The sequence below is a fragment of the Veillonellales bacterium genome, from assembly GCA_039680175.1.
Classification (GTDB): Bacteria; Bacillota; Negativicutes; order JAAYSF01; family JAAYSF01; genus JBDKTO01.
In genome coordinates this window covers 1-41348 of sequence record JBDKTO010000066.1, presented here as the reverse complement: position 1 = coordinate 41348, position 41348 = coordinate 1, and the positions used below count along the sequence as shown (strand labels likewise).

General features: G+C 46.2%; 33 protein-coding genes. 26 read left to right on the top strand and 7 right to left on the bottom strand.

Translation table 11 applies throughout. The features are described 5' to 3' along the window. Nucleotides 1-229: 229 nt before the first annotated feature. The 19 genes from ABFC84_10255 to ABFC84_10165 all read left to right on the top strand — a co-directional run bounded on the left by ABFC84_10255 (nt 230) and on the right by ABFC84_10165 (nt 26723). Nucleotides 230-1198, top strand: coding sequence for a helix-turn-helix transcriptional regulator (locus tag ABFC84_10255; GenBank protein MEN6413120.1), 969 nt, complete (start codon nt 230-232; stop codon nt 1196-1198). Between the two features lie 435 nt (nt 1199-1633). Further along, nucleotides 1634-2557, top strand: a complete 924-nt coding sequence (locus ABFC84_10250; protein MEN6413119.1) for a DUF535 family protein — start codon at nt 1634-1636, stop codon at nt 2555-2557. A gap of 66 nt (nt 2558-2623) precedes the next feature. Further along, nucleotides 2624-3460 (top strand): arginase family protein, encoded by an 837-nt coding sequence (locus tag ABFC84_10245; protein ID MEN6413118.1) that lies wholly within the window; start codon nt 2624-2626, stop codon nt 3458-3460. 29 nt (nt 3461-3489) lie between these two features. Beyond that, nucleotides 3490-4596: a GNAT family N-acetyltransferase gene (locus ABFC84_10240; GenBank protein ID MEN6413117.1), complete on the top strand. Its 1107-nt coding sequence runs from the start codon at nt 3490-3492 to the stop codon at nt 4594-4596. Between the two features lie 6 nt (nt 4597-4602). Further along, a complete protein-coding gene (locus ABFC84_10235) occupies nt 4603-4965 on the top strand; it encodes an EamA family transporter (GenBank protein ID MEN6413116.1) in 363 nt (120 codons plus the stop codon). A gap of 114 nt (nt 4966-5079) precedes the next feature. Beyond that, nucleotides 5080-5733, top strand: coding sequence for an MtnX-like HAD-IB family phosphatase (locus ABFC84_10230; protein MEN6413115.1), 654 nt, complete (start codon nt 5080-5082; stop codon nt 5731-5733). A 33-nt stretch (nt 5734-5766) separates the two neighbouring features. Further along, complete coding sequence (locus ABFC84_10225; protein ID MEN6413114.1) at nt 5767-7149, top strand: aminotransferase class III-fold pyridoxal phosphate-dependent enzyme; 1383 nt, start codon at nt 5767-5769, stop codon at nt 7147-7149. Nucleotides 7150-7236: 87 nt separating this feature from the next. After that, entirely contained in the window at nt 7237-8022 is a 786-nt protein-coding gene (locus ABFC84_10220) for an alpha/beta fold hydrolase (protein ID MEN6413113.1), read from the top strand. A gap of 151 nt (nt 8023-8173) precedes the next feature. After that, nucleotides 8174-9220, top strand: a complete 1047-nt coding sequence (locus tag ABFC84_10215; protein MEN6413112.1) for a 3-oxoacyl-[acyl-carrier-protein] synthase III C-terminal domain-containing protein — start codon at nt 8174-8176, stop codon at nt 9218-9220. Next, complete coding sequence (locus tag ABFC84_10210; GenBank protein ID MEN6413111.1) at nt 9214-9729, top strand: isoprenylcysteine carboxylmethyltransferase family protein; 516 nt, start codon at nt 9214-9216, stop codon at nt 9727-9729. Before ABFC84_10215 ends, ABFC84_10210 begins: the two co-directional genes overlap by 7 nt. 178 nt (nt 9730-9907) lie before the next feature. Continuing rightward, entirely contained in the window at nt 9908-10495 is a 588-nt protein-coding gene (locus tag ABFC84_10205; protein ID MEN6413110.1) for a ferritin-like domain-containing protein, read from the top strand. Nucleotides 10496-10855: 360 nt separating this feature from the next. Continuing rightward, nucleotides 10856-12625, top strand: a complete 1770-nt coding sequence (locus ABFC84_10200) for a histidine kinase N-terminal 7TM domain-containing protein (GenBank protein ID MEN6413109.1) — start codon at nt 10856-10858, stop codon at nt 12623-12625. Continuing rightward, nucleotides 12606-13259, top strand: coding sequence for a response regulator transcription factor (locus ABFC84_10195; protein ID MEN6413108.1), 654 nt, complete (start codon nt 12606-12608; stop codon nt 13257-13259). The genes ABFC84_10200 and ABFC84_10195 overlap by 20 nt, the downstream gene beginning before the upstream one ends. Before the next feature lie 149 nt (nt 13260-13408). Then, complete coding sequence (locus ABFC84_10190) at nt 13409-13744, top strand: hypothetical protein (GenBank protein ID MEN6413107.1); 336 nt, start codon at nt 13409-13411, stop codon at nt 13742-13744. A 111-nt stretch (nt 13745-13855) separates the two neighbouring features. Continuing rightward, entirely contained in the window at nt 13856-15544 is a 1689-nt protein-coding gene (locus ABFC84_10185; protein ID MEN6413106.1) for a ShlB/FhaC/HecB family hemolysin secretion/activation protein, read from the top strand. A gap of 162 nt (nt 15545-15706) precedes the next feature. Further along, entirely contained in the window at nt 15707-23587 is a 7881-nt protein-coding gene (locus ABFC84_10180; GenBank protein ID MEN6413105.1) for a YDG domain-containing protein, read from the top strand. A gap of 360 nt (nt 23588-23947) precedes the next feature. Next, nucleotides 23948-24151: a DNA-directed RNA polymerase subunit omega gene (gene rpoZ, locus ABFC84_10175; protein MEN6413104.1), complete on the top strand. Its 204-nt coding sequence runs from the start codon at nt 23948-23950 to the stop codon at nt 24149-24151. A 331-nt stretch (nt 24152-24482) separates the two neighbouring features. Beyond that, the gene (locus tag ABFC84_10170; GenBank protein MEN6413103.1) at nt 24483-24794 is read left to right on the top strand and encodes a metalloregulator ArsR/SmtB family transcription factor; all 312 of its coding nucleotides are present in this window, start codon (nt 24483-24485) and stop codon (nt 24792-24794) included. Between the two features lie 30 nt (nt 24795-24824). Then, a complete protein-coding gene (locus tag ABFC84_10165; GenBank protein MEN6413102.1) occupies nt 24825-26723 on the top strand; it encodes a heavy metal translocating P-type ATPase in 1899 nt (632 codons plus the stop codon). Nucleotides 26724-26761: 38 nt separating this feature from the next. Here the strand turns inward: ABFC84_10165 and ABFC84_10160 are convergent, their stop codons facing one another. Then, nucleotides 26762-27028: a LysM domain-containing protein gene (locus tag ABFC84_10160; GenBank protein MEN6413101.1), complete on the bottom strand. Its 267-nt coding sequence runs from the start codon at nt 27026-27028 to the stop codon at nt 26762-26764. 257 nt (nt 27029-27285) lie between these two features. On the opposite strand from ABFC84_10160, the gene ABFC84_10155 reads away from it, so the two are divergent. Then, nucleotides 27286-28521 carry a metallophosphoesterase family protein gene (locus ABFC84_10155; GenBank protein MEN6413100.1) on the top strand — a complete coding sequence of 412 codons (1236 nt, stop codon included), beginning with the start codon at nt 27286-27288 and terminating at the stop codon, nt 28519-28521. Nucleotides 28522-28552: 31 nt separating this feature from the next. Here ABFC84_10155 and ABFC84_10150 read toward each other — a convergent pair whose 3' ends face one another. Further along, nucleotides 28553-30607 (bottom strand): sulfatase-like hydrolase/transferase, encoded by a 2055-nt coding sequence (locus tag ABFC84_10150; GenBank protein ID MEN6413099.1) that lies wholly within the window; start codon nt 30605-30607, stop codon nt 28553-28555. 406 nt (nt 30608-31013) lie between these two features. Between ABFC84_10150 and ABFC84_10145 the strand changes: the two genes are divergently transcribed. The 3 genes from ABFC84_10145 to ABFC84_10135 all read left to right on the top strand — a co-directional run bounded on the left by ABFC84_10145 (nt 31014) and on the right by ABFC84_10135 (nt 34383). Further along, nucleotides 31014-32099, top strand: a complete 1086-nt coding sequence (locus tag ABFC84_10145) for an iron-containing alcohol dehydrogenase family protein (GenBank protein ID MEN6413098.1) — start codon at nt 31014-31016, stop codon at nt 32097-32099. Between the two features lie 57 nt (nt 32100-32156). After that, the gene (locus ABFC84_10140) at nt 32157-33311 is read left to right on the top strand and encodes an iron-containing alcohol dehydrogenase (protein MEN6413097.1); all 1155 of its coding nucleotides are present in this window, start codon (nt 32157-32159) and stop codon (nt 33309-33311) included. Between the two features lie 109 nt (nt 33312-33420). Continuing rightward, a complete protein-coding gene (locus ABFC84_10135) occupies nt 33421-34383 on the top strand; it encodes an L-lactate dehydrogenase (protein MEN6413096.1) in 963 nt (320 codons plus the stop codon). Between the two features lie 101 nt (nt 34384-34484). Here the strand turns inward: ABFC84_10135 and ABFC84_10130 are convergent, their stop codons facing one another. Then, nucleotides 34485-35549 (bottom strand): mechanosensitive ion channel family protein, encoded by a 1065-nt coding sequence (locus ABFC84_10130; GenBank protein ID MEN6413095.1) that lies wholly within the window; start codon nt 35547-35549, stop codon nt 34485-34487. A 163-nt stretch (nt 35550-35712) separates the two neighbouring features. Here ABFC84_10130 and ABFC84_10125 point away from each other — a divergent pair, with 163 nt between their 5' ends. Both ABFC84_10125 and ABFC84_10120 read left to right on the top strand, forming a co-directional pair. Further along, nucleotides 35713-36033, top strand: coding sequence for a hypothetical protein (locus tag ABFC84_10125; protein ID MEN6413094.1), 321 nt, complete (start codon nt 35713-35715; stop codon nt 36031-36033). After that, nucleotides 36026-36592, top strand: coding sequence for an N-acetylmuramoyl-L-alanine amidase (locus ABFC84_10120; protein ID MEN6413093.1), 567 nt, complete (start codon nt 36026-36028; stop codon nt 36590-36592). The genes ABFC84_10125 and ABFC84_10120 overlap by 8 nt, the downstream gene beginning before the upstream one ends. 51 nt (nt 36593-36643) lie before the next feature. Here ABFC84_10120 and ABFC84_10115 read toward each other — a convergent pair whose 3' ends face one another. After that, nucleotides 36644-37270, bottom strand: coding sequence for a M23 family metallopeptidase (locus ABFC84_10115; GenBank protein ID MEN6413092.1), 627 nt, complete (start codon nt 37268-37270; stop codon nt 36644-36646). Nucleotides 37271-37492: 222 nt separating this feature from the next. Here ABFC84_10115 and ABFC84_10110 point away from each other — a divergent pair, with 222 nt between their 5' ends. Then, nucleotides 37493-38614, top strand: a complete 1122-nt coding sequence (locus ABFC84_10110) for an efflux RND transporter periplasmic adaptor subunit (GenBank protein MEN6413091.1) — start codon at nt 37493-37495, stop codon at nt 38612-38614. 74 nt (nt 38615-38688) lie between these two features. Here ABFC84_10110 and ABFC84_10105 read toward each other — a convergent pair whose 3' ends face one another. From ABFC84_10105 to ABFC84_10095, 3 genes are read right to left on the bottom strand one after another with little or no spacing between them, the layout of a single operon-like run. After that, complete coding sequence (locus ABFC84_10105) at nt 38689-39285, bottom strand: thiamine phosphate synthase (GenBank protein MEN6413090.1); 597 nt, start codon at nt 39283-39285, stop codon at nt 38689-38691. Then, nucleotides 39278-40429: a 2-iminoacetate synthase ThiH gene (thiH, locus tag ABFC84_10100; protein MEN6413089.1), complete on the bottom strand. Its 1152-nt coding sequence runs from the start codon at nt 40427-40429 to the stop codon at nt 39278-39280. The genes ABFC84_10105 and thiH overlap by 8 nt, the downstream gene beginning before the upstream one ends. A 14-nt stretch (nt 40430-40443) precedes the next feature. After that, nucleotides 40444-41217 carry a thiazole synthase gene (locus tag ABFC84_10095; GenBank protein MEN6413088.1) on the bottom strand — a complete coding sequence of 258 codons (774 nt, stop codon included), beginning with the start codon at nt 41215-41217 and terminating at the stop codon, nt 40444-40446. Between the last annotated feature and the right edge of the window lie 131 nt (nt 41218-41348).

Below are 41348 nucleotides of genomic sequence, written 5' to 3'. Positions count from 1 at the left end.
CCTATTTACTATATCCCTTTTATTGGCAGATGACAATCTGTCTGTTTGTGGTGCTCAAAAATAGACAGAAAAGACAGGGAGACCATTATTTCTCAATCTCTCTGTCTTTTCCGTTGTTTCTTTGTCGTTTTGTTTTCTTAACTTAATGACATTGGGATGTTAAGGCAATTTTTTTGGCCTGTATGGTATAATGATGATGGTTTATTATTGAAAGAGGTGGATAGGCGTATTGAAACATGTAATTATCTTTTTTTATATTATTTCATTTTTAATGGGAGTTTCTGGTATAACCCTTGCGGTCCTGCTGGCGAAAAGGTTTGAAGATGAGCTATACAAATGGCTAAGGGCTTTTGTTGTAACCTTCTTTTTATATGAAGTGACCAATTTCATAGCCATCTATAGTTCATTCTTTGATTTACATTGGGAAACGAATATAATTTTGGCGTTTTTTACCGATATCTGTTCAGTGGCACTTTTATACGCCTGGGTAGGATTGATTGGTAAGGTAGCGCGCGTGGAAGTGAAAAATAGGCTTTTTGACAAAAGTCTGAAGCTTTTCAGTGTAATGTATGTGTTGATCGGACTATTCACTTTTCTCTACGGTATGGATCAGAATTATAATCTAACTATATGGGGAAAAGTCTTGGACATTAGCATAGACAGCATTTTATTGTCTTTTGCAATATGGGGGAGTGTATTTTATCTGGTAAAAGGTCTGAAAGTGGCGGACCAAGTGACGAAAAAGGTTTTGCTGGTACTGAGCGTAGCGTTGTATCTGTTTATACTTCTGTTTTCTTATGAAGAGCTCGACCTGTACTTTGATTTTTGGGACTCTTATATTGATGCCTATTTTTTTGATCCGATAGTTGTTATTTATTTGTTACTGAACGTTTTGTTCATTATCTACGTTTTCAAGGAAGACTTGCTTATTAAGGCTAGGAAAACGGATGAAGCTTTTGGGCCGGAGTGGACCGATAAAGGGCGACCATCTATTGAGGATATCGGTGCGCAATATTCTCTCACCGACCGGGAAAAGGAAGTATTACTTATGGTGTATGAGGGACACAGCAATTTGAAAATAGCTGACATGTTGTGTATCTCTCCGTTCACGGTGAAAAGGCATTTGAACAATATTTTTCGCAAGACAGCCGTGAAGAATAGGGTGGAGTTGATGCATCTTGTGATAACAGCAAAATAGGCAATGCCCCTTTAATAGCACTAAGGTGCCATATTATAATATGGCACCTTAGTGCTATTGTTCTATCTGGCGGGTTTTGACATAATTTACTTGCGGAGAGGGACAGTGTGGCAATTACCTTAAAACTGTTCAAGACAGGCTAAGTTGAACAGAAGACAATGGACAGCTGGAGTAAAGTGTGTCTCAGTTCTGAACTTGGCCTGCTCATTTCACATCACATCCTGGGTTGATAGATAGAGCACCTTTAGCAGAATGTCGTCTGAAGGGATGACATTCTTTTCCTTTGTGATCACCCGCAAATTCGATGATAGCTTTCGATCATATTGGGGTATAGATAATATTTCGTATCTCTGGCGGGGTATTGAAAAAGTAGAAGTAATTAATCGCAATGACCGATAAAATGATGAAGATGAAGGAGTATGAAATTTGATAAAAATGATAAGTTTGTTTAAATTAGGGACACGCCTTTACCATTGTGAAAGGTGGATCAATTATCGGTGTGTGCTGGTATTTGTAATTAGATCGTTACTTCATCATAAAGAAGTGCAACTGTTAAATAACTTTTTCCAGCTTAATCCTTTGCGTCGCGAAATCAGCGCGGTGCATCCCTTGGTTTTTGCTCAACTCACACGTCAATTTTTTTATAAAAACTCCACTACTTCGGAGAGGTTGACCGTTATCACACACAGCCTGTTATTTTGGGAGAACCAATTTACAGAACATGCCTTACGGCAAATTTATTTTGGATCTGGACTTCAGCTTTGGAGCGAAAATTATAAAGGGCAAAACTTGGCTATTGATTTAGCGTTTCGCGACGGTGAAATTAGAGAAGGCACAATGAGTTTAGGCCTGAAACTGGATAATAAATATATATATCATACAAATTTCTGGATTGTTTCTGACATGAACAGCACTCTTTCTCTATACATTGGGGCTTTACAAGGCTCACGGGACGGTTTGGCCATTAATAAAGAAATAACTAAGTATTTTTTTGGTTATCGCCCCAAAAATCTAATTTTGTATGCTCTGCGTATCCTAGCGCAAGTTTTATCCATAAGTGAAATATACGCTGTATCTAACTATGGCTTTTATACCAATAATCATTTGCGCCGGAACCGAAAACTAAAAACATCTTTAGATAAATTTTGGAATGAAACTGGAGGAAACGTTAACAATGATCCTCGCTTTTTTGAAATTCTAATAACCGATCCGCGAAAAAACATAGAAGACGTGGTATCTCATAAACGTAATCTTTATCGAAAGCGATATAGTTTACTTGATAAAATTGGTGAAATAATTGTACAGTCCTTAACGCAGATTACACACACTGTAAAATTCAATAAAGTTATTGAGCAGTAATAATCTAATAAAAGAATTGAATGTATTATTTCTAGTTGTATGCTCAGTTGGCAGGAGGCTTATTTGTTGAAAAAAGTTATAGTTCATACGGATGACAGTTTGCAGCGGTTAACAGCCTTGCTGACAGCCGCTCAAATTGACCTACGTGATCTGCGGGATGAATTGCAATATTTCGCCCAAAAGAATGCTATCAGAAAATGCCGTAATCGCCTATTCTCGCCTTTTTCTGCTGCAGGGGTATGCCGCTTTTTAGGGTCAGGCGACTTTCATCATCTTACTTTGGTTATATTGGAGGAGCTTCGCACTCCCTTTTCTCTCGTTGTATTTGATAATCATCTCGATTGTTCTTACCGTTTTCCCCGTTATGCTTGTGGTAATTGGTTGTACCATGCAGCCAGTTTGCCAAATTGCAAAAAAATTCTTCATGTCGGCTCGACCGAGCAATATGGTTTTCTGCGAAAAGTTTTGAGCTTGAATCATTTGTTGCGCTCAGGAAAGTTACGAGTTATTCCGGCGGTGCCTGCTAAGAATTTAGCGGCTTATCAGGCAGCACTTAACTTGGCCGTGAATACATTAAAAATGGTCAATGTGCCTGTTTATATAAGTATCGATAAAGATGTATTAACGGCTGAAGAAGCGCCGGGTGACTGGGATAACGGTATCATGACACTGCCTGTTTTAGAGTCCAACCTTGCCGCTTTAGCTGATGCCCTTGACTTGATTGGAGTTGACATTACTGGTGAATATTCCAGACGAAGTAAACTTACCGGCCACTCGATCAAGCGATTGCTATCAGACTGGGATCATCCGGCTTTGAGGGAAAAAATGTCCGCGAGCGAAGCACTGGATTGTCAAAGCCGCGTTAATTTATTATTGCTGGAAGCTTTGAAAATAAACGGCTAAGGCCTAGCTGAAAATGGGAGAATTTCAGGATGAATAACGACTTTTTATTATTTCAATTAGAACCGACGATGTTAATTGATGCTTTTCTTTATAACCCTCCGACTGATTTTAAAAGTTGCTTTGTTGCACTCAATGGAAAACAAATACCGGCATTTGCTACTGATTTTGACTTGTTATTGACTGCCGACGAATCCATTCAAAATTTTGTTCATTTTGTAAGTCGATTTCTTCCTGACGAGTTTTGCAATTTTTTATTTCGCCGCCGAGCACTGTTTATTGGGACAACCGTGTCGGAATTTGCGTTGTTTCCGGCAGAAATCAACTTGCAAGAACTAAAACCTGTCTTGCTAAATAAAATGGCCGAAGAGCACGTGAAGTTCTTGATTGTAAAAGATATTGCGACAGAAGCCCCTTTTCTGTCGGCTGAAGAAATTATTCTAGCAGATAAAATTTGCAGTTCTTTGACCGCTGCCGGTTTTGTACTCATTGAAGGTCAAGCATTGGCTTATGTTCCAATTAATTTTACCTCGGAAACGGAGTTTCTATCGCGCTTTTCCAAAAGGCATCGTTCTAATTTCCGGCGTAAACTCAGAAAACGCAGCGATCTTGAGTTACAGATAATTTCTACGGGCGATTTGCAGTTCTGTAATTCCGATAAAATTAACTCGTATTATAGGCTTTATGAGAATGTTTATAAAAATAGTAGAATTCATTTTGATAAATTGTCTAGGACTTTTTTTGCAAAAGTGCTAAATGACGACACTTCAGGAGGCTTGGTTTTTGAGTATTCTTATCAAGGACATTGTATCGGGTATTTCTTATGTTTTCATCGCGGCGAGTACATAATTGATAAATACATGGGGGCAGAGTACCCTGCATTTCGCGAAAACAATCTTTATTTTGTTAGCTGGTTTGATATACTGCAGTATGCTCTGGATCATTCTTGTAAATATGCCATCTTTGGATGGACAAGCCCGGAAATTAAAGCTTATCTTGGCGCACATTTTGTCTTTACCAAACATGCGATTTATCCGGCCAACCCCTTATTGCGACGAGGGCTAGCTCATTTATCCGGTGTTTTTGAATCTGATCGTAAAGCGTTAGAAAAAATACAAGGCAAACATAAGACGAGGTGATAAACAATGAAGCACTTGCTGATCCTAATCGTGCTATGGTGTTGCATCAATTCGACTGGCGAGATTTTAATAAAATTGGGTACCCGCTCTCTAATAACGCCGCAAAATACCCAGGAAGTCTTGCTGTGGATAGGTGAAGTCATACAAAATCCCTTAATTTTGTTTGGCGTGGCAATTAGCGCCATTGATCTGTTATTGTGGATTTTTATTCTCAAAAGCGGTGATCTCAGTGTGGTTGTTCCGCTTACCTCGCTTAATTATATATTTGCAATTGCTGTTGGCTGTATTATCTTTCACGAAAACTTTACCCTTTCAAGAATGGTGGGCATTTTACTTATTTGTGGGGGTGCTTACTTTGTTAGCCGTTAATATTGCTTGAGGGAGAAAGGAGGGTGCAGGCGAATTTTCTGCCACGATTTAAATGAATAATTTACTATCTACATAATTAGGATCTTATGTTTTTAGTGGAAGGGAGTTCATAACATGGATTATTTTTTTGCCATTGATTTTGATGGCACAGTTGCCAAATCTGATGTGACTGATGCTGTGCTTGAGATGTTTGCTTTGCCAAAGTGGTTGGAAATTGAACAAATATGGCAGCAAGGAATGATAGGGTCACAAGAATGCTTGAGTAAACAATTCGCCTTAATTGATGCACCTTTAGCGGAAATTTTGACTTTTGTGAAAGATATTGAAATCGACACTACCTTTATTGAATTTGTTCGGCAATTGCAGCAAGAGGAAGTTCCTTTTGCTATCATTAGTGATGGCTTTCAAGTCTTTATTGAGTATATTTTAGCCCAAAATGGTCTATCGGGACTGCCGGTTATTGCAAATGAACTTCGCTCTGTTAATAAAAAACTGGTGACTACCTATCCCTATTCTTATGCGCGTTGTAAGGCAGGAACATGTAAATGCCATACCGCTAAGAAGGCAGCACAAGGCTTACCTGTCTATCTTATCGGCGATGGTCGAAGTGATTTTTGTTTGGCAAGCGTAGCTGATTTTGTTTATGCTAAAGCAAACTTAGTCGATTATTGTATACAAGAAAACATACCTCATTACGTGTACACTGATTTTCGAGATATTAAGGAGAATCTGCGTAGACAGCAGATTGAAAAGAATGTTATTGCATAACAGATTATATTAAAATGAAACGAGGTTACCAAAATGAATTGGAAAGAAATGAATGACAATCAACTGTTGGAAATTGAGGCAAAATATTGTTCGTATGGAGACACGGTACATTATATTGATCCAGCCAAAATTTTCGATCATTGTGAAGGTTCATGGCTTTTTGACAGAGCAGACAAGCCTTATTTGGATATGCAAATGTGGTATTCGGCAGTAAACTTTGGCTATAGGAATGCCGAAATCGAAGCAGGTTACAAAAAACAAATGGACAAGTTGCCGCAGCTTGCTTGCCAATATCTGCACAAGGAAAAAATTATGCTGTCATATGAAATTGCGACGGAAACGGAAAAACGTTTTGGTTCAAAAGGACGAATACATTTTAATGTCGGTGGCGCGCAGGCAGTAGAAGACAGCCTGAAATTAGTCCGTAATTATACTCATGGTAAATCATCCATGTTTGCTTTTATGGGAGGTTATCATGGTCGGACAATTGCTGTATCGGAAATTACCAGCAGCTATCGTTATCGTCGCCGGTATGGGCATTTTGGCAATCGTGCCAATTTTATTCCTTTTCCGTATTGCTATCGTTGCTTTTATGGCAAACAAACCAAAACGTGTGGTTATGAATGCATTAAGCAGTTTGAAAAATTGTTTGAAACGGAATATTATGGCATCCTTGATCCTAAAGTTAATGAAGCTGAGTTTGCAGCGTTTTATATTGAACCTATTCAAGCGACGGGGGGATATATTATTCCTCCCAAAGAATATTTTAGCAAGCTGCAAGCTATTTTAAAACGGCATAACATTTTACTTGTGGTTGATGAGATTCAGATGGGGTTCTATCGTACCGGGAAGTTGTGGTCAGCCGAGCATTTTGCTATTGATCCTGATGTCATTGTGTTTGGCAAGGCGCTGACGAACGGCTTGAATCCGATTTCTGGCATGTGGGCAAAGGAAGACATGATTAATCCGAAAAAATTCCCACCCGGATCTACTCATTCAACCTTTGCCAGCAATCCATTAGGTACGGCGGCTGGTTTGGCGACACTGGAATACTGCAAAAAACATAACATAGAGCATAGCATTGCTGAGAAGGGGGCCTATTTGTTGGAGCAGCTTAAAAAGTTAAAATCACGTCATAATGTTATTGGCGATGTTGACGGGTTAGGCTTGGCGCTGCGCATTGAAATGACCAAAACCGACGGATTTACTCCGGATAAACAGCTTGCTGACGCTATTGTCGATGAGGCAATGAAGGGCGATATTGAAGTAGATGGCAAAGATTATGGATTGGTGCTTGATATTGGCGGCTACTATAAAAATGTATTTACTTTGGCGCCATCCCTTACAATTACCTATGAAGAAATCGACTTATTCATCAAGTTGTTTGAAAAGCTTCTTAAACGGCTTGGACATTGATTGAGTATGGTGTGCTGGGGATGAATTTTCCTCAGCACGTTTATTAAAAAAATGAGATTTGATATTTAGATAAAGTATGGTGGCAAAATGAATAAATATGATATTGATTTGCCAGGCGGTGAACAAGCTGTGCTGCTTATTCATGGCTTGACAGGCAATCCCTACGAAATGAAGTTTTTAGCCGAAAAATTAAATAAAGCAGGTTTCACTGTTTCAGCTCCTTGCCTTCCTGGGCATAACCAAACGATCGAGGCACTGAAAAATACACGGTGGCAGAATTGGTATGATCGGGTCCGTGAGCGCTATCTTGGATTGAAACAAAGTCATCACAAAGTGGGTATTGCCGGTTTATGTATGGGGGCAGTGCTGGCACTGGAGTTATCTTTTGAATTTAAAGAAATACCGGCAGTATCCTTGATGTCAACCACTTTATTCTATGACGGCTGGACCATCCCATGGTATTCATTTTTGATCCCGTTGGCGTATTATACCCCGGTAAAATATATTTATTCCTTTTCAGAGCGACCGCCTTATGGAATTAAAAATGAACGGCTGCGAAAAATAGTTCAGACGAATACAGCAACGTTAGTCTATGATGAAGTGCCCGGGGTAGTAATGGATCAGAATTTTCGGCTAATTAGCCGCGTAAAAAAACATATGCCGTGCATTAAGACGCCCTTACTGCTAATTCATGCTAACGAAGATGATACCGCGAGTGTAAAAAATGCTGATTATGTACAAACTCATGTGGGTTCGACTGAAATCAGAAAAGTTTTGTTACAAAATTCCTACCATATGGTGACAATTGATAATGATCGTATGTTAGTAGCTCAGGAAAATATTGATTTTTTTGGGGCTAAAATGAATTTTTAAGGCGATACAGAATATATTCCTCAAATAGTTTATAATGATAAAAACGGTCGAATGCATAGACCGTTTTTTCTCTTTTTTTTTGGTATTTTTTAAAATTCAATAAAATAAGTTATCCTTAAGAAGTTTATAAACTAGGGGGCGTAATGGTGAAATGGGAAATATAAAAATACAAGCTATAGGTACTGCGACACCGCAATATGCAATATCACAAGAAGAAGGAAAGGCCTTTGCGTTTAGAGCATTTGGACAGTCGTATAAAGATATAAATCGTTTGCTTGCAGTATTTGATAACAGTCATATTAGTAAACGGTATGTATCGATGCCGTTACATTGGTATCAAGAAGAACATTCTTTTACCGAGGCTAATCGAATCTATCAACTAGTGGGAATAGATTTAGTAGAAAAGGCCAGTCGGGCAGCTATGACAGAGGCTGGAGTAGAGCCTAAAGATATCGGGGCAATCATTTTTGTTTCGTCTACAGGAATTGCTACACCTACTATTGATGCCAGTCTAACACAAAAACTTGGTTTGCCAGAGAATAGTAAACGTATTCCTATCTGGGGACTGGGGTGCGCCGGCGGCGTATCAGGCTTAGCACGGGCGGCGGAAATAGCTGGAATAACAAAAGGGAAATCGGTATTATTAGTGGCATTAGAGTTATGCAGCCTAACTTTCCAACGAGATGATTTCTCAAAAGCTAATTTAGTAGGTGCTAGCATTTTTAGTGATGGGGCAGCTGCTGTATTACTGTCAGTAGGAGGGAAAGGACCAGAAATAGTAGATAGTTTTAGCCATTTATTTCCTAACTCGGCAGACATTATGGGATGGGATATTATAGAAACTGGCTTGAAGGTTCGGTTTTCTAAAACTATCCCGCACATTATAAAAAAATGTTTGCCGGAATTACTAAATAAGGCTTGTAATGCTTGGACGATAGAATCAAAAGAAATAGAGCATTATATTGTCCATCCGGGTGGAGCAAAAGTCATAGAGGCTTATAAAGAAAGCCTTGGCTTGACAGACGAGGCACTACGATATGCAAGGCAAAATTTGCACGACTTTGGGAATATGTCAAGTGCTTCTATTTTATTTGAAATAAAGGATTTTATGTCCCAAAATATAAAAGAAGGAAAGTACGGTGTACTGTTAGCTTTAGGTCCTGGGTTTAGTGCGGAGCAGGTGCTATTTAAATGGTAAAAGCAATAATTTTTATTTTAGCAGCAATCATTATTTGTCAAAGGGCCGTTGAACTCTATATTGCTAACCGCAATCGCAAAGCGGTAATAAAACTTGGAGCACTCGAATATGGAGCAGGTCATTATTACATGTTTTTTATTCTGCATACCAGCTGGATTTTAGGCTGGATATTAGAATGTTATGTTAATGGCTGGACGATAAATAGGTATTGGTATATTTGGGGTATATTATTGATAAATGCACAAATTCTTCGGTATTGGTGTATTATTAGTTTGGGGAATTATTGGAATACAAGGATTTTAGTGATTCCCGGAAATAAACCCTTACGCACGGGACCGTATAGATTTGTAAAGCATCCTAATTATATTGCCGTGGCGATAGAAATGCTGAGTATACCTTTGCTCTGTAATGCAATTTTTACAGCAGTATTAGCAAGTTTATGTAATGCACTGCTTCTTCTATGTATTCGTATTCCTGAAGAAGAGAAGGCAGTATATAAAACAAATTAATCAATGGTAACTTGAATCACTTTACCCGGTTTTGCTCTTTTAAGACCGGCTCGTCAAAACCTGATAAAAATAGCTGATTCCATGGGGTTTGACTGGAATGTTTCTCAAGAAATTACTGTAATAATAGACACTTAAAGGAAATAATAATACTTAAGAGTTAATTACAGGGGGTTCTGAAATGGCGAAAAAAACTGATGAATCTCAGGCTGAGAAACATACAAAAAGTTGGTGTGCCCTTCCTGACCATTATCCTGAACCTAAAGTGATCCAGCCAAATTTTTTTTATGCTACGCTGCTCCTTGAGGATTACGCAGGCAATGTAAGCGAACTGACAGCAATCAATCAGTACATGCATCACCACTTTATGTTTGATGATCAATATGAAGATTTGGCTGAATTAGAAGAATGTATCGCGATCATAGAAATGCACCATCTCGAGCTTCTTGCTGAGAGCATTCTTCTTTTGGGAGTTGACCCTAAGTATCGAACTATTACAAATAATTGCCCAATATTTTGGGATGCATCGTATGTATTCTATGGAGCAGATATTTGCGACCGGTTAGCATCTGATATTGCAGCGGAAAAACAGGCAATTAAACAATATCGGAAGCATCATTTTCTCATTGAGGACATTCATATTAAGGGATTGCTGGAGCGTATTATTAAGGATGAAGAATATCATTTAAAGCTATTTACCCAGGCAGCATCTCATTTTTGTCCTGATTTGCTTAGAAATATTGAAGAATGCCTAGAAAAAAACGATTAAACTCCCGCAAAGGAAAGCAACCGAAAGATAGTGTATGGAACCAGTGAATGCACCATGATATGATGTGTTGACAGGAAGAAGAAGATATGTTTCCTCAAATAAACCGGAGTGATAGGGGAAACATATCTTTTTTTGTTATTTTCTATAGACGAAATATACGGTTTCTAAAGCGGTAAATAATTTGATAAAAATCGGGACATTGAGATAAGCACAAAATGCAAGCCGCAATCGTTGCTTCGCTTATGTTGAATGCCTTAACATGCTTGCTGCATTCATCGGCCGAAGAAGGAAACGAAAAGGAAAGGTGGAAGGGGATAGTTGGTAACTGTCGAATAATAAACACATAATTAATCGAAGTCAATGAAGATAGTCATGGGAATTTCCCCCATCATCTTGATGGAAGAAAGGCTTTTGCTGATGAATGAATCGTCGCTGCAGATCATGATTTATTACCCAATTAAAGAGATATGGGTTTATTTACTGGCGGCAGCAGCACTGGCGGCTATAGCAGGGTATGCCTGGCAGTACCGGAGGATGATGGCGGCGCGGTATTGGATTTTTGGACTGTCCCTCAGGGCGGTATTCCTGTTATCTTTAGTCATGGTTACTGTCAGCCTTGCGCCGGAGGATAAGATTTTTTGGGTTAGAATACAACAATTGAGCGCTTTGGCTTTCATTCCGATTTTTCTTTTGTTTGTTGTGAATCTCGCCGGGGAAAACACCCGGGCTACGAAAATCGCCGTGGGGATATTGGTTGCGGCGTCTGCTTTTGGCATGCTGGCGCTCTTAACTACCGGCTGGCACGGGGGATACTGGCGGGGGGTGGTCTGGGACGGGACGACTTTCGGCATCATCCGCGGGCCGATCTACTGGGGAATCACCATTATCGGCTATCTTCAGTTCTTATTGGTTTGTCTTCTGTGTATTGTTTTGGCGTTTCGTTTTAAGGGCCTCAGGCGGTGGCAGTTCGCGGCCCTGCCGAGCAATCCGTTGATAGCGGTGACCGGGCATATATTATGGGTCATTGATCAGGACAGGGTCATACCGCCGCTGCCGCTGGCTTTTCTGCTGAGCGGCATAATCTGGTCGTGGATTTTTGTCCGCCTGCGGGTTCTTAACCTGGCGCAGTTGGCCCAAACTGCGGTTACGCATAACATGAACGACAGTCTGATTATTTTGGATGATCAGGATTATATTGTAGAAGTAAATCCGGCCGCAGAGCAATTGCTGGGCGGACAGAAGACGGGCCTGACCGGCAGCTGGGCGGCGACGGCCTTGGCTCCTTGGCCGGCTTTGGCCGAACTGGCTGGCGGCCGGGAGGTGCGGACAGGCGGGATTTCGCTGGCTGGCGGTTTTTATCTTTATCGGGTTACGCCGCTTACGGGCTGGAGAAACCATGAGATGGGCAAGGCCATCGTTTTGGAGGATATTACGGAGTTGAAAAAGGCGCAGGCCCGGATTGCCGAGCAGCAAAAAGCCTTGGTCATCGCGACCGAGCGGGACCGGCTGCGGCGGGAACTGCATGATGGGTCGGGCCAGATTTGGAGCTATTTGAAACTGCAGTATGAGCAGCTGCGCAATCTTTTGGCCGGGCGGCGGCTGGACGAAGCTGACAGCAGACTGCAGAAGCTGGTGGCGCTCAGCGGCGACTTTCATCGCAGTGTCCGCGAGTCGCTGGCCGGATTGAAGTCCGGTTCCGGCAAAGGGCTTGTGCCGGCGCTTCATGAGTTTATAGAATGGTACGAGCGTACCTATGGGATTCATACCGATTTGCTGATTTCCCCGGAAATTGCGGCGCAGTTCTCGCCGAGCGTGGAATTGCAGTTGCTGCGGATTATTCAGGAAGCCATGGCCAATATTCGTAAACACGCCTGTGCCAGTCAGGCTACCGTATCATTTTATATCGCTGAGGGACAGGCTGTCGTTGTGATTGAAGACGATGGCAGCGGTTTTGATCCGGCTGTGCTTGCTGCTAAAGATAACCGTCACGGTCTCAGTATTATGCAGGAGCGGGCCGGCGAGATCGGCGGGGGGCTGAGAATAGATTCTGCTCCGGGTGCCGGGACACGGGTGACTGTCCGGCTGCCCCTTGGCAAGGGAGGGCAAAGCCATGAAATTACTGTTGGTTGATGATAACTTTTTATATCTGGAAGGGCTGAAAAGCTTTTTGCAGGACAACGGCATCGAGGTAATCGGTACGGCGGGGAGTGGCCTGGAGGCTTTGAACAAGGTCGCGATGCTTCAGCCGGAGATGATTGTCATGGATGTCCAGATGGCCGGCTGTGACGGGATTGAAGCCACACGATTGATCAAACGGGACTTTCCGGCAATAGAGATTGTCATGCTGACGGTATCGGAAGATGATGAGCATTTATTCGCTGCGATCCGGGCCGGAGCATCCGGCTATTTGCTTAAGGGCATGAATTCACAGCAATTTTTGACGGAGCTGTGGCGGCTGGCCGCCGGTGAGGCAGTGCTGGCCTCAGGAATGGCGAAGCGGATTTTGCGGGAGTTTGCCGCCCAAGACCGGAGCACTGGCGAAAAACAGCCTGTAAAGCCGGCAGTGCCGGAACAGCCGGAGTTGAGTCCCCGTCAGGCCGAGGTACTGAATTTGCTGGCCCAGGGGATGACGTATAAAGAAATCGGTGCGGCGCTTACCATCAGTGAAAGAACCGTGTGCTATCATGTGAACGAGATTATCGGCAAGCTTCATTTGACGAACCGGACACAGTTGCTCGCCCATATTTCCCATCTGAATTTTTAATAAAAATTTTAAAAAAATTTTTTGACCCTGTTACTTTTGACAGGGTCAAAAAAAATATAACTTGCTAAAATGGAACATAGAAATATGTTCCATTTTTGTTTTTTATGTCTGAAAGCAGCAAAAAAGTTCTGGTAAAGGAGTTTAAGGCAATGCCAAAATCTTTGGAAGTGGTCATCCTCGGCAAATCTCTGCTAGTGGCCGGGCTGGCGGCCAGACTGAAAGATAGCAGCGCGTTTCGGGTTACCTATGTGGAATTGCCGATAGCGGCCACGCTGGCCGCGTTGGCGATTATTGTTCCCGACGTAGTCATTTTTGATATGCAGGATGCCGATGACGCCAGTGTCGGCTCGCTGCTCTTTCGGTTTCCCGGCATGAAACTGATCGGCCTGGAAGGGCCCGAAGCCTCGCTGGTTGTTATCAGCAGCGAACTGAAGCTGAAGAATATGGAGGACTTGACACAAGCCATAACAGGAGCAATGGGCTGAGAGCAATTAGCTAAAGTGAATAGCACGCGGCTGAAGATAGTGAACAGCCAATAGCAGGGACTTATATAGCTTACATTTCACCCCAAAAGTATATTGAAAAAGGAGAAATCAATGCTTAACAACTTTGCACAGCACAAAAAACGAATTCTCACCGGTTTAACGCTGCTATCCATGGCAGCCTGCCCGGTTTATGCCGCAGTGCAGCCGGATGCCGGCATCGTACTGGGGGGGAACAAACAGCCGGTTCTGCAGCAGCCGGTGCATGAGACACCGCAAATTACCGTCGAAGGTCAGAAAGCGGCGGCAGAAAACGGTGGCGGTCAAAGAATTGCCGTAAGCAGCTTTCGGATTACCGGGGCGCTGCCGCCGGTACCACAGGAAGAACTGTTAGCGCTGGTAGCCAGCGAGGCGGGCAGGGAACTGACTCTGACGGATCTCAATAACCTTGCCGCTAAAATCACCCAGCACCTTCGCCAACAGGGCTATCTGGTGGCTAATGGTTATATCCCGGCTCAGGCCGTAAAAGACGGCGTTGTCGAAATCGCCGTCATCATCGGCCGGTACGGCAAAATCGACATCCAGAATCACTCCGGCCTGAAAACCGCTGTGGCAGTAAACTTTTTGAGCGGCCTCAACAGCGGCGACTATGTCCAGAAGGACAAGCTTGACCGGACACTGCTCTTTCTGAATGACCTGAGCGGCGTCAGCGTCAAAGCGACGTTAGTCCCCGGCGTGGACGCCGGCACCTCCGATCTTGTCGTCGCCATCACCGATACCGCGAAAATAAACGGCCAGACTTACGCCGACAACTGGGGCAACTGTTATACTGGCAAGAACCGGCTCGGGGTTTCCCTGAATATCAATGACTTTTCCGGTCGCGGCGACCTCCTGAATGTAGGCGGCGTGTACGCCGGCAGCGGGATGTACAACTACAGCACCGATTATCTGATCCCCACCGGCGGCGAGGGAGCCAAATTCGGCGTAGGCTATTCACAGATGCATTACCTGCTGGGCAATACCTTTGCCCCCCTGGGGGCCAGCGGCGTGTCGAAGACCACCAGCCTCTATGAAACCTTTGCCCTCAAGCGTTCCCGGGATTTCAACCTGAACGCCAGAGTGGAATACGATAACAAATTGCTAAAGGATCAAATTGACCGAAACGCTTCCGACAACCGAAAACGAGCCGAGGTGTGGGTATTCGGCCTAAGCGGCGACAGCCGGGACAACTTTGGCGGCGGCGGAGTCAACAGCTTCAGCCTGACTTATGAAAAAGGTGATCTCAGCCTTGATTCGGGCGACGCCGTCGCCAGCGACGCCAATGCCAAGGCCGGCGGCAGCTTCGGCAAAACCGAAATGACCGGAAGGCGGCTCCAGTACATCAATGACCGATTAACCCTGTATGCTTCTTTTACCGGCCAACTGTCCGATAAAAACCTGGACTCTTCGGAAAAACTGCAGCTTGGCGGCCCCACCGGCGTACGGGCCTATCCGGTCGGTGAAGCCTCTTGCGACGAAGGCTATCTCTTTACCGGAGAATTCCGCTGGAATCTGCCAAAGCCCAACTTCCAACTGGCTGCCTTTTACGATAACGGCAAAGCCCGGATCAATAAAAATTCCTGGGCCGGAGCGGGGGAGAATAAACGCGTCCTGGCCGGCGCCGGGCTCGGCCTCATCTGGAACAGCCCGGACGGCTATGCTGTGCGTCTCGATTACGCCTGGAAGATTACCACCGACAATCCGGCAGCCTCGGCTCCCGACGACAACGGGCGCGTCTGGCTGCAAACGATAAAATATTTTTAAACCATCCTTATTGTCATCGCGAGGAGCGATAGCGACGCGGCGATCTCCGGTGCTGCGCCTTAGGTCAGAGGGATTGCCGCACTCCGCTTCGCTGCGTTCGCAATGACAAATCCTCGTTACCCATAGCACGTAAAAGTTAAGATAGACAAGGAGGAAGGCACAATGAAAATACAACGAAAATGGCGTCGATCTTGGCAGCGGGGCAAACCCCACTGGGCGATATACCGGCCAGCTAAGCAGAAAAAGCGGGCAGTGAAAAATAACGTCATCCAAATGGCATCCCGGGTTGCCAAAAGGCTGCTGCCGCCGGTAGCGGCGGCAAGTATCCTGTTCTCCACGATGACAGGGGCGTACGCAAGTCCCCAGGGCGGACAAGTCGTGTCCGGTGCGGGTAGCATCGCCCAAAAGGGAAATACCACCAACATTACCCAGACTACCGACAAAATGGGCATCAACTGGCAAAGCTTCAACATCGCGGCCAATGAAAAGGTGAACTTCTATCAGCCGGGAGCCAGTTCCGTTGCCCTTAACCGGGTTCTCGGCAACAACGCTTCCAGCATCTACGGCCAATTGAACGCCAACGGCAAAGTCTTTCTTATCAACCCCAACGGCGTATTATTCGCTAAAGGCGCCCAGGTCAATGTCGGCGGCCTAGTGGCATCGACACTGAGCCTGAGTGATAAAGACTTTCAAACCGGAAAATACAACTTCACCGGCAATGGCGGCTCGGTCGTCAACCAGGGAACCATCACGGCGACTGACGGCGGTTCTGTAGCTCTCTTGGGCGGACAAGTCTCCAATCAGGGCGTTATCGTCGCCAATAAAGGCACAGTCGCTTTAGGCACGGGCAATGCTGTCACTTTGGATATGGACGGCGACGGCATGTTGAGTCTCGCTGTCAACCAGTCGGCGGTCAACGCCCTGGCAGAAAATAAAAACCTCATGGAAGCCGACGGCGGCAAAGTCATCATGACCGCGAGAGCAGCCGATATTTTAGCCGCAACGGCGGTTAACAACAGCGGCGTCGTCCGGGCCAAAAGCATCAACGCGAAAAACGGCGTCATTTTGTTAGACGGCGGCGATAACGGCACAGTACAGGTCAGCGGTACGCTGGACGCCTCCGGCAAAGCAAGCGGCCAGACCGGCGGAACGATTAAAATCCTGGGCAACAATATCAGCGTCGCCAATGCTGCGCTTGACGCTTCTGGCGACCAGGGCGGCGGTACGATCCTGGTCGGCGGCAACTACCAGGGCAGCGGCACCGAGCAGCATGCGGCAACGACCACGATAGCAGCGGATGTCGCACTCAAGGCCGATGCCGTTACCAGCGGCAGCGGCGGCAAGGTCGTCGTTTGGGCCGATAAAACTACGGATTTTAACGGCGCGATAACGGGCAAAGGTGGTAGCGAAAACGGTAACGGCGGAAAGGTAGAAACCTCGGGTAAACATTTGACCGTCGGCAGTACGGCCAGGGTAACTACTACGGCTGCAAAAGGCATGAGCGGCAATTGGCTACTCGACCCTGCCAATTTTACTATTACCAGTGGCAGTGGTGCACAAACCGACAGTGGCATTGGCGCCGATACCTTGGCTGCCAATCTCGGCGGGAGTAATATTGGTATTTCAACAGCTACGATAGGCAGCGAGGCTGGCGATATCAATGTTAATGCTGCGGTAAGCTGGTCGGCTAATACTAAGCTGACACTGTCCGCTGCCAACAATATCAATGTTAGTGCCAACATTACCGCCAGCGGCGATAACGCTGGTATGGTCCTGACCTATGGTTCCGGTGGGAAATACAGCTTGGGCAGCGGCGCGAAAATCACTCTGTCGGGAAACAGTCCTACTCTGAGTATCGGCGGTCAAATCTATACCGTTCTCAATGCTAACAATTACAAAAGCCAACTTCCATCATTAACCCTTGGCGGCCAGTATGCGTTGGGCTGCGACGTCGACGCAAGTGCAACCAATCAAGCCATGTCGCCAATCGGTACCAGCACGTCCGCCTTTACCGGCATCTTCGACGGCCTCGGCCACACCGTAAGCAAGCTTACCATTAGCGGCGGGACTAGTAGCAATATTGGTCTGTTTGGCTACACCGGCAGTACGGCGGTTATTCGCAACATCAGCTTGACAAACGTCAACATCACCGGTAGCGGTAGCAGCGTAGGCGCTCTGGTGGGTTATAACAATGGTACCATAGAAAATTGTAATAGCGCAGGAACGGTAAGCGGCACGAAAAATGTCGGCGGGCTGGTAGGGGATAATTACGGCACGATCACCGCTTCCACCAGTGCTGTGTCGGTAACGGTGAGCACCAACGGAAAATCAATGGGAGGCCTGGCGGGCGCCAACGAAGATAGCAAAGCCAGCATTTCCGACTCCAGCAGCAGCGGAACGGTGATCAGAACAAGCCAGTCGAGTAAATATGTATACACCGGCGGCCTGGTAGGCTATAACTCGGCAAAGATTGCTAACTCTTTCAGTTCCTCTACGGTAGAATCCAGCACAAATTATACCGGCGGGTTGGTGGGATATAACACCGGCGGCCAAATCACCGGTAGCTGGAGCACGGGAAATATTATCGGCACAAATTATGTTGGCGGGCTAGTGGGGAATAATGACTCAGGCACCATCAGCGTTTGCTATAGTACGGGAACTGTTAAAGGCGTGTCGTGGGTCGGCGGCCTAGTAGGTTATAATAAGAGTACTATCAGTGGCAGTTGGCACAAAACTGGCTCGGTGACGTCGAGCAATAGTTATATCGGCGGATTAGTTGGCTGGAACGCTGCTTTGATCGAAGACAGCTACAACGATAGTGCCGTGACGATGACCGGCACCAGCGACCAAATTTACGTTGGCGGTTTAATCGGCTATAATACGGGTACGGTTACCGGTGCAGATAAGGACAAAAGTTACAGCTCTGGTTCGGTGACGTCAAACGGAGGAACCGTCGGCGGTTTAATCGGTTATAATAATAGCCTCGGTGCCGTTTCTGGTTACCACAGCACGGGAAGCGTCAGCGGTGGTGCGGCTTATGTCGGCGGGCTGATCGGTTATAACACCAGTACGATCAGCGGCTGCTATAACACCAGTGATGTGAAGTCAACCGGGAGTTATACCGGTGGGCTCATTGGCTATAACACCGGAACGGTTAAGGATACCAGCTATAGCACCGGTTTGGTGTCGTCAACCGCAGGCAATGTTGGCGGTTTAATTGGCTATAACACGGGTGCCGTTTCCGACAGCTACAGTACGGGAAGCGTAACAGGCGGCGGAAATAACATCGGCGGGTTGATCGGTTATAACACCGCTGCGATCACTAGCTGCTACAGCAGTGGTAATGTAACGTTGCCTGACTACATTGAATCCATCGATTACTGGGTGAAAGGTGAGAATGTCGGCGGCCTTGTGGGCAGCAATAACGGCGGTAGCATCACAAACTGCTACGCTACGGGCACGGTGCTTTCCAAGGCTTTTGTTCAAGATTCCAGCGGTTGCTATTACGCCATCGTTGGCGGGCTGGTGGGGTACAATTGGGGAAATGTCAACGATTCTTACAGTACCGGTACGGTAACCAGCGAGTCCAATGGGATGTATACAGGTGGTTTGCTCGGCGAGCACAACGGCGGCACGGTTTCACACTGCTATCATACTACCGGCAAGGTAACCAGTCGGGCTGATCACGTTGGGGGCTTGATCGGTGGGATAACTACGAATGGTGCTGTCCAGTATTGCTATAATACCGCCGACGTGGCAGGAGTATACCAAGTTGGCGGGCTGGCCGGGTTTAGCCAAGGCAGCCTTCAATATAGCTATAATACCGGCAAAGTAACTGGCGATGAATATGTAGGTGGATTGGTTGGCGAAAATATAGGCTTTAACAAGCCTAGCCAAGGCCTTATCCAGTATTGTTATACTACCGGCACGGTACATGGGGGGAATTACGCTTACTATGTAGGCGGATTGGTCGGTCATAATAATTATGGCGGAGTTATCAATCAATGCTACAATGTCGGTTCAATCAGCGTCAATTCGAGATATCCTTCCGCCCCTCAGAGCAACATGGTCGGCGGTCTTGTTGGCGACAATGAAAATTCCCAGGGCGATTCCAGAACCAGTAAGGTTACAAGCTGCTACTGGAGTACTGATAATAATTCCGGCCTTAGCGCCATTGGCGTGAATGGTGATAGCCATACCCTTGTCTCCGGTGTAGGCGGGCTGACTTTGACTCAAATGGAGCAAAGTACCAATTATTCCTCCGACTGGAAGATTGCGACGGTTGGCGGCGATATCAGTGCGATCTGGCGCATCTACGACGGCTACAGCTATCCGTTGCTGAGAGATTTTCTTAAGCCATTAACGGTGACGGCGGAGAGCTGCTCTAAGCTCTATGACGGCATTGCCGTTACCACCGGTCCAGCAAACTATTCTCTGGATCGCACTGTTGACACCTCGCTGCTGGGAACAGGCAAAGTCTATGGTAACGGCAACGAAAAAAATGCCGGCACGTATTATATTAACCTATACTCCACAGACAATCAGGGTTACGATATCAGCTATTCCGGAGCAGCGCTGACCATCAGCAAGGTGGCTTTGACCGTAACCGGCAGCACGGCAGCTGATAAAACCTATAACGGTACTGTGGATGCGGCAATTACCGTAGGCAGCCTATCCGGCTTTGTCGGAAGTGAAACCGTCAGCGCTATGGCAACGGGTGTATTCGACAGCCAGAATGCAGGCAGCCGGACGGCAACCGCGAGTTATACCTTAGCCGATGGAACAAACGGGGGACTTGCATCAAACTACAGTCTGGCAGATACCGCCGGACTTACTGCTACAATTGGCAAAAAAGCCTTAACCGTAACCGGTAGCACGGCAGCTGATAAAACCTATAATGGTACTGTGGATGCGGCAATTACCGTAGGCAGCCTATCCGGCTTTGTCGGAAGTGAAACCGTCAGCGCCACGGCAACCGGTGTATTCGACAGCCAGAATGCAGGCAGCCGAACGGCAACCGCGAGTTATACCTTAGCCGATGGAGAAAACGGGGGACTTGCATCAAACTACAGTCTGGCAGATACCGCAGGCCTTACTGCCACAATTGGCAAAAAGGCCTTGACCGTAACCGGTAGCACGGCAGCCGATAAAACCTATAACGGCACTGCGGATGCGGCAATTACCGTAGGCAGCCTATCCGGCTTTGTCGGAAGTGAAACCGTCAGCGCCACGGCAACCGGTGTATTCGACAGCCAGAATGCAGGCAGCCGCACGGCAACCGCAAGTTATACCTTAGCCGATGGAACAAACGGGGGACTTGCATCAAACTACAGTCTGGCAGATACCGCAGGCCTTACTGCTACAATAGCGGCTAAGACAGTCAGCCTTTTCGCCGGTAAAACCTATGATGGTACGACCGATCTGACAGGCAAGGTAGCGATTATAACCGGAGTGGGCAGCGAGACCTTAACGTATAGAGGAGCAGCAGCAAGCAGCAAAAATGTAGTCGACAATGGCAGCAATTATATAAGTGCGATCACCTTGCAGAATGCCAGCGACGGCTCCGGCGGCCTGGCAGCAAATTATCAACTGCCAGCCCTGGACAGCGCGAATGCGGCAGTAACAATTGGCAAAAAGGACTTGGCTGTAACCGGCAGCACGGCCGCCGATAAAACCTATGACGGCACTGCCAATGCAGTCATTGCTGTAGGCAGCCTATCCGGTTTTGTCAGCGGTGAAACCGTTAGTGCTACGGCAACCGGTGTATTCGACAGCAAAAATGCAGGCAGCCGGACGGCAACCGCGAGTTATACCTTAGCCGACGGAACAAACGGGGGACTTGCATCAAACTACAGCCTGGCAGATACCACAGGACTTACAGCTACAATTGGCAAAAAGGCCTTGACTGTAACCGGCAGCACGGCAGCTGATAAAACCTATGACGGCACTTCCAGTGCGGTAATTACCGTAGGCAGCCTATCCGGCCTTGTCGGAGGTGAAACCGTCAGCGCTACGGCCACCGGTGCATTCGACAGCCAGAATGCAGGAGATAACCAGAAAGTGTTGGTAGTTTACATCTTATCGAATGGAATAAATGGTGGTCTTGCTTCGAACTACAGTCTCGACGATGCTTCGGTTACGGCTAATATCATCAAGAAGACATTGACTATGACCGGGATTACGGTAGCAAATAAGGTGTATGACGGCATGGTAACAGCGACAGTAATGGGTTATGGTTTAAGCGGCTTTGTCGGCACTGAAACGGTAACAGTCAACGGTACAGGCACTTTTGAAGATAAAAACGCAGGCATAAATAAAATCGTTAACATTACTGGAATTACCTTGTCTAATGGTGCAAATGGAGGCTTGGCAAGTAACTATGGTGTATCGCCTACTGCTACAGCGTATGCTAATATTGGAAAACGCGATTTGGCAGTGACGGCAGCCGGTCAAAATAAAGTCTACGACGGTACAGTAGGTGCTACTGTTACCTATGGAGATAACCGGGTGGCCGGAGATGTGCTTTTCATTGGCGGAACGGGATCTTTCGGCGATAAAAACGTGGGAACCGGCAAGACGGTTACTATAAGCGGCATTACCATCAGCGGAGACGACAGCAGCAACTACACCTATAACACGACCGCGCCAACCACGGCCGATATCACGCCCCGCAGCCTGACCATCACGGCAGCGGCCAATACCAAGACCTACGACGGCACCACGAGTGCGGCGGCTACGCCAGCTATTACCAGCGGCGGCAGTTTGCAGACGGGCGACAGCTTTACCAGCCTGACGGAAACCTATGACAATAAAAATTCCGGCAGCAATAAAACATTGACACCGGCAGCCGTGATTAATGACGGCAACAACGGCAGCAACTACAATGTAACCTATGTCAACAGCATGACAGGGGCGATCGATAAGGCGGCGATAACTCCCAGCCTCGTCGGCACGGTCAGCAAAACCTATGACGGCAATAAAACCGCTGTCTTACATACCTCTAACTACCAATTGGACGGCGTAGTGGCCGGAGACAGCGTAAGTCTTGACAATACGGCAGCGGGACAATACAATGACGAAACTGCCGGTAAAAACAAATTAGTGACGGCAGACGGCATTGCCCTGACCGGAGCAGATGCGGGCAATTATACGTTATCCACCAATCAGCCGGCGGCAGCTATCGGTGAGATTATCCAGCAGAATACTTCGCAGCAGATAGACCAGGTTAAACCGAAACCGATCGTTGATACTACGCCCCAGGGGACCGGACCGGTTACTCAGCCTGTACCGGTTTCAATTAGTATCGATACTTCCGCTCAGCAAGGCGGTACTTCTGGCAGTGTGGCGCCGTCTCAAAATACGGCAGCAGGTACAGGAAGCACGCAGACAACGACTAGCGGCACCTCGACCAATGGGGGTGCAACTGCAGGCAGCAGTCAACCAGCCGGCAGAAGCAGCACAAGCAGTACAGCTAATGCTGCTGCCGGAAACGCCGCGCTATCGCCTACCGTTCGGACAGCAGCGCCAGCCTCAACCATTACTGCCAGTATCGAAGGGAATACGCGGAGCTATTCTGTCGGTACAACCGGGAATACCTTCACGATTTCAGCTTTCGGCGGCAGCAATAGCGGCACAACAGCAATGACTGCTCCTGCCAAGAATATAGTAGTAACTACTGTCGGCGCAGGCGCTTCTCAGACGGCTGAAATCTTTAGTTTAACGCAGGGCAATGGTACGGTCTCATTGACGTCCAATCCTTCTCCTGCCGCTGCTTTGCCGGAACCTAAGACAAACAATTCTTCCGTCAGCAGTTTTACAATTACCAGTGCTTCCGGTACTGTTGCCGAATTCAGCGTCACTTATACCGACGGAGCTTTGAGTATTAAACCCCTTAATAAGTCGGCTGCGGCTATGACTGCCGACAACGGAGGCGACGGCAGAAAGCTGCTCATCGGCATGGGAGTGTTGACGGTACAGGAAAAATTGGGCGTCAGTGTGAACAATATAGAATCAGTATATATCCATACTGATTCTCCGGAATAAAGCAAAACCTAAACGAAGCCGCCTGACGGTTTGAAATTAAACCGGCAGGCGGGATATAATAAGGAAGATAAGTTATGAACCGGGAAATGAGACAGTCTTGTTCAAAAACACCATGGCTTTAGATGGACAGGATAAACCGAGGAAGTATTAAAGAAGATTATCGGTAAGCAGGCAAAGAATAAAAGGTTATATTTTACTAAATTTAAAGTCGCCCTATCTTGGCCGCTGGCTGGGGCAGGGAATTTTTATTTTTTAAGGTCAAAAGTATGGTATAATATATTATGTTAATATAAAATCTTAACAGTAACGTTGGAGGCGAAGATAGCTGCAGCGGTAAATAACGAAAAGAGGCAAACGGCAATGGTTCATCCATCATTAAATGAATTGTTAAGTAAGGTTGATAATAAATATATCCTTGCTGTTTTAGGGGCTAAACGTGCGAGAGAAATAGTCGATGGCAGCAAACCTTTGGTAGACTGCAAGTCATCAAAGCCAGTTACCATAGCATTGGAGGAAATCGCTCAAGAGGAAACAACTTTTCAACAGAAAAAGAATGGTATTTAAGTAGACTAATTTCAGAAATCTGCCGCTCATCCTTCGGGGTGGGCGGTTTTTTAGAATATGCCAAGCATGGCGCTTGCTTATTGGTGAAATCCGATACGAGGATATGACGGCGCAGACTTGACAAGCGGTTTGGCAGCCTTTAATATTATATATGAACATATAATCATATAAGATAATGTAGCGCTTGTGCGGATACCACGGCAGGCAGCAGGGGGACGATACGGCTGCGATAGCCGTACGGTGCAAGGATTCAGAAATAACGCAACGATTGAGGTGACGTATGAAAGAGTTATTATGTGATATGTGCGAGGAGAAGTGCGAGCATCCCGCGATGATATGCCGCGCTAAAGCCGAACTGCTGCCGGAAAATACGGTGCAGCAGCTGGCGGAAACGTTTAAGATTTTAGGCGATGGTACCCGGATTAAAATATTACAGCTCTTAGTTAACCAGGAGATGTGTGTGTGCGATATTGCCGCAGCACTTTCTATGGGGCAATCGGCAATTTCCCATCAGCTCCGCGTGTTGCGCAGTGCCAGGCTGGTCAAATTCCGGAAGGATGGGAAAGAAGCCTGGTATTCATTGGACGATGACCATGTGGTGGATTTGATGCACCAGGGTTTGGAGCATATCAGCCATGAGTAGAACAACGGTGGCGTAAAGGGGGAAGGGTAAGTGAGCGGGCATGAGCACCAGCATGAACATAGTACGGATGAATTTAATATCACCCGCGAGCTCGTTTTAATCGGCGTGGCGCTGGTTTTATTGGTAGCGGGGTCAATTTTTCGGGAGGCCTTGCATGCCACGCCCTATTTCGTCGGCGAGTATGCGGTTTTTTTGCTGGCTTACGGAATTAGCGGCTGGAATGTGGTAGCCAGTGCGGTGCGCAATGTCGGTAAGGGGACATTCCTGGATGAAAACTTTTTAATGACGGTCGCTACGGCGGGGGCTTTTTTGCTGCAGGAGATGCCGGAGGCTGTGAGTGTCATGGTGTTTTTCAAGGTAGGAGAGTTTTTGCAGGATTTGGCGGTGGAGCGTTCACGCCGGTCCATTGTGGCTGTGCTGGAATTGCGACCGGAGTATGCCAATCTGAAGCAAGGGGAGACGGTTAACAAAGTGTCTCCGGACACGGTGCAGGTTGGGAACGTCATTGTCATCAACCCCGGTGAGCAGGTACCGCTGGACGGCGACATTATTTCCGGACAATCTCTGGTGAATACGGCGGCGTTAACCGGCGAGCCGGTGCCCCGCCAGGTCGGTACCGGCTCGCCGGTGCTGGCCGGCATGGTAAACCAGACAGGTGTGCTGACCGTCCGGGTCACCAAGCCGGTGGGGGAATCGGCGATTGCGAGGGTCATTCAGCTGGTGGAGCAATCCAGCAGCTTAAAATCCCGTACCGAAAAATTTATCACGAAATTTGCCGCGTACTATACACCGGTTGTCGTGCTGGCAGCGGCAGGGGTGGCTCTTCTGCCGCCGCTGATCTGGCTGGGAGAGGCTTTTGCCGACTGGCTGCAGCGGGCGCTGATTCTGCTGGTTATTTCCTGTCCGTGCGGTTTGGTAATCAGTATTCCTCTCGGCTATTTCGGTGGTGTGGGGGGAGCCGCCCAACGGGGCATTATGGTGAAAGGATCGACGTATCTGGATAGTTTGGCGGCCACCCGGACAGTTGTTTTTGATAAAACAGGCACTCTGACACAAGGCGTGTTTAAAGTGACAGGGGTTTATCCGCAACACGGCTTTGCCGCAGAGGAGCTGCTTCACCTGACGGCACTGGCTGAAGTGCATTCCAGCCATCCTATTGCCCAGTCCATCAGGGAGGCCTATGGGCAAGCAGTGGACAGTTTTCTGCTGACCGACTATGAGGAAGTCGCCGGGTGCGGGGTACGGGCCAAGGTCGGCTCGCAGACAGTGCTTGCCGGCAATGAACGGCTGCTGCTGCGGGAGAATATTAAGGTCACGCCGGTAGAGGAAGCCGGTACGGTGGTGTATCTGGCAATTGACAACGTGTATGCCGGGTATCTGGTCATTGCCGACGAATTGAAAGAAGATGCGCTGTCAGTCATTCCGCTGCTTAAGCTGGCCGGAGTAAGACGTGTCGGCATGTTGTCAGGTGACCGGGAACCGGTAGTGCAGACTGCGGCTTGTAAATTAGGAATGGATTTTTACCGGGCGGCGCTGCTGCCGGAACAAAAAGTAAGGGCGGTAGAAGAACTGCTGCAGCAGGCGGCAAAGGATGAGAAGATCGCTTTTGTGGGAGACGGCATTAATGATGCGCCAGTGATCGCCCGGGCCGATGTAGGTATCGCCATGGGGGGGTTAGGCTCCGACGCGGCGGTGGAAACGGCCGATGTGGTGATTATGTCCGATGCGCCGTCGAAAGTGGCCGAGGCCATCGGCATTGGCCGCAAGACCAGACGGATCGTCTGGCAGAACGTGATATTCGCTTTAGGGGTAAAAGGAGTGTTTATTGTACTGGGCATCGCCGGTGCCGCCACGATGTGGGAGGCGGTATTTGCCGATGTGGGGGTGGCTCTGCTGGCGGTGCTGAATGCCGGCCGTATTTTACGGTAGAAAGCGCCATAACGATAAATCCGTTTAAGAAGATGTTACTATTTAACCGGAACTCTCAACGTTTGACCGGGATAAACCTTAGCGTTGTTATCTAATTTATTTATTCGCCTAATCTCAAAAACGACTTCCCTAATATCGTCTTTGGGTGTTGTATATTTAGCAGCAATCTGCCAAACGGTATCTCCCGGATTTACGTAAACCGTTTCATATGTAGTGGTATCAACAAAAGCCCGTGAAATAGCTAAGGGCGTGACGGTTAATACAACAAGAACTAGAGACAATACAAGCGTTATTTTTCTCATCATGACAGCACCTTCCTGAACATATGTTTGGTTCTTTTATTTTAGCATAGTACATATGTTCTGTGCAAGTGCGTTTGATGATTTTTTCGAACTAACGTTCTGCATTTTTAATGATTTATGGTGAATGAAACTACCGCTAACATAGAAAGCCAGCCAGATGATGGTTTTATTTTTCTCAGGACAATCACGAAATAGATAAACTAAAATTTGGGTAAACTAAAAACACGATACTTTAGGATTGGTTACAAAAGGTGATATAAATGAAAAAATATATCCTGTGGTTTATGTTTACTTGTATCATAGCCGTCATATGTTTTTTGTCTGTGCCGAAATCGGTGCATACAGGGTATGATACTGATGTGGGGCATATCATGCATGTGGTTACAGCGGATATGAAGCATGAGCACACGATTTCATGGAAGGCAAAAAAATCTGGCGAGCCGGGACATTTGGAGATACGCCCCAAGCAGTCGAAAAATATCAGAAGGATAAACGCCGAGGCGGTGGATCTGCCTTCGTATAATGGTGGCAATCACTTTGTGCTTTATACGACGCATATTACAAATCTTACGGCTGGAACTGATTATGAATATCGTGTTTCCGTTGGCAAACGGCAATCTGTATGGAAAGAATTCAGGACGGAACCGGAGGCGACGTCATTTAAGGCACTTATTTTTGGTGATTCACAGTCATCAAATTATAAAGATTGGGCGAAAACAGCTCAGACAGCTGGGGAAAATAATGCAGATGCAGCATTTTTTATTAATATGGGTGATATCGTTGATAATGGGCAGGACGAATTGCAATGGAACGCCTGGTTTGATGGGGCAGCGAATTTATTAGCAGCGATACCGATAGTACCGGTCATGGGAAATCACGAGACATATAGTCTCGATTGGAAGATGGCCAAACCCGATTACTATCTCTCACTTTTCGACCTGCCGGCGAATGGTCCGGCAGGCCTGGAGCGATACGCTTATTCCTATGATTTCGGCGATGTTCATTTTGTCGTACTCAATACACAGCTGAATGAGCTGCGTGACTGGTATCCTGATTTGTTAGAACAACAAAAAATTTGGCTTGCAAAAGACCTTTCCCAAACACAAAAAAAGTGGAAGGTAGTTCTTATGCATCGTGGTGTATGGGAGCATCCTTTCAATGGGCCGCTCGATGAGATTGGCAAAACCTTTGTTCCGGTGTTTGATAAATATCATGTAAATCTTGTATTTACGGCACATGTACATTCCTATGCACGGACGGCGGCCCTGAAAAATGGCCGTACCGATCCTTCCGGCACTATTTATATTACGACGGGACGCAGTGGTGACAAGGTATGGGATAAATCGCCGCGCAAACCGATGGATGAAGTTTATTATAACCCGCTGGATATGCCGAATTACCTTGTGTTTGAAGCCTCACATGCTGTTCTTAAAGTCGCTGCTTTTAAGCAGAACGGGGAGCTTATTGATCAAACAGAAATAAAAAATAGCAAGTAGGCGCCAAAATTACCATAAGTCAAACCTGCCTCTAGGGAAGCTCAGTGACAGAATTACTAAGGAAATATTTGGCATATGAATCCTGAACCCAATGTATCAGTGCTTTTTCATAAGCATTTTCATTTTTTCCGGTATACATGTCGGTTCGTATTTGGTTGTTTCTTGACCGGTAATAAATTGTTTCGCCAAAACAACCGATTGCATAGCTACGCTCTTCCGGAATATTCATCATATTCTTTCCGGAAAATTCCTGTGGGGAAGAAATTCCCAATATTCCCAAAAGTGTCGGGGCAAAATCAATTTGACTGGCAAAGACTGCACTGTTGAAATTTTCAAAAGGCTGCAAATTCGCGCTGACAAAGATAAGCGGGATGGGAGCTAAGGTTAAACTTAACTCTTGTTGCCCAAGACGTTTATAATTGTCGTTCTGACTGGGATGGGGATTATGATCACTTGTAATAATAATCAGAGTCTTATCGTCCAGCAAATTCCGTTCCTCAAGATCATGAAAAAATTTTTGCAAGCTGCTATTTTCCCAATAAATTGCCTTAAGATAAAGATTGTTATTTTGCTCCCCGATGGCCGCTGGAATATCGTCATTAGAAAGCCCGCAATAGGGATAGGGCTGATGGGAATCGATCGTTTTTGTCGCTATAAAAATTTTATTATTACGGTTTTGCTCCAAGAGCTTAACCGTTTCTTCATACATTACGTCATTATGAAATCCCCAGCCAGTACTTCCAATGTATCCTTGTTTTTCCAAATCTTCTTTTGCTCTGTAAATATGCATTCCAAAACGTTTTTTATATGCCCGGAATTCATTATTATAATATTGGCTGGTGGCTTCTAAAAACGCTGTATCATAGCCATTACTCGCGAGAGTTTTGAATAATGTCGCATTATTCTCAAAACCTTGCTCGTCGGAATAAATCAACTGAGAGAGAAACATGGAAGTGAGCCCTTGGGTTGTAGGCTTATTCCCAGTGTAATAATGGTCCGAATGGGGATACTTGGCACATAAGCTATCTAAAAATGGCGTTGTTTCCGCTGGAATTTTTGGATTATAAAAATGCAAGTAATCGCGATGGAACGATTCAGCCACAATTACAACTATTTTTTCATAGGGGAAAACGGTTTGATTCGAAACAGTTTTTTCATCAACCCCAAGTCCCAATTCGCTCAGCAGTTGTGTTTCCTGTTCAGAAAATGCCACACGGTGAAGCTGGCTGGGGGCGGTTGCTTGTCTTTCGTCATCGCGCAAAAATTCCCGCATTAAGTTGATCGTCACAGATTCGGAGAGCATATCGCGGGACAAATTTCTCGATTTTTCTATTTCGCCTTCCTCGTCAAAACCACCGGCTACCAGCGCTTTGGGAAATGCGTTGGCAGTGGCAATATTAATAAGATTAGCCGCAATACAGATCATTATAATAATGCTGACGCCAGCATTTTTTTTAAGCAAATTATCCATTCTTTTCGGAGTGCGGAATAATAATATAAGCAAGAAAAAGCTTATTAGTATGCTGATTAAAACAATTTTATCTGAAGTATATAATACACTTGTTATAGAATAATTATTTAAATTCTCAAATAACATTTTTTGAATATGGGCCGACGTAATCCAAAAATAGAGGGTATCACCGTAAAAAAACAAAATGGTAAAAAAATAGGATAAAAAATAGAGAGTTTTAGATAGTATATTTTTCCATTTAGTATATATATAGCCAGTCAAAAGTACGAATAAAATATTATTAATCACACCGGTCACAACGGATATGAGAGTGAGTGCATTAAAGTTCAACTTTAATGAATGGATGATAAACGTCGAGATACCTAGCCAAAGGATTGCTAGCAGCATGATTGGACAGTATTCTTTTGCAATTAGTTTAACCTGGGTAATATGTTTTTGGAAGAATATAAAGATACCTGCCAGCAACAAATCACGGAAAATAGCATTCGCTGCGTCAATCGCGAATATCCCTGTGGGAAATTCCGGCTCCGCGCTGTAGAATTGAAAGGAAAAATATATTTCTAGGCAAAAAATCACAGCGATTGCGATAAGTTTATTTTTGTGAAGGATCAGCATTTTATTGAAAAGTGCTTTTTTAATGGCAATAACTTCCTTTCAATATATTCTTTTAGATAGTCCACAATAATGTTCTATATTCATTATATTTCTACAAATTCCTCCACATTCATTATGAAGTTTTACGCAACACTATTATTCTGCGTGACATTAGGCAGGGATGGGTGCTTATATACGAATTTAGACAAATATACAAGCGGTTAGAGGTATCTGTGTAAAGATAGAGAATAATAAAAAAAATGATACTCAATGAAAATCCGTTTTGATTATGGTTGAGCAAAGGCTCAGAAAAGAGGGGGAATAGTTAGGAGCTATAAGGAAGTGCTGGAAAATACCCGCAGCGGTATCGGCAGTTACTGCAATGGCATAGTTTGAAAAACAGAATTTTTATGAGGGGATAGCGTCCATGGATACTTATACAGTTAATTTTCCCAGTTATACGATTGGTGAGCATGCTTATGCTAAAATAAGGGAAATTTGTCCGCGTTATGGTAAAAAAATAGTTGCTATTGGCGGAAAAATTGCAATGGCAAAGGCAAAAGAAATGATTCTAAAAGCCGTGGCCGATACTGAGCTTGAGATTGTAGAATTTATCTGGTTTGGCGGCGAGGCGGCTTATGAAAATGTTGAAAAGTTGAAAGGGTATAACAGCGTTCAGACTGCGGATATGATTTTTGCTATTGGCGGCGGTAAAGCGATAGATACTTGTAAGGTTTTAGCGCATGCGATTGGAAAGCCATTTTTCACTTTTCCGACAATTGCCAGTAATTGTGCTTCTTTAACCAGCCTTGGTGTTGTTTATCATCCGAATGGCTTGTTTAGAGAATTATCATTTTCTAAAATTCCGCCGGTGCATGTTTTTATTTGTACGAAGATTATTGCCGAAGCCCCAAAACAGTTTTTATGGGCAGGTATGGGAGATACTTTTGCAAAATATTATGAAGCTACTATCTCGGCAAGAAATGTTGAACTGGATCATTTGAACGCTCTGGGTGTACAAATGAGTAAAATGTGTGCTGATCCGATTATTCAATACGGCGAAAAAGCTTTGCAGGACAATCAACGTAAAATAACGAGTGATGAACTTGAACGGGTTATTCTGGCGATTATTGTCAGCACGGGCATGGTTTCTAATTCCGTTATACAAGATTATAATGGACATATTGCTCATGCGTTATATTGTACTATCGTTGATTTGCCGCAAATTGAAGCAAAGCATTTACACGGTGAAGTCGTCGCGTATGGTGTCTTAGTATTATTGACTTGTGATAAGAATGATCAGGAATTAGAACGTATCTTTAAATTTTGCAAAACTATCGGGCTGCCGACTAAATTAGCGGATATTGATGTGAAAATTGAAGAGATGGATGCGGTGCTTACGAAGACGGAGCAAAGTTCTGAACTTGCGCGTACACCTTATCCCGTTACGAAAGCAATGCTTTATGATGCAATTGTGAGACTGGAAGATTATAATCGGGCACACGAATTTTGATTTGCGTTATTTCGTTGGCACCAATTGATATTGCCGCATTTTGGAGGTGTATTGGCAATGCGATTTGAGTTTTATAATCCTGTTCGGTTGATTTTTGGTCAGGGGAAAATTGATCAGATTGGTAAATTGGCTAGCGAACAGGGAAGGAAAGCCCTTATTGTCACATCGGGCAGTTCCGGGCGGACCGGGACGCTGCAGCGAGTCATAAATTACCTGCGGGAAGAAAAAATGGATTCTGTTGTTTTTGATAAGGTAAAAGCGAATCCACTAACAACGATGGCTCACGAAGGCGCTGCTTTAGCAAGAGATGAAAAGTGTGATGTTGTCGTGGGACTTGGCGGCGGCAGTTCTATGGATGCCGCGAAAGCAGTTGCATTTATGGCGGTTAATGAGGGGGATGTATCCGATTATATTTATGGGAAACCGGGGAATGGCGCACTTCCCTTAGTGCTCATTACAACAACTGCTGGAACGGGCAGCGAAGGTAATTGTGCGGGGGTACTCACGAATCCGGAGACGAAGGATAAAAAGGCAATACGATCACCGTATCTTTATGCAAAAGCTTCAATTGTTGATCCGGAATTGTTTGTGACTTTACCGCAGCGATCTGTTTCAGGGCCGGGGCTGGATGCATTGTTTCACTCGATTGAGTCCTATATTTCAAAAAAAAGTAATCCTATGACTGAAATGATGGCACTGCAGGCAGTCAGCCTATTGACCGCCAATTTGCCGCGGGTTTATAAAAATGTTCGTGATATTGAGGCGTGGGAAAAGGTGGCATGGGCTAATACGCTGGCCGGGATGGCCATTGATGCGAGCGGCACTACTTTACCGCACGCCCTGGAACATCCGATCAGCGGGCTGCTTAATATTACCCATGGTGAAGGATTGGCAGCTGTTTTCCCGACAATTATGCAATTTACCTATAAAGCTGCACCGCAAAAATTTGCCGTTCTGGCCCAGTCCATGGGAGCAAATACTGTCGGAATGTCGCTGGAAGAAGCGGCGGCCAAGAGTGTTGAATGTATAAAAAGTATATTGCAAAGTGTGGGTATGACGCCATCCCTTGGGGAACTTGGCGTGACAGAAGAACACTTGGATTGGCTGACCGGCAATGCCTTGAAAACGATGAAGGCTAATATCGAAAATAATCCGAAAGTGCCCACGAAGGCAGAAATTAGGATGATATATCATAGAAGCTTGACAAAATAGGCAAATTTTAAAAAGATTGTTGTTCCGGTTTTTGTTTATAAAGTGTAAAAACTTATGTAAAAATTGATTTTTACATAAGTTTCTATAATAATAAATGGGGGTATTTTATATGACAGCTACAACTAATAAATTGGTAATTATTGGTGTTGGACATGTGGGGTCTCAGGTCTTGTCGACTGCCGTTGCTCATCAAATCGCATCGGAGATTGCTCTGATTGATATTGAAGAAGGGCGGGCAATGGGGGAAGCATTAGATGCTGACCATGCTACTCCTTTTGACTATAATGCGAACATTAATGTACATAAAGGCACCTACCAGGACTGTGCTGACGCTAAGGTAATCATTATGTGCGCAGGACCTAGCATCATGCCGGGGAAAAATTTGGATCGCCTTGTTTTGGCTAGTCGTAATGCGGAAACTGTTAAGGAGGTTATGAGCCAGATTGTTCAATACACGAAAGACGCTGTAATCATCTTTATTACCAATCCGCTTGATATTACGACCTATTATGCTGCAAATCACTTCGGTTATCCCCAGGGGAAAATATTCGGCACCGGTACAACGCTTGAAACATCCCGCCTCAAACGGATCCTTGCAGATCGTTATCAGGTGGCGCCCGTCAGTGTACAAGCTTTTATGCTGGGCGAACATGGAAATTCTGCTTTTCCGGCGTGGAGTATGGTAAATATAGGCGGCATTCCGGCAGCTCAATTGGATCAATATTTTGGCATGGAAACACCGCTTGATAAAGAAGCTATCGGTAAACAAGTTGTGCAAGTTGCTTACGATGTATTGAACGGCAAAGGTTGGACTAATACGGGTATTGCCATGGGCGCTGTTCGTCTTGCCAAAGCAGTTATGTATGATGAACGCTTTGTGGGGCCGGTTTCCGTTACTTTTGCAGGTGAATATGGCATTGCTGAAAAGGTATCGCTCAGTATTCCTTGTGTTATCGGCAAGAATGGTGCTGAAAAGAAACTTCCGCTGAACTTACCGGAAGAGGAAGTTAATAATTTACGGCATTGTGCTAAAACAGTTCGTGCCGTTTTGGATTCTATTCATATTGATTAAGTTGAATACGTTTTGAATCTCACCCGCGCATAGCGGGTGTTTTTTTTATTGGCTTATGGCTTAACGTGGCTTAACGTCACTAAAATTTGCCGTTGGTATTGTTATTCCAGCGGCGTTACCTGTTCCAACTTGACCGTTTTGATTGGAAACGGAATTATTATTCCTTCCTGTTGGTAACGTGCATGAAGTCTCTTGATGAATTCGTGACGGATGAGGTGTTGGTCCGTTACGGTCTTTACTCGCAGGACAACATTGAAGTTAATGCTGGATTCGGCAAAACTGCAGTACCGAACAAACGGTTCAAAACTGTTGACGCCTCCCTCAATTTCATGGAGAATTTCTTTTGCAACCGTTACAGTAACTTTTTCTACATGATCCAAATCACTTTCATAACTGACTCCTATGGGGATAGCGATGGAACATTCAGCAAACGGCTGCGCATAATTGGTGATTGTGGAGGAAGCAAATTTTTGGTTGGGTATGACCACCATGTTCTCAGTGGAAGTTTTTATTGTGGTATTGCGCCAGTTCATGTCCACAACATGGCCTTCCTCACCGGTCGACAGTTTAACGAAATCGTCTATTTTGATTTGTTTGGCCACCAGAATATTGATGCCGGAAAATAAATTTGCCAGTGTGTCCTGCAGCGCCAAAGCGACAGCCAAGCCGCCGACGCCTAAAGCGGTAAGCAGCGGCGAGATTGCGACTCCAAACGATTCAAGCAAAAACAATATGCCAATGGTATAAACGGACAGGTCAATTGTTGTGGCTAAGATCGACGTCGAAGCAAAGGCGCCGGATGTTTTCCCAAACTTTTGTTTAAGATAACCGGAGGCCAAGCGCGCAATCAGGAGAGTGCAGGACAGTATAATTAATGAGTGGAACAGCCTTTGGAGAAACAGCAGCGGCCGTGGCGGAATTGTCAGGATTTCCATAACAGCATAGAGACCAATAAGAATGCCCAACAACGTAGGTATTCCTCTAAATGTTTGCTGCAGCAGGGAATACGCGATGTTGGTTTTTTTTGCGACGATTTTGAGCAGTTTGGAAAATATCAGCCGAATTATGATGATGCCTAACGCTAAACTAATGAAGTAAACCGCCAAATGCGTTTTGAAGCTGCCGTTTATGATTCTGTTGCCTATTTCAGTTAGTATTTCAAGCATTTATGTCCTCCATAATCAAATAGCTTAAAATATGACGCTCATCGGGGGGCAGAACGTTGAATTTTGCAAGGAAAAACAATGTATAAAACAGGATCAAACAGTATCCTGATTACTGCGTCCAACATAATTATAAATAGAGGAAGGACGAAAGGATAGTGGTAATGTGTGGCTTAAAATTAAAGAGTTTTTATTTGGCTTGCTATATGAGCAAAACGAACCCAGTTTGACTCGTGTAATTATCGCAGCGGCCTTTTTGGGCTTTATGATTGGTACTGCAGCGGATATTATTCTCCAAATTTACGGCATTCATTGGACTGATTACGGAACATTTGCGATGATTACCGGCGGCGGTGCCTTGACCGGAAAGGTGGGCGACAAATTAGTCAATACGTTCACGGCGCAAAAATATGGCTCACCCGAGGGGCAGATGGCGCCGTCAGTCAGAAAAAATCCAAAAGATACGGGGGAAATAAATAATGGGTAACATCGTTCAGGGTAGACAAGTAACGATGGAGGAACTGCGGCAATTGGCGGCAGATTCGAAGGAAAAACTTTTGGCCGCCGCACAGTCAGTTGGCCGGGATGGGATGCTATACCTGCATTGGTCAGCCGGCCACTATCACCAGCATTATGATGATTATCATATCAGCCTTGATGACGATGGCATTATTTATGTCACAACAGATGATTTATCCACAGTGCTGGCCCACACCTGGCATCGCAATACCGGGGCGGTTGGTATCAGTCTGGCTTGTGGTGCTTTTTGTACAGCAAACGATTTAGGCGCGGAACCGCCGACAGATTGTCAGATTGAGAGCATGGCCCGGGTGGTTGCGGTGTTGTCGGGAACACTTGAAATTCCGATCGATGTTGATCATGTGATGACTCATGCTGAAGCAGCCGATTTAGATGGCTATGGACCGGCAACAACTTGTGAGCGCTGGGACTTGGCAATATTACACAATGGCGACGAATGGATGAGCGGAGGGAATATGCTGCGCAGCAAGGCGGTTTGGTATCAAAAAAATGGTGTGGAAGTATAGCTGAGAGGTGATGTAGCGATAGAGTTGCAGAATATGAAAACGCACGCAGCTTTAATACAGTACAAGATATTTCATCGGATCAACAGGAGTATTATTTACGCGTACTTCATAATGTACATGGGGACCGGTGCTTTTGCCGGTGCTGCCGGCATAGGCAATAACCTGTCCTTTTTTTACTTGCTGCCCGACAGCAACCGCCAACTGGGAGTTGTGGCCGTACAGGGTGTCAATACCATTTTTGTGATCAATTTGTATCAAATTGCCATAGCCGCCTGCCGGGCCGCTTACTACGACTTCGCCGTCGGCGGTGGCCACTACCGGTGCCCCCATGGTATAGGCAATATCAATACCGGGATGCAGCTCATTGCCGTCGCCAAATGGTGAAATCCGCCAACCAAAGCCGGAAGTAACAGTTCCTTGGGCAGGCCAAATCGATGGTGTTGCTGCTAGGCTGGCAAGCGGCTTAGGGGTGATCGGGGGCGGCGCTTGGAGACTGGCAGCTTCATTTGCTGCTGCCGCTTGTACGGCGATCGCCGGCGGCTGGTATAATTGGACAAAGAGTATAGCGACAAATAAGAGAAGCACACATAGCAGGAAAAAGCGCCGGGGTGTGAAGCGGGTTGGTATTTCGCTAACGGCTGCTTTTTTTGCGGCCGGAGTTTCTGTGGGATACGTCATAACTGAGTTTCCTCCTTAAAAGCAGTGTAAACGGGGTAAAGGTAGCACGTAGGATATAGATTCATTTGGCTACTATTCTATATTATAACGGAAATCAAGATATTTTGCTTACCCAAATTTTAAAGCGGCTGATAATAACAATACTTGACGGCAATTTCGAAACATGAGAACATAGTAACGGGCTAAGCTTTTATATTGGAGATGACAAGGATGCAGGTATCTATGCAGCAATTTCGTAAGCCGATGATAATAATTACAGCATTGGTGCTTATAGGCCTTTTAGCCGCTGTGATTCCATTTTTTCTGCAGCGTACGAATCAGCGGACGCCGGTAAGTGTTGCCGCTGCTCCGGCCAGTACTGTTAATAAACCGTTGCGCGTTGAGCGGACTGGAGTGGCAGTGCAGGCAACGATGGTCCCTGTCTACAGCGAAGGGTCAGGCCATGTCAGCGATGTTTATGTAATCACCGGTCAGGCGGTGAAGGCCGGACAGCCGCTGGTTAAGCTGGAGATCACCGGCGGCGGCGGCGGTGAAGCTATGGCGGCGCCTAGTCCTGTTTCATTAGAAGCTTCTTTGGCAGCGAAGGATGAATATGAAAGTGCACTGAAAGATTATAATCGGTATCAACAGCTTTATGAACAAGGTGCAATCGCCCGTAAAAAGCTGGAGGCGGCAGAAGCGCGTCTGCAAGCGGCTCAAGCAGGCGCAGGCATGCAGAGTCAGCAAGATGCAACGGCGGCAGCGCCTGTTAGAACGAGTACCGCCGTGAGCGGCCCGGTTACGATCCAGGCATCGATTGATGGAACGATTACCGGAAATGTAGTAACCGTTGACAGCGCGATTCAAGCAGGACAAGAACTCATGGCCATTGGCAGTGGGCAAGAAGTTGAGATTGTCGTGCCGCTGGAGCAAAGCGAGCTATATTTTATTCAGCTTGGCTCACAGGCAGTCGTAGAGACAGCGGGACAGGAACTGGCAGGCCAGGTTTCCGGTATTTATCCGGAGGTTAAAGATAAGCAGATTGCGTCGTTTATGGCACATATAAAACTAATACAGCCGCCAGGGGAAATGCTAACACCAGGAATGTCTGTTACCGTACGTATTGCTACCGGACAAGAGGTTGCTGCAATAGCAGTTCCGCCTCAAGCTGTGAGTTGTGACGAAGCAGGGCAGCATTTTATTTTTTTGGCTGTTAAAGGGAAAGCAGTTCGTCAACAAGTTGTTATCGGTGAAGCTATCGGCGAGCTGTGGGAAGTTACCGCCGCTATACCAGAAGGCAGTCTAGTAATAACAAGCCATGTTGATCAGCTTCAAAATGGGGATATCGTTACTATGGCAGAATAAAACAACAAAGCGTCGATCCAGGAGCAGGGTGAAGCTCGCTTGGTTCGACGCTTTGTTGTTGTGATAAAGCTAGATTACTTAGAGGCCAGCAAGGTATCGACGTACCGGCTGGGATCATTACAGTCCATAAGTGCTGACATGATGGCTGCGCCTTCGATTGGAAGGCCCCGTAATTTTGTTATTGTTTGCGGAGTAATGCCGCCAAGGGCATAGACAGGAATGACGGTGTGCTGGCAGATTTCACGAAGCAAGCCAGTACCCCGGGGCAATAGGTTTTTCTTACAGGCAGTGGCAAAGATATGTCCTGCTGTAAGGTAGGTAGCACCGAGGCCGGCTGCTTCTTCCGCTTCTTCCACAGAGTGCACCGATACGCCTAAGGTTTTCCAATAGCCTTTATATACGGAGCTTTGCCGCAAGCGAGACAAGGGCATATGGATATGGGGCCACCGGAGCCGTTGGCTAATGTCTTCGTAGGTGTGGAGAATACAGAGAGTATTGCAGCGCTGGCAGAGAGGCAGGACTTGCCGCGCCAACTGTTCGTAGGCGGCGGGGGGAAGATCCTTTTCCCGCAGGATGATGGCGCTTATTTTCGTGGCGGCGATTTTTTCCAAGCGGTGCAGAAATTTTTCTTTGCAAAGCTGGCGGCTGGTAATGGCAAGAAGCTTATACATAGATGTAGTCACTCATAACGGGTTGGAGATTTTGCGCCAGGATAGCATTATAGACTTCCTGGACGGATCGGGGATCAGAAATTTCAAACTGTTCGTCGCCCTTGGCTTCTTCTTGATGTCCGCCGATGGCAACCGAGACACCCGCCGATATTTTGGTAGCGCCCAAGTTGATCACGCTGTTCCGGAAACGCTCACATTCGCGGGTGGAAATGGTAATGCTGGCAAAGGGGAGGAAGAGGCGGTAGGCCATAATGATTTGCAGTAACTGAGGTTCGTGGACGTCCTTGGGGTTGATCTTATCATTGTTGATAATTGGCCGGAGCCGTGGGCAGGAAAGGGCGATTTCGGCATGGGGATATTTCCGCTGCAGCAGGTAGGCATGGAGTCCGGTGGCCAAGGCATCTTTGCGGAAGTCATCGAGCCCGAGGAGTGCGCCAAAGCCTACGCCGCGCATGCCGCCGAGGATGGCCCGCTCTTGGGCGTAGAAGCGATAGGGGAATATCCGTTTATGGCCTGCCAAATGAAGGGTTTCGTATTTGTCGGAGTTATAGGTTTCCTGAAATACGGTAACGTAATCGGCGCCGCATTGATGAAGATAGGCATATTCGTCTGTGTTCATGGGATAGACCTCAAGGCCGACGACGTTGAAATATTTACGGGCGATTTGACAGGCTTCCCCGATGTAGGTGACATCGGACATGTTGCGGCTTTCACCGGTGAGAAGCAGAATTTCCTGGAGACCCGTGGCGGCGATGGCTTTCATTTCCGTTTCTATTTCGCTGCTGTTGAGGCGGGCGCGGTGAATGCGGTTATGGCTGTTGAAGCCGCAGTAAATGCAGTGATTTTCGCAATAATTTGCCAAATAGAGGGGGGTGAAGAGATAAATGGAGTTGCCAAATTGTTTCCGTGTCGCCCTTTGAGCCTTGCAAGCCATTCCTTCTAAAAAAGGGAGGGCGGCCGGTGAGAGGAGGGCGGCAAAATCATCGGGAAGAAGATGCGTTTTTTGCAGAGCCTGCCGTACCTGGCCGGCCGTATAGCAGTCCGGATTGTAGGCTTGATGCGCTTGGAGGACTTCGTCGAGTATGGTCGACGAAATGATCTCCATATTAGGTAAATAGGTCATGTGGTCGATTTTTGTAGTCATATTGTGATCTCTCCTTAATTTCGTAAAAATCCTGTCAGAGGCGAAGAAGCGGTTCCTCCTGTTTTAAGAACGCGGCCGAAGCCTGCCATGTAGGCGGTGCGCCCTGATTCGATGGCTTGGCGGAAGGCGGCGGCCATGGCGGGAATATCACCGGCAGTGGCTATGGCGGTGTTGACCATAATGGCGGCGGCTCCCATTTCCATAGCTTCACAGGCTTGCGAGGGGCGGCCGATGCCGGCATCGACAATAATGGGCAGGTCGATCTCATCAATCAGGATCTTGATAAACTCTTTGGTGCAAAGGCCTTTGTTGGAGCCGATCGGAGCGCCAAGGGGCATAATGGCAGCGGCGCCGGCATTGGCCATATCCCGGGCGGCGTTGAGATCAGGGTACATATAAGGGAGGACGACAAAGCCTTCTTTGGCAAGCATTTCCGTGGCTTTGATCGTTGCCGTATTGTCGGGGAGTAAATATTTTGTATCACGGATGACTTCGATTTTCACGAAGTCGCCGCAGCCGATTTCGCGGGCCAAGCGGGCAATGCGGACGGCTTCCTCGGCCGTGCGGGCACCTGATGTATTCGGTAAGAGGGTAACATTCTTGGGAATATAGTCGACAATGCTGGCGGGACCGCCCTGATTGGCACGGCGGAGAGCAAGGGTGATGATTTGAGCACCGGCCTGCTCGACGGCGGCCTGAATGAGATCCAGGGAATATTTTCCCGAGCCTAAGATGAAGCGGGAGGTAAAGGTGTGTCCTCCCAAAATTAAATTGTCTTGCTGTGTCATATTATTTCCTCCTCGTATAATAAGTTTTGTAAGCAGATACCAGCCTTACTTACAAAGCTTATTTTTTATTTTAGTTACTTAATTTTGGAACTCCTGATGCTACAATAGATTCTGGTGATCTGTAGCAAAGG

Bases quoted from the DNA above. Each gene is read 5' to 3' on its own strand.
- ABFC84_10250 (MEN6413119.1), top strand. From the start codon at position 1,634: ATGATAAGTTTGTTTAAATTAGGGACACGCCTTTACCATTGTGAAAGG.
- ABFC84_10240 (MEN6413117.1), top strand. From the start codon at position 3,490: ATGAATAACGACTTTTTATTATTTCAATTAGAACCGACGATGTTAATT.
- ABFC84_10235 (MEN6413116.1), top strand. From the start codon at position 4,603: ATGAAGCACTTGCTGATCCTAATCGTGCTATGGTGTTGCATCAATTCG.
- ABFC84_10230 (MEN6413115.1), top strand. From the start codon at position 5,080: ATGGATTATTTTTTTGCCATTGATTTTGATGGCACAGTTGCCAAATCT.
- ABFC84_10225 (MEN6413114.1), top strand. From the start codon at position 5,767: ATGAATTGGAAAGAAATGAATGACAATCAACTGTTGGAAATTGAGGCA.
- ABFC84_10220 (MEN6413113.1), top strand. From the start codon at position 7,237: ATGAATAAATATGATATTGATTTGCCAGGCGGTGAACAAGCTGTGCTG.
- ABFC84_10215 (MEN6413112.1), top strand. From the start codon at position 8,174: ATGGGAAATATAAAAATACAAGCTATAGGTACTGCGACACCGCAATAT.
- ABFC84_10210 (MEN6413111.1), top strand. From the start codon at position 9,214: ATGGTAAAAGCAATAATTTTTATTTTAGCAGCAATCATTATTTGTCAA.
- ABFC84_10205 (MEN6413110.1), top strand. From the start codon at position 9,908: ATGGCGAAAAAAACTGATGAATCTCAGGCTGAGAAACATACAAAAAGT.
- ABFC84_10200 (MEN6413109.1), top strand. From the start codon at position 10,856: ATGAAGATAGTCATGGGAATTTCCCCCATCATCTTGATGGAAGAAAGG.
- ABFC84_10195 (MEN6413108.1), top strand. From the start codon at position 12,606: ATGAAATTACTGTTGGTTGATGATAACTTTTTATATCTGGAAGGGCTG.
- ABFC84_10190 (MEN6413107.1), top strand. From the start codon at position 13,409: ATGCCAAAATCTTTGGAAGTGGTCATCCTCGGCAAATCTCTGCTAGTG.
- ABFC84_10185 (MEN6413106.1), top strand. From the start codon at position 13,856: ATGCTTAACAACTTTGCACAGCACAAAAAACGAATTCTCACCGGTTTA.
- ABFC84_10180 (MEN6413105.1), top strand. From the start codon at position 15,707: ATGAAAATACAACGAAAATGGCGTCGATCTTGGCAGCGGGGCAAACCC.
- rpoZ (MEN6413104.1), top strand. From the start codon at position 23,948: ATGGTTCATCCATCATTAAATGAATTGTTAAGTAAGGTTGATAATAAA.
- ABFC84_10170 (MEN6413103.1), top strand. From the start codon at position 24,483: ATGATATGCCGCGCTAAAGCCGAACTGCTGCCGGAAAATACGGTGCAG.
- ABFC84_10160 (MEN6413101.1), bottom strand. From the start codon at position 27,028: ATGATGAGAAAAATAACGCTTGTATTGTCTCTAGTTCTTGTTGTATTA.
- ABFC84_10155 (MEN6413100.1), top strand. From the start codon at position 27,286: ATGAAAAAATATATCCTGTGGTTTATGTTTACTTGTATCATAGCCGTC.
- ABFC84_10150 (MEN6413099.1), bottom strand. From the start codon at position 30,607: ATGCTGATCCTTCACAAAAATAAACTTATCGCAATCGCTGTGATTTTT.
- ABFC84_10145 (MEN6413098.1), top strand. From the start codon at position 31,014: ATGGATACTTATACAGTTAATTTTCCCAGTTATACGATTGGTGAGCAT.
- ABFC84_10140 (MEN6413097.1), top strand. From the start codon at position 32,157: ATGCGATTTGAGTTTTATAATCCTGTTCGGTTGATTTTTGGTCAGGGG.
- ABFC84_10135 (MEN6413096.1), top strand. From the start codon at position 33,421: ATGACAGCTACAACTAATAAATTGGTAATTATTGGTGTTGGACATGTG.
- ABFC84_10130 (MEN6413095.1), bottom strand. From the start codon at position 35,549: ATGCTTGAAATACTAACTGAAATAGGCAACAGAATCATAAACGGCAGC.
- ABFC84_10120 (MEN6413093.1), top strand. From the start codon at position 36,026: ATGGGTAACATCGTTCAGGGTAGACAAGTAACGATGGAGGAACTGCGG.
- ABFC84_10115 (MEN6413092.1), bottom strand. From the start codon at position 37,270: ATGACGTATCCCACAGAAACTCCGGCCGCAAAAAAAGCAGCCGTTAGC.
- ABFC84_10110 (MEN6413091.1), top strand. From the start codon at position 37,493: ATGCAGCAATTTCGTAAGCCGATGATAATAATTACAGCATTGGTGCTT.
- ABFC84_10105 (MEN6413090.1), bottom strand. From the start codon at position 39,285: ATGTATAAGCTTCTTGCCATTACCAGCCGCCAGCTTTGCAAAGAAAAA.
- thiH (MEN6413089.1), bottom strand. From the start codon at position 40,429: ATGACTACAAAAATCGACCACATGACCTATTTACCTAATATGGAGATC.
- ABFC84_10095 (MEN6413088.1), bottom strand. From the start codon at position 41,217: ATGACACAGCAAGACAATTTAATTTTGGGAGGACACACCTTTACCTCC.